Source organism: Anaerobacillus sp. ABD4_527, assembly GCF_056160805.1.
In genome coordinates this window covers 1,147,940-1,204,861 of the sequence record NZ_JBSWXZ010000001.1, presented here as the reverse complement: position 1 = coordinate 1,204,861, position 56,922 = coordinate 1,147,940, and the positions used below count along the sequence as shown (strand labels likewise).

62 protein-coding genes, 1 other RNA gene, 1 pseudogene and 1 other annotated feature (1 of these 65 running past the window's edge) are annotated in these 56,922 nt (G+C 40.8%); of the genes and pseudogenes, 48 read left to right on the top strand and 16 right to left on the bottom strand.

Features of this window, described 5'->3' with window-relative positions:
• On the bottom strand, nt 1-80 hold the start of the coding sequence (spoVB, locus tag ACXAHI_RS06420; RefSeq protein ID WP_474846785.1) for a stage V sporulation protein B. Its footprint begins 1,474 nt before the window's first position; the window shows 80 of its 1,554 coding nt (coding positions 1-80); the start codon lies at nt 78-80; the stop codon falls past the left edge of the window.
• Nucleotides 81-201: 121 nt separating this feature from the next.
• Between spoVB and ACXAHI_RS06415 the strand changes: the two genes are divergently transcribed.
• From ACXAHI_RS06415 to dtd, 9 genes and pseudogenes are all read left to right on the top strand, one after another.
• Nucleotides 202-687 (top strand): COG2426 family protein, encoded by a 486-nt coding sequence (locus ACXAHI_RS06415; RefSeq protein WP_474846783.1) that lies wholly within the window; start codon nt 202-204, stop codon nt 685-687.
• Nucleotides 688-706: 19 nt separating this feature from the next.
• Complete coding sequence (locus tag ACXAHI_RS06410; RefSeq protein WP_474846781.1) at nt 707-976, top strand: post-transcriptional regulator; 270 nt, start codon at nt 707-709, stop codon at nt 974-976.
• Between the two features lie 104 nt (nt 977-1,080).
• Nucleotides 1,081-3,295: pseudogene (secDF, locus tag ACXAHI_RS06405) on the top strand (protein translocase subunit SecDF).
• A gap of 100 nt (nt 3,296-3,395) precedes the next feature.
• On the top strand, nt 3,396-4,298 hold the full coding sequence (locus tag ACXAHI_RS06400; protein ID WP_474846779.1) for a cation diffusion facilitator family transporter: 903 nt from the start codon (nt 3,396-3,398) through the stop codon (nt 4,296-4,298).
• A gap of 39 nt (nt 4,299-4,337) precedes the next feature.
• Complete coding sequence (locus ACXAHI_RS06395; RefSeq protein ID WP_474846777.1) at nt 4,338-4,682, top strand: LapA family protein; 345 nt, start codon at nt 4,338-4,340, stop codon at nt 4,680-4,682.
• A gap of 560 nt (nt 4,683-5,242) precedes the next feature.
• A complete protein-coding gene (recJ, locus tag ACXAHI_RS06390; protein ID WP_474846775.1) occupies nt 5,243-7,594 on the top strand; it encodes a single-stranded-DNA-specific exonuclease RecJ in 2,352 nt (783 codons plus the stop codon).
• Nucleotides 7,595-8,107, top strand: a complete 513-nt coding sequence (locus ACXAHI_RS06385) for an adenine phosphoribosyltransferase (protein WP_270179412.1) — start codon at nt 7,595-7,597, stop codon at nt 8,105-8,107. It abuts the gene before it with no gap.
• 169 nt (nt 8,108-8,276) lie between these two features.
• Complete coding sequence (locus tag ACXAHI_RS06380; protein ID WP_474846773.1) at nt 8,277-10,457, top strand: RelA/SpoT family protein; 2,181 nt, start codon at nt 8,277-8,279, stop codon at nt 10,455-10,457.
• A 20-nt stretch (nt 10,458-10,477) separates the two neighbouring features.
• The gene (gene dtd / locus ACXAHI_RS06375) at nt 10,478-10,921 is read left to right on the top strand and encodes a D-aminoacyl-tRNA deacylase (RefSeq protein WP_474846771.1); all 444 of its coding nucleotides are present in this window, start codon (nt 10,478-10,480) and stop codon (nt 10,919-10,921) included.
• Nucleotides 10,922-10,959: 38 nt separating this feature from the next.
• Here the strand turns inward: dtd and ACXAHI_RS06370 are convergent, their stop codons facing one another.
• A complete protein-coding gene (locus tag ACXAHI_RS06370) occupies nt 10,960-12,396 on the bottom strand; it encodes an N-acetylmuramoyl-L-alanine amidase (RefSeq protein WP_474846769.1) in 1,437 nt (478 codons plus the stop codon).
• A gap of 143 nt (nt 12,397-12,539) precedes the next feature.
• Here ACXAHI_RS06370 and ACXAHI_RS06365 point away from each other — a divergent pair, with 143 nt between their 5' ends.
• From ACXAHI_RS06365 to ssrS, 4 genes are all read left to right on the top strand, one after another.
• Nucleotides 12,540-12,713 (top strand): RNA polymerase subunit sigma-70, encoded by a 174-nt coding sequence (locus ACXAHI_RS06365; protein WP_270179408.1) that lies wholly within the window; start codon nt 12,540-12,542, stop codon nt 12,711-12,713.
• Nucleotides 12,714-12,832: 119 nt separating this feature from the next.
• Nucleotides 12,833-13,055, top strand: a binding site (T-box leader).
• A 71-nt stretch (nt 13,056-13,126) separates the two neighbouring features.
• Nucleotides 13,127-14,413 carry a histidine--tRNA ligase gene (hisS, locus tag ACXAHI_RS06360; RefSeq protein WP_474846767.1) on the top strand — a complete coding sequence of 429 codons (1,287 nt, stop codon included), beginning with the start codon at nt 13,127-13,129 and terminating at the stop codon, nt 14,411-14,413.
• Entirely contained in the window at nt 14,410-16,197 is a 1,788-nt protein-coding gene (aspS, locus tag ACXAHI_RS06355; protein ID WP_474846765.1) for an aspartate--tRNA ligase, read from the top strand. The genes hisS and aspS overlap by 4 nt, the downstream gene beginning before the upstream one ends.
• A gap of 78 nt (nt 16,198-16,275) precedes the next feature.
• Nucleotides 16,276-16,459, top strand: a non-coding RNA gene (ssrS, locus tag ACXAHI_RS06350) — 6S RNA.
• A gap of 61 nt (nt 16,460-16,520) precedes the next feature.
• Here ssrS and ACXAHI_RS06345 read toward each other — a convergent pair.
• Together ACXAHI_RS06345 and ACXAHI_RS06340 are read right to left on the bottom strand one after the other, a co-directional pair.
• Nucleotides 16,521-17,201 carry an RsfA family transcriptional regulator gene (locus ACXAHI_RS06345; protein ID WP_474846763.1) on the bottom strand — a complete coding sequence of 227 codons (681 nt, stop codon included), beginning with the start codon at nt 17,199-17,201 and terminating at the stop codon, nt 16,521-16,523.
• Between the two features lie 153 nt (nt 17,202-17,354).
• A complete protein-coding gene (locus tag ACXAHI_RS06340) occupies nt 17,355-18,698 on the bottom strand; it encodes an AAA family ATPase (RefSeq protein ID WP_474846761.1) in 1,344 nt (447 codons plus the stop codon).
• Nucleotides 18,699-18,840: 142 nt separating this feature from the next.
• Between ACXAHI_RS06340 and ACXAHI_RS06335 the strand changes: the two genes are divergently transcribed.
• From ACXAHI_RS06335 to ACXAHI_RS06250, 18 genes are all read left to right on the top strand, one after another.
• Nucleotides 18,841-19,548 (top strand): YczE/YyaS/YitT family protein, encoded by a 708-nt coding sequence (locus ACXAHI_RS06335; protein ID WP_270179403.1) that lies wholly within the window; start codon nt 18,841-18,843, stop codon nt 19,546-19,548.
• Nucleotides 19,481-19,900, top strand: a complete 420-nt coding sequence (cymR, locus tag ACXAHI_RS06330) for a cysteine metabolism transcriptional regulator CymR (protein ID WP_270179402.1) — start codon at nt 19,481-19,483, stop codon at nt 19,898-19,900. Before ACXAHI_RS06335 ends, cymR begins: the two co-directional genes overlap by 68 nt.
• 43 nt (nt 19,901-19,943) lie before the next feature.
• Entirely contained in the window at nt 19,944-21,086 is a 1,143-nt protein-coding gene (locus tag ACXAHI_RS06325) for a cysteine desulfurase family protein (RefSeq protein ID WP_474846759.1), read from the top strand.
• Between the two features lie 46 nt (nt 21,087-21,132).
• A complete protein-coding gene (mnmA, locus tag ACXAHI_RS06320; RefSeq protein WP_474846757.1) occupies nt 21,133-22,248 on the top strand; it encodes a tRNA 2-thiouridine(34) synthase MnmA in 1,116 nt (371 codons plus the stop codon).
• Between the two features lie 105 nt (nt 22,249-22,353).
• Entirely contained in the window at nt 22,354-23,022 is a 669-nt protein-coding gene (locus tag ACXAHI_RS06315; protein ID WP_270179399.1) for a tetratricopeptide repeat protein, read from the top strand.
• Nucleotides 23,023-23,048: 26 nt separating this feature from the next.
• Nucleotides 23,049-25,322 carry an SF1B family DNA helicase RecD2 gene (gene recD2 / locus ACXAHI_RS06310; protein WP_474846755.1) on the top strand — a complete coding sequence of 758 codons (2,274 nt, stop codon included), beginning with the start codon at nt 23,049-23,051 and terminating at the stop codon, nt 25,320-25,322.
• A gap of 130 nt (nt 25,323-25,452) precedes the next feature.
• On the top strand, nt 25,453-25,641 hold the full coding sequence (locus ACXAHI_RS06305) for a hypothetical protein (protein ID WP_270179397.1): 189 nt from the start codon (nt 25,453-25,455) through the stop codon (nt 25,639-25,641).
• A gap of 22 nt (nt 25,642-25,663) precedes the next feature.
• On the top strand, nt 25,664-26,728 hold the full coding sequence (locus tag ACXAHI_RS06300; RefSeq protein ID WP_474846753.1) for an AI-2E family transporter: 1,065 nt from the start codon (nt 25,664-25,666) through the stop codon (nt 26,726-26,728).
• Nucleotides 26,729-27,086: 358 nt separating this feature from the next.
• Complete coding sequence (gene alaS / locus ACXAHI_RS06295) at nt 27,087-29,720, top strand: alanine--tRNA ligase (protein ID WP_474846751.1); 2,634 nt, start codon at nt 27,087-27,089, stop codon at nt 29,718-29,720.
• 77 nt (nt 29,721-29,797) lie between these two features.
• Nucleotides 29,798-30,061 (top strand): IreB family regulatory phosphoprotein, encoded by a 264-nt coding sequence (locus tag ACXAHI_RS06290; protein ID WP_270179395.1) that lies wholly within the window; start codon nt 29,798-29,800, stop codon nt 30,059-30,061.
• 9 nt (nt 30,062-30,070) lie between these two features.
• On the top strand, nt 30,071-30,490 hold the full coding sequence (ruvX, locus tag ACXAHI_RS06285; RefSeq protein WP_474846749.1) for a Holliday junction resolvase RuvX: 420 nt from the start codon (nt 30,071-30,073) through the stop codon (nt 30,488-30,490).
• A 12-nt stretch (nt 30,491-30,502) separates the two neighbouring features.
• Entirely contained in the window at nt 30,503-30,787 is a 285-nt protein-coding gene (locus ACXAHI_RS06280) for a DUF1292 domain-containing protein (protein ID WP_270179393.1), read from the top strand.
• A 189-nt stretch (nt 30,788-30,976) separates the two neighbouring features.
• On the top strand, nt 30,977-32,134 hold the full coding sequence (mltG, locus tag ACXAHI_RS06275) for an endolytic transglycosylase MltG (protein WP_474846747.1): 1,158 nt from the start codon (nt 30,977-30,979) through the stop codon (nt 32,132-32,134).
• Between the two features lie 82 nt (nt 32,135-32,216).
• On the top strand, nt 32,217-32,858 hold the full coding sequence (locus ACXAHI_RS06270) for an O-methyltransferase (protein ID WP_474846745.1): 642 nt from the start codon (nt 32,217-32,219) through the stop codon (nt 32,856-32,858).
• Nucleotides 32,859-32,919: 61 nt separating this feature from the next.
• On the top strand, nt 32,920-33,555 hold the full coding sequence (gene udk, locus ACXAHI_RS06265; protein WP_224878548.1) for a uridine kinase: 636 nt from the start codon (nt 32,920-32,922) through the stop codon (nt 33,553-33,555).
• 84 nt (nt 33,556-33,639) lie between these two features.
• Complete coding sequence (gene greA, locus ACXAHI_RS06260) at nt 33,640-34,116, top strand: transcription elongation factor GreA (protein WP_270179390.1); 477 nt, start codon at nt 33,640-33,642, stop codon at nt 34,114-34,116.
• Nucleotides 34,117-34,231: 115 nt separating this feature from the next.
• A complete protein-coding gene (locus tag ACXAHI_RS06255; RefSeq protein ID WP_474846743.1) occupies nt 34,232-35,947 on the top strand; it encodes a peptidoglycan D,D-transpeptidase FtsI family protein in 1,716 nt (571 codons plus the stop codon).
• 95 nt (nt 35,948-36,042) lie between these two features.
• On the top strand, nt 36,043-36,705 hold the full coding sequence (locus tag ACXAHI_RS06250; RefSeq protein WP_474846741.1) for a YrrS family protein: 663 nt from the start codon (nt 36,043-36,045) through the stop codon (nt 36,703-36,705).
• A 48-nt stretch (nt 36,706-36,753) separates the two neighbouring features.
• On the opposite strand, the gene ACXAHI_RS06245 is transcribed toward ACXAHI_RS06250, so the two are convergent.
• Complete coding sequence (locus tag ACXAHI_RS06245) at nt 36,754-36,960, bottom strand: YrzA family protein (protein WP_270179387.1); 207 nt, start codon at nt 36,958-36,960, stop codon at nt 36,754-36,756.
• A 170-nt stretch (nt 36,961-37,130) separates the two neighbouring features.
• Here ACXAHI_RS06245 and ACXAHI_RS06240 point away from each other — a divergent pair, with 170 nt between their 5' ends.
• From ACXAHI_RS06240 to ACXAHI_RS06215, 6 genes are all read left to right on the top strand, one after another.
• Nucleotides 37,131-37,769, top strand: a complete 639-nt coding sequence (locus tag ACXAHI_RS06240; protein WP_270179386.1) for a class I SAM-dependent DNA methyltransferase — start codon at nt 37,131-37,133, stop codon at nt 37,767-37,769.
• 19 nt (nt 37,770-37,788) lie between these two features.
• Nucleotides 37,789-38,493: a 5'-methylthioadenosine/S-adenosylhomocysteine nucleosidase gene (gene mtnN, locus ACXAHI_RS06235; RefSeq protein ID WP_474846739.1), complete on the top strand. Its 705-nt coding sequence runs from the start codon at nt 37,789-37,791 to the stop codon at nt 38,491-38,493.
• Entirely contained in the window at nt 38,486-38,953 is a 468-nt protein-coding gene (locus ACXAHI_RS06230; protein WP_474811009.1) for an S-ribosylhomocysteine lyase, read from the top strand. The genes mtnN and ACXAHI_RS06230 overlap by 8 nt, the downstream gene beginning before the upstream one ends.
• A 12-nt stretch (nt 38,954-38,965) precedes the next feature.
• Complete coding sequence (locus ACXAHI_RS06225; RefSeq protein WP_474846737.1) at nt 38,966-39,889, top strand: PLP-dependent cysteine synthase family protein; 924 nt, start codon at nt 38,966-38,968, stop codon at nt 39,887-39,889.
• Nucleotides 39,890-39,891: 2 nt separating this feature from the next.
• Entirely contained in the window at nt 39,892-41,025 is a 1,134-nt protein-coding gene (locus ACXAHI_RS06220; protein WP_270179382.1) for a bifunctional cystathionine gamma-lyase/homocysteine desulfhydrase, read from the top strand.
• Nucleotides 41,026-41,132: 107 nt separating this feature from the next.
• Nucleotides 41,133-41,357, top strand: coding sequence for a YrhC family protein (locus ACXAHI_RS06215; RefSeq protein WP_270179381.1), 225 nt, complete (start codon nt 41,133-41,135; stop codon nt 41,355-41,357).
• Nucleotides 41,358-41,418: 61 nt separating this feature from the next.
• Here ACXAHI_RS06215 and ACXAHI_RS06210 read toward each other — a convergent pair whose 3' ends face one another.
• Nucleotides 41,419-42,108: an OmpA/MotB family protein gene (locus tag ACXAHI_RS06210; RefSeq protein WP_270179380.1), complete on the bottom strand. Its 690-nt coding sequence runs from the start codon at nt 42,106-42,108 to the stop codon at nt 41,419-41,421.
• Nucleotides 42,105-43,646, bottom strand: coding sequence for a hypothetical protein (locus ACXAHI_RS06205; RefSeq protein WP_474846735.1), 1,542 nt, complete (start codon nt 43,644-43,646; stop codon nt 42,105-42,107). Before ACXAHI_RS06205 ends, ACXAHI_RS06210 begins: the two co-directional genes overlap by 4 nt.
• A gap of 484 nt (nt 43,647-44,130) precedes the next feature.
• Between ACXAHI_RS06205 and ACXAHI_RS06200 the strand changes: the two genes are divergently transcribed.
• The 9 genes from ACXAHI_RS06200 (at nt 44,131) to ACXAHI_RS06160 (ending at nt 48,303) form a co-directional block, all read left to right on the top strand.
• The gene (locus ACXAHI_RS06200; protein ID WP_349288096.1) at nt 44,131-44,277 is read left to right on the top strand and encodes a hypothetical protein; all 147 of its coding nucleotides are present in this window, start codon (nt 44,131-44,133) and stop codon (nt 44,275-44,277) included.
• Nucleotides 44,278-44,305: 28 nt separating this feature from the next.
• On the top strand, nt 44,306-44,452 hold the full coding sequence (locus ACXAHI_RS06195; protein ID WP_349288097.1) for a hypothetical protein: 147 nt from the start codon (nt 44,306-44,308) through the stop codon (nt 44,450-44,452).
• A gap of 108 nt (nt 44,453-44,560) precedes the next feature.
• Complete coding sequence (locus tag ACXAHI_RS06190) at nt 44,561-44,692, top strand: hypothetical protein (protein ID WP_474846733.1); 132 nt, start codon at nt 44,561-44,563, stop codon at nt 44,690-44,692.
• Between the two features lie 158 nt (nt 44,693-44,850).
• Nucleotides 44,851-45,702, top strand: a complete 852-nt coding sequence (gene nadE, locus ACXAHI_RS06185; RefSeq protein WP_474846731.1) for an ammonia-dependent NAD(+) synthetase — start codon at nt 44,851-44,853, stop codon at nt 45,700-45,702.
• A 173-nt stretch (nt 45,703-45,875) separates the two neighbouring features.
• Nucleotides 45,876-46,316, top strand: a complete 441-nt coding sequence (locus tag ACXAHI_RS06180) for a hypothetical protein (RefSeq protein WP_474846729.1) — start codon at nt 45,876-45,878, stop codon at nt 46,314-46,316.
• A gap of 94 nt (nt 46,317-46,410) precedes the next feature.
• Nucleotides 46,411-46,857, top strand: coding sequence for a hypothetical protein (locus ACXAHI_RS06175; protein ID WP_474846727.1), 447 nt, complete (start codon nt 46,411-46,413; stop codon nt 46,855-46,857).
• A gap of 94 nt (nt 46,858-46,951) precedes the next feature.
• The gene (locus ACXAHI_RS06170) at nt 46,952-47,107 is read left to right on the top strand and encodes a hypothetical protein (RefSeq protein WP_270179372.1); all 156 of its coding nucleotides are present in this window, start codon (nt 46,952-46,954) and stop codon (nt 47,105-47,107) included.
• 124 nt (nt 47,108-47,231) lie between these two features.
• Nucleotides 47,232-47,945: an RNA polymerase sporulation sigma factor SigK gene (gene sigK, locus ACXAHI_RS06165; protein WP_474846725.1), complete on the top strand. Its 714-nt coding sequence runs from the start codon at nt 47,232-47,234 to the stop codon at nt 47,943-47,945.
• Nucleotides 47,946-48,057: 112 nt separating this feature from the next.
• Nucleotides 48,058-48,303, top strand: a complete 246-nt coding sequence (locus tag ACXAHI_RS06160; protein ID WP_474846723.1) for a WYL domain-containing protein — start codon at nt 48,058-48,060, stop codon at nt 48,301-48,303.
• Nucleotides 48,304-48,343: 40 nt separating this feature from the next.
• Here ACXAHI_RS06160 and ACXAHI_RS06155 read toward each other — a convergent pair whose 3' ends face one another.
• Both ACXAHI_RS06155 and yfkAB read right to left on the bottom strand, forming a co-directional pair.
• Entirely contained in the window at nt 48,344-49,090 is a 747-nt protein-coding gene (locus ACXAHI_RS06155; protein ID WP_474846720.1) for a GDSL-type esterase/lipase family protein, read from the bottom strand.
• A 114-nt stretch (nt 49,091-49,204) separates the two neighbouring features.
• Nucleotides 49,205-50,314, bottom strand: a complete 1,110-nt coding sequence (yfkAB, locus tag ACXAHI_RS06150) for a radical SAM/CxCxxxxC motif protein YfkAB (protein WP_474846718.1) — start codon at nt 50,312-50,314, stop codon at nt 49,205-49,207.
• Nucleotides 50,315-50,496: 182 nt separating this feature from the next.
• Between yfkAB and ACXAHI_RS06145 the strand changes: the two genes are divergently transcribed.
• The gene (locus ACXAHI_RS06145; protein WP_270179367.1) at nt 50,497-50,673 is read left to right on the top strand and encodes a YjcZ family sporulation protein; all 177 of its coding nucleotides are present in this window, start codon (nt 50,497-50,499) and stop codon (nt 50,671-50,673) included.
• Nucleotides 50,674-50,722: 49 nt separating this feature from the next.
• Here the strand turns inward: ACXAHI_RS06145 and mnhG are convergent, their stop codons facing one another.
• Genes mnhG through ACXAHI_RS06115 form a run of 6 tightly spaced genes read right to left on the bottom strand, consistent with a single transcriptional unit; the run spans nt 50,723 to nt 55,974 of the window.
• Nucleotides 50,723-51,073: a monovalent cation/H(+) antiporter subunit G gene (gene mnhG, locus ACXAHI_RS06140; protein ID WP_474846716.1), complete on the bottom strand. Its 351-nt coding sequence runs from the start codon at nt 51,071-51,073 to the stop codon at nt 50,723-50,725.
• Complete coding sequence (locus tag ACXAHI_RS06135) at nt 51,054-51,344, bottom strand: Na(+)/H(+) antiporter subunit F1 (protein ID WP_270179365.1); 291 nt, start codon at nt 51,342-51,344, stop codon at nt 51,054-51,056. The genes mnhG and ACXAHI_RS06135 overlap by 20 nt, the downstream gene beginning before the upstream one ends.
• Nucleotides 51,341-51,817 carry a Na+/H+ antiporter subunit E gene (locus tag ACXAHI_RS06130; RefSeq protein ID WP_270179364.1) on the bottom strand — a complete coding sequence of 159 codons (477 nt, stop codon included), beginning with the start codon at nt 51,815-51,817 and terminating at the stop codon, nt 51,341-51,343. The genes ACXAHI_RS06135 and ACXAHI_RS06130 overlap by 4 nt, the downstream gene beginning before the upstream one ends.
• Nucleotides 51,818-51,822: 5 nt before the next feature.
• The gene (locus ACXAHI_RS06125) at nt 51,823-53,301 is read right to left on the bottom strand and encodes a Na+/H+ antiporter subunit D (protein ID WP_474846714.1); all 1,479 of its coding nucleotides are present in this window, start codon (nt 53,299-53,301) and stop codon (nt 51,823-51,825) included.
• Complete coding sequence (locus ACXAHI_RS06120; protein ID WP_474846712.1) at nt 53,294-53,632, bottom strand: Na(+)/H(+) antiporter subunit C; 339 nt, start codon at nt 53,630-53,632, stop codon at nt 53,294-53,296. The genes ACXAHI_RS06125 and ACXAHI_RS06120 overlap by 8 nt, the downstream gene beginning before the upstream one ends.
• Complete coding sequence (locus ACXAHI_RS06115) at nt 53,632-55,974, bottom strand: Na+/H+ antiporter subunit A (protein WP_474846710.1); 2,343 nt, start codon at nt 55,972-55,974, stop codon at nt 53,632-53,634. The genes ACXAHI_RS06120 and ACXAHI_RS06115 overlap by 1 nt, the downstream gene beginning before the upstream one ends.
• 177 nt (nt 55,975-56,151) lie before the next feature.
• Between ACXAHI_RS06115 and ACXAHI_RS06110 the strand changes: the two genes are divergently transcribed.
• Nucleotides 56,152-56,604: a hypothetical protein gene (locus tag ACXAHI_RS06110; RefSeq protein ID WP_474846708.1), complete on the top strand. Its 453-nt coding sequence runs from the start codon at nt 56,152-56,154 to the stop codon at nt 56,602-56,604.
• 38 nt (nt 56,605-56,642) lie between these two features.
• Here the strand turns inward: ACXAHI_RS06110 and sda are convergent, their stop codons facing one another.
• Nucleotides 56,643-56,786 (bottom strand): sporulation histidine kinase inhibitor Sda, encoded by a 144-nt coding sequence (sda, locus tag ACXAHI_RS06105; protein ID WP_270179359.1) that lies wholly within the window; start codon nt 56,784-56,786, stop codon nt 56,643-56,645.
• Nucleotides 56,787-56,922: the final 136 nt, after the last annotated feature.

Below are 56,922 nucleotides of genomic sequence, written 5' to 3'. Positions count from 1 at the left end.
TTGATAAACCCAAGAATCTTGGTGATCAACCCGGCGAATATGAGTAAAAGTGTGCCTCGTAAAAAGGTTTGCTTCGACATAAGTAAACCTACTTTCCATGCTTAGTATCCTTGCGAAATTATAGAAAAGCCTAGATATTTTTTATCACTATGTATATGCTTAGTAGGGGACAAAGCATGACAGGCATATGGGAGTGTTTTAATGAAAGACGAAATTAAACAATTTGTAGTAGAGAACCTCGGTTTCCTTCCTCAAGAAGCGATCGTGGTAGTGGTTTCTGCCCTTCCAATCCTTGAACTTAGAGGCGGATTACCACTGGCGTATACATTTGATATCCCGTTCTGGGAAGCGTTTCTTCTCAGCTTATTCGGGAATGCATTGCCAATCATTCCGCTACTACTTTTATTCAAGCCGCTCAGTAATTGGTTGATGAGGTTTGGATGGTACAAGCGATTTTATGAGTGGTTATATCAACGTACGTTAAATAAGAGTAAAAATGTTGAGAAATATGGAGCGATAGGACTTATTTTATTTACTGCCGTACCTTTACCTACTACAGGTGCTTATAGTGCTTGTGTGGCGGCTTCACTATTTGCGATACGGTTTAAATATGCCTTTATTTCAATCTTAACCGGTGTAATCATTGCTGGCCTCGGTGTAGGTGCAGCGATTTATTCAATTTTTTAAAAGGAGAGGAGACTGAAGGATGGAAGAGTGGAAAAACGAAGTATATCCTGCACTTGAGAGTAAGAGAGACGAGTTTCACCTATTAGGCTATGATAGGGCCACAATTGATGAGATCTGGAGTTGTCTCCTTGCACGATTAGAACGTAACAATGACAATGAAGAAATTAAAGTTCATCAATTAGTCAATGACATAATGAGGCTGTCTCCAAACGAGTATATGAACTGGTTGACTATTCACGCATACAAGGGGACAGGCTGGGTTAATGAAGAAGAAGAAGCGCATAATTGATCGAAAATTGACAGAAAAATCTATATTTCGGTATAATATGTAGTATTATGGCATTTTAACCTACATACGTTATTGCTGGTGGCTTAGAGAGGAGTTTTTATTCCATGGTAAAAAAAGGCCGGATAGTTACGTTCTTTTTAATCGTCCTTCTGCTCGGAGGATTGATTGGAACGACGGTCCTAGGAGTGACTAAAGATATTAAGCTTGGACTTGACCTTCAAGGGGGCTTTGAAGTTCTTTATAAGGTAGAGCCTGCTGATGATGGACAAGAGCTTGATAAAGACCTGTTGAATAGTACTGTTAGCGCTCTTTATAAAAGGATTAACGTTCTTGGTGTATCAGAGCCTCGAATTACAATTGAAGGTGAAGATCGCATACGAGTTCAGTTAGCTGGTGTAAAAGATCAAAACCAGGCGCGTGAGCTTCTATCTACACAAGCTGAGCTAACGTTCAGAACTGTAGAAGATGAGGAGAAAATGGGCGGAGCGGATCTTAAAGAAGGAGCTGCGAAAGTAGTCTTTCAAGAGAATCAGCCTGTCGTTCAGGTAGCTTTAAAAGATCCGCAACAATTCGCAGAAATTACACGAGAAATCATGCAGAAGCCTTTTCCGGATAACCGATTAGTCATTTGGTTGGATTACCAAGAAGGTGACTCATACAAGCAAGAAGCGCAAAAGCCTTCTGATGAGCAAAAGTTTATTTCTGATCCATCCGTAAATGAAGTGCTGTCTCAGAATACAGTGATTATTTCTGGACCACCTTTTACGATTGAAGAAGCTGAGAATTTAAAGGAACTGTTGAATGCAGGATCGCTTCCTGTAAAGCTTGATGAAATTTATTCAACTTCAGTAGGAGCACAGTTTGGAGAACAGTCACTCGATAAAACCGTAATTGCTGGTTTCATTGGAGTCGGTTTAATCTTCTTATTCATGCTTTTCTATTACCGTTTCCCAGGTATGATCGCGGTGATCACGCTGAGTGTCTACATTTATCTGATCCTTGTCGTGTTCAACTGGATGGGAGCTGTTTTAACACTTCCTGGAATCGCTGCATTAATTCTTGGAGTGGGGATGGCCGTTGATGCTAACATCATCACGTATGAACGAATAAAAGAAGAAATTCGCGCAGGTAAATCAATGATGTCTGCATTTAAAGCTGGTGGAAGACGATCGTTCACTACGATATTCGATGCGAATATCACGACATTGATCGCTGCTGGCGTTTTGTTCGCGTACGGTACTAGCTCTGTAAAAGGGTTTGCTGTTATGTTGATCACAAGTATTGTCGTAAGCTTTTTGACTGCTGTTTGGGGTTCACGAATCCTACTTGGACTGTGGGTCAAGAGCAGGGCGTTGAATAAGAAGCCCGGACTTTTTGGCGTGAAGGAGAGTGAGATCGATGAGCTCTAAAATAAGAAATATTGATTTTGATTTTGTGAAACACCGTAATAAATTCTTTATGATTTCACTTGCCCTCATTGTACTTGGAGGTCTCGTGCTTGCGATTTTTGGTCTGAATCTTGGTATTGATTTTTCCAGTGGCTCTCGTGTCGACATCATGTCCAACGAGACGTTAACTACTGAAGAAATCACTTCTGAGTTGGATAGTTTAGGGTTTGATCCTGAGTCCGTAACGCTTGCAGGTGGAGGAGATATGGCAGTTGCGGCTTTCAAAGATGAACTAGAGAAAGAAGAGATCGGTGAGTTAAAAAATCATTTTACTGAATTATACGGTGCAGAACCAAACGTAAGCACCGTTTCTCCGGATGTGGCGGTCGATCTAGCGAAGAATGCATTCATCGCCGTTGCGATTGCTTCTGTAGGGATCATTATTTATGTTGCGATCCGATTTGAATGGCTGCAAGGTGTTGCGGCGATCGTAGCACTTTTTCACGATGCGTTCTTTATTATCGCGATTTTCAGTTTGCTACAGATCGAGGTTAACATTACATTTATTGCAGCTGTTCTAACCATAGTGGGTTATTCGATCAACGATACGATCGTTACGTTCGATCGGATTAGAGAGAATATGAAGTTAGAGAAGAAAGTAAAAACGTTTGAAGATGTCGCTAGGGTAGTAAACAAAAGTCTCGTTCAAACACTAGCTCGCTCGATCAATACAGTATTGACCGTCATCTTTGCAGCAGCAGCATTAACGATTTTCGGAGGAGAAGCGATCCGTCCGTTTGCGATCGCATTGCTGATCGGACTTGTTGCTGGAACGTATTCCTCTCTATTCATCGCCTCTCAACTTTGGGCAGTTTGGAAAGGAAAACAATTGAAGAAGAAGAAGTTCTCAACGGCTACAAATGAAGCTTAGAGAGTAAAAGCCATGGCATAGCCATGGCTTTTACAATCGTTTGTTTTGGATTGAATTCTATGGAAAGGCTATAGTGAATAGGCATAATAGGGGTGAAGGTATGAATAAAGAAGAGCGTTTTCAAAAAGCCGAGGTAGCAGCTCTTATTGGAATAGTCGCAAATATTATTCTTGCAGTTCTAAAAGGAGTGATCGGATACATATCGAATAGTCGAGCGTTGATTGCCGATGCTGCCCACTCTGCTTCTGATGTAGCAGGTTCGTTCGCCGTTTTAATCGGATTAAGGGCTGCAAAACTTCCTCCTGACCGGGATCATCCTTATGGTCACGGTAAAGCTGAATCTATTGCCGCAATTATCGTCGCAGTATTGCTACTCCTTGTTGGAGTTGAAATTGGTATAAGCTCAGGGAGAGCTTTATTTGCACCTATAGAAGCTCCAGGTCAACTAGCGCTTTATGCTGCAATCATTTCAATCGTCACAAAAGAAGTCCTTTTTCGCTATAAATACAGGCTAGGAAAGAAGATAAACAGTGATGCGCTTATTGTGAATGCATACGAGCACCGTTCGGATGTCTATTCTTCCATCGCTGTTCTGATCGGGATAACGGGGGCACTTCTTGGCAGCTTTTTCAACATGCCTTGGCTTGTTTATGCGGATCCTGTAGCGGGTATATTCGTCTCCATACTGATTGGAAAGATGGCAGTTAAGCTAGGTTTTGAGTCGATCCATACGACTCTCGACCACGTTTTACATGATGAAGATACGACTCACTATGTAAAAGCGATCAAAGAGATGCCAGGGGTTCTTAACCTTGATGAGTTTTATGCTAGAGAGCACGGTCACTATGTCATTATTGATATCAAGCTCGGAGTCGATCCTAACATCACTGTAAAAGAAGGTCATGATATTGGAAAAGCCGTCAAAGATCATCTGTTAGAACAAGATGAAGTTCATGATGTGCTAGTTCATATAAATCCTTATGAACCAAAGGAAAAAAGCTAATTTTAAAGAATAGACTTTTAGTAAGGGGAGGTTGAAACGATGAAGGGACAATGGGGACTGGTTGTTGCTCTTGTTTTCGCATTGATTATAGCTGTATTTTCGGTGGTAAACGTTGATCCGGTTCAAGTGAATTATGTTTTCGGTACGTCCGAATGGCCGCTCGTGCTTGTCATTCTTGGTTCCGTCTTAATGGGGGCAATTCTTGTACTGGGGTTTGGAATGGTGAAGTACTACAAACTCAGTAGAGAAGTGAAAAGGCTTCGTAAAGAAACTCAAGCTCATTCAGAGCAGCCTACACAAACACCTCAGCCAGAGGAGACGCCTCCTGCTGAAGAAGTGGAGCCTGTAGACACTCATTCTAAGACTCAATCTGAGAGCAAATAGTAAAAACTCCTAAATAGGGGTTTGCAGAATGTTGAAACTCTTAAGGGATTTGTTAACGAAATAGTGGTGATATGTGGCCGCTTGTTTTTCACAGAGTGGTAGCTTTCTCTTCGCACGATGTTCCGTATATGTCGCATGTTAGGCAGGAGTCCATCATCCTTTAGCTTTATTTCTTGATGTAATAAGGTATTTTAGTTTGGGTAGACTTTCTTAATATGAGGCAAAAAAGTTCGTTAGCATATTAGGCCGGAAAGTTTTATTTCATATAAATGTATTCTAGTAGGAGTGAAGACCTCTTGACTCCCGTGGTCCAACGGGCGTTCGAGACTCGGAGGGGACGGTTTTTGTCCGCTTTGAGGCTCGGGCGTTCGTCCACAGGAAAGCAAGAGGTCTTCAAACTCCTGCGGCATAGGGAACACCGCATAATGACATAAATTTCTACAAAGGCTTGAACCTCTGCACTTGCAGAGGTTTTTTTATTGATACACAAGATTCATTCCCTAAACCTATGGTCAAATTTGCGATAACTATATATAATAGACTGGTTAAGAGGTGATTCGATGTTAAAGTCTAAAACACGCTGGAAGCTAGCTGAATCGGATGAATCTAGCATCGATCAGCTCCAGAGTGAGTTAGGGATATCACGACTTGCTGCCTCTCTATTAGTGAATAGAGGGATTCAAAGTGTTGAGAAAGCCCGGAAATTTTTATATAAAGAAAATCTATCATACCATGATCCTTTTTTGATGGATGGAATGAAGGAAACGGTTCAACGAATTAGAGAAGCCATTACAAATCAAGAAAAGATCCTAATTTTCGGCGATTATGACGCTGATGGTGTAAGTAGTACTTCTGTTTTGATCTATACCTTCAAAGAACTTGGAGCGGACTTCGACTACTATATTCCAAATCGGTTTACAGAAGGTTATGGTCCTAACGAAGCTGCATTCCGTAGAGCAAAAGAAGAGGGTTATGATTTAATCGTAACGGTTGATACAGGCATTTCAGGTGTACATGAAGCGGAGGTTGCAAAAGAAATTGGAATCGATCTGCTCATCACAGATCACCATGAACCACCTCCCGTTCTTCCGGATGCCTTAGCAATAATCAATCCGAAGAAACCTGAGTGCAGTTACCCGTTCAAAGGACTTGCTGGTGTTGGTGTTGCCTTCAAGTTAGCACAGGCGCTTCTTGGTCGAATACCAGGTCACTTGCTCGAAATTGCGGCTATGGGTACGATCGCCGATTTGGTTCCACTACAAGATGAGAACCGATTGATAGCAAGTGAAGGGATCCGTGCCCTTCAGCATTCTGATAAAGCAGGAATAAAAGCTTTATTAGAAGTATGCGGTTTAAAGGGTCAGGAGCTTAATGAAGAGCACCTTGGCTTTGGAATCGGTCCTAGATTAAATGCGGTTGGAAGACTTGAGCATGCGGGTCCGGCGGTTGAATTATTAACGACCGAAGACTATGAATATGCTAAGCAGCTTGCTGAAGAGATCGATGCACTAAATAAAGCACGTCAAGAACTTGTGAATACAATGACAAAAGAAGCGATAGAAGAAGTGGAGATGAATTATCCACTAGATGACAATCGCGTGCTGATTATTGCTCGTGAAGGGTGGAATCCTGGCGTTATCGGAATTGTCGCTTCCCGTCTAGTCGAGAAATATTATCGTCCTACGATCGTAATGAGTATCGACCGTGAAAAAGGAGTAGCGAAAGGCTCTGCCCGAAGTATTGAAGGATTCGATATGTTCATGAATCTATCCGAATGTCGAGATATCCTTCCACATTTCGGTGGACATCCGATGGCTGCAGGCATGACGATCGACTTAGAATATCTAAACGAGTTAAGAAGCAGACTGAACATACAAGCAAACGATAGCCTAACAGAGGCTGACTTAACGCCACTCTCAAAGATCGATCTGCATTGCGCGATCGATGATATTTCCCTTGAGACGATTGACGAGATGAATTTATTAGCTCCGTTCGGAGTAAGCAATCCGAAACCAGTCGTCATGCTAAAAGACGTGAACTTGGCTCAAATCAGAAGAATCGGTAGTCAAGAGAATCATTTGAAGGTTTCCTTGAAAGAAGGAGAATCGACACTTGATGGGGTTGGTTTCAACTTTGGTTATGTCTTTGAAGAGATCGCTTCACGTGCAGCACTTTCCGTTATTGGTCAGCTCTCTATAAATGAATGGAACGGATTAAAGAAGCCTCAAATTTTCGTTCATGATTTAGCTGTAGACGAATGGCAGCTTTTTGATTATCGAGGAATACGAGATCTCAGTAAAAGGTTAGAAAACCTCCCTCTTGAGAAACTTACGATGATTGCTTTTAGAGAGTCCACCGTTAGTAAACTAGGAATTCAGCAATGGAAAGATTATGTGGTGCAGAACCCTCTTGAAGAAGAGGTGTCCTTCGAGAATAACTATGTGATGTTGCTAGACCTACCTTATGTTGAAGAAGATCTCATCGAGCTTTTTCGTAAAGGTGGTATTCCGGAGAGAACGTATGCTGTCTTTGAACATGAGGAAGATCATTTCTTTTCGACACTTCCATCACGAGATGATTTTAAATGGTATTATGGATTTTTAATGAAACGTGGAAGCTTTCATTTGAAAGATGCCGAAAAGCTTGCAAAGCATAAAGGGTGGTCGAAGGAAACGGTCAACTTTATGTCACAGGTGTTTTTTGAGTTGAACTTTGTTAGAATGGAAGACGGACTTATTTCAATAAATCCACAATCTGTAAAAAGCGAACTTACTTCTTCTAAAACGTATAAGAGCAAGCTTGAACAAGCAAAGCTAGAAAACGATTTTTGCTATTCATCTTATCACGCTTTGAAAAGTTGGTTCGATCGATCAGTAAATTGTTTTAGTAGCACTGAGGAGGCCATTAAATAAATGAACTATAAAGACTATATTGCAGTAGTTGAAGATTACCCTAAAGAAGGGATCCGCTTTAAAGATATTACCCCACTCATGCAAAATGGTGAGGCGTACAGAGGCGTTGTTAACGACATCGCTGATTTTGCAAAGGATAAGAACGTAGACGTTATCGTTGGACCAGAAGCACGTGGATTCATCGTCGGTTGTCCTGTTGCTTATATTCTAGGTATTGGGTTTGTTCCTGTACGTAAAGAAGGTAAGCTTCCGCGTGAAGTTGTTAAAGTGGACTATGGACTAGAATACGGAAAAGACGTACTAACGATTCATAAAGATGCGATCAAGCCTGGTCAGAGAGTTCTAATCACAGACGATCTACTCGCTACAGGCGGTACGATCAACGCTACAATTGAACTTGTTGAAAAGCTAGGTGGAGTTGTGGTTGGCCTTGCGTTTATGATCGAACTTTCTTACCTAGAAGGACGTAAGAACCTAGATCGCCATGACATCTTTACACTAATGACTTATTGATCACCATAGAGTGTCCGAAACATCTTTCGGGCACTCTTTCTCTTTAAAAATATGTGTGTCCCACTTGTTTCCATCAATGAAAAGCGACATATTTTTCTTTATTACTTTACATGCAAGCTATTTTTAACGATAATAGAAGCTATATACCAACAGTAATTAAGGTGATTTCATGACCATAGAAGAGGTAATGCAAAGAGCGAAGCAGTATTTGTCGGAGGAAGATTTGTCCTTTGTACAAAGAGCTTACGAATACGCACGTGACTCACATGAAGGTCAATACCGTAAATCAGGTGAACCCTATATCATTCACCCGGTCGAGGTAGCTGGCATTCTTGTGAATCTTGAGGTTGACCCCGTAACAGTAGCTGGCGGGTTTCTTCATGATGTGGTTGAAGATACTGATGTAACCCTTGAAGAGATCTCTAACGAGTTCAGTCCAGAACTCGCTATGCTCGTTGACGGAGTAACAAAGCTTAAGAAAATTAAATATAAATCAAAACGAGAGCAGCAGGCTGAAAATCACCGTAAGATGATGATTGCGATGGCTCAAGATATCAGGTGTATTTTGATCAAGCTTGCTGACCGTCTTCATAATATGCGAACGCTTAAGCATATGCCGAAAGAAAAGCAATTACAAAAAGCAAACGAGACGCTTGAAATTTTTGCTCCTCTAGCCCATCGATTGGGTATTTCGACGATCAAATGGGAGCTTGAAGATACGGCTTTACGTTATTTAAATCCTCAACAGTATTATCGTATTGTCAATCTCATGCAAAAGAAACGAGAAGAACGAGAAGGCTTCGTTCATGAGGTAGTTGGGGAAATACAAGATCGTGTTCAAGAAGTTTCCATCGATGCTGAGATTTCTGGACGTCCAAAACATATTTACAGCATTTACCGCAAAATGACGAAACAGCATAAGCAATTCAATGAGATCTATGATCTATTGGCTGTTCGTATCATCGTAAATAGTATTAAAGACTGTTATGCGGTACTTGGAATCATTCACACGTGTTGGAAACCTATGCCTGGTCGATTCAAAGATTATATCGCAATGCCTAAAGCGAACATGTACCAGTCTCTTCACACAACGGTTATAGGTCCGAAAGGTGATCCTCTTGAGGTACAGATCAGAACATCAGATATGCACAAGGTTGCGGAGTACGGTATCGCTGCACACTGGGCGTACAAAGAGGATAATGATGGTGCAGTAAATAGTTCTTTTGAGAAGAAGCTATCTTGGTTCAGACAAATTCTTGAATGGCAAAATGATGTTTCCAATGCTGAAGAATTTATGGAGTCTCTTAAGATCGATCTCTTTAGTGATATGGTATTCGTATTCACACCAAAGGGAGATGTGATCGAGCTTCCAACAGGTTCCGTCCCACTTGATTTTGCTTATCGTATTCACACTGAGATAGGAAACCAGTGTATCGGTGCTAAGGTAAATGGAAAGATGGTTCCGCTTGATTACAAACTAAAGACTGGAGATATCGTAGAAGTTCTCACGTCTAAGCATTCGTACGGACCTAGTAAAGATTGGTTGAAGATCAGTCAGAGTTCGCATGCTAAAAACAAGATTAAGCAATGGTTTAAGAAAGAAAAACGTGAAGAAAATGTTGATAAAGGCCGAGAGCTTGTAGAAAAGGAAATCAAGGGGCACGGCTTTGAACTTAAAGAAGTATTAACTTCAGAAAACATTGCCAACGTCTCAAATAAATTTAATTTTACGAGTGAAGAAGACATGTATGCAGCAGTAGGCTATGGTGGCATCACTGCAGCTCAAATCGCTACAAGACTTACGGAAAAAGCGAGAAAAGAAAAGACGAAAGAGCAAGAGGAAGAGCTTGCACGTTCGATTATCGAAGGTAAAACGCATTCTCCTTCTCAAGCTCCAAAGCGTGCGGAATCTGGCGTAAGGGTCAAAGGGATCGATAACTTATTGATACGCCTGTCTCGATGCTGTAATCCCGTCCCTGGAGATGATATCGTAGGATACATCACGAAAGGGAGAGGTGTATCCATTCACAGAAAAGACTGTCCTAACGTGAACGAAGATAACGCGAAGGAGCGACTTCTAGAAGTTGAATGGGAAAGCCATTCACCCAAAAGTTACAATGTAGATATCGAGATCAGTGGTTATGATCGAAGAGGGTTGCTGAATGAAGTTCTACAAGCTGTTGCAGAAACAAAGACAGATATGACGTCTGTTTCCGGGCGGTCTGATAATAATAAGATGGCTACGATCAGCATGACGGTATCGATTCGAAATACCGCTCACCTTCAAAAGGTTGTTGAACGTGTGAAGCGTATTCCGGATATTTATGCTGTTAGAAGAATCATGCAATAGCGTAAGAAAGGGAGTTCATAATGAAAGCTGTCGTACAAAGGTCAAAGTATGCGTCGGTTACAGTGAATGAAGAAGTTGTTGGGGAAATCGAATCGGGACTTGTTGTTCTGCTCGGTGTGACGCAAGAAGATACGGAAAAAGACGCTGCTTACTTGGCTGACAAAATAGTTAACCTTCGTATTTTTGAAGATGAAAATGATAAGATGAACCTCTCTCTTAAAGACACTAGTGGTGCACTTCTATCAATTTCCCAATTCACGCTTTATGGGGATTGCAGAAAAGGAAGAAGACCTAACTTCATGAAGGCTGCAAAACCTGATGAAGCAAACGTTCTATACGAGAAGTTTAATGAGCTTGTCGTTGAAAAGGGAGTAGAGGTACAATCCGGTGTGTTTGGAGCGATGATGGACGTTCAGTTAACAAACGATGGACCGGTTACTCTTATCATCGATAGTAAGGAATAATAAAGCAGCAGGGCTAGTCCCTGCTGCTTATTTTTGTATTATCGATTTTTATTAAGATAAGTGATGATACCGTTCGCAACGTTAGAGGTCATCGTTGCTTGATAATCGTTTTTGTTGATTTGCTGTTCTTCAAATGGATTTGACAAGAAGCCTAGTTCTAGTAGAACAGAAGGTGACGAATTATTTCGTAGTACATAGTAATTTCCGAATCGAACGCCTCTGTCTCTGAGGCTGTTTGTATCAGCGATTTCCTCATGAATACTTGTAGCGAGTGACTTATGGTGCTCATGATAGTAATACGTCGTCACACCACTTGCTGTAGGATCCACAGTGCTGTCGTAATGAACGCTAACGAATGCATCTGCCTGGTAGCGTTCAGAAAGCTCAGTACGTTCAGAAAGCGGGACATAACGATCGTCATCCCTCGTTAAGATAACGCGAATGCCAGCATCTTTAAGCTTTTCGGCAATCGTTTTTGTCGTTCGAAGCGTTATTAATTTTTCATACGTGAAAAGTCCTAGTGCTCCACTATCTTGGCCGCCGTGGCCAGCATCCAATACGACGGTCTTTCCACGAGAATGGTTCGTACGAAGACCGAGCGATGAGCCGGTCGAGACGATCCAATCGGCGACAAAGGCAGTGGTCCCGTCTTGTAATGAAATTTCATACCATTCCTTTTCTTTTCCTACAATTTTGTATCTCTCATCTTTAGAGCCTTGTAAAACAACGGGGAAGTCGATTCCTGGACCACTTCTAATGTTTGTAGAATGATAAAGTAACGTAAGATAGCTAGATGCAATGCTTTTTGACGTGTTGGTCAAATACGTAGAATCGACCCAACCAGACTCACCGTTGCTGTATTGAATCAAGCTCCAGTCTCCTGATCGTTTCAGCTCAGAAACGACGGTACCCTCTGGTAGCTGAGTCAGAATGCTATTTTCTAAACCAGGTTGATCACGGACATTTAAGATTGAAGCAGCTACTTCTTTTTTAAAAGGTGTGGAAGAAGCTTCTGTATCAGAAGAACCTTCGATTAGCCACGTAGCCACCCACCCGATTCGGTCACCGAAGTGAATGGCTGTCCAATTACCTTCTGTTTCTGATACACGCCATTTCTCCCCCGGTTTTGTATTACCGATCACACTGTGGTCTTCACTTGGACCTGATCTTATTTGTAGATCAGATACAGTAGACTCAATCATCGTTATAGACTCATTAAGCTGAGCGGTATCGATCAACCATCCAGCAATCCAACCTTCACCAGTATCTAACTCTACTTGTAACCATTCACCTGAACTCCCTGTTATCGGTAGCGCATCACCGCTATGTACCTGTTTAAGAACAGGAGAAGAAAGCGATGGACCAGATCGGACATTGATTGTTTTTGTTATTTCAGCTTTCTTTTCAGCTGACGCGTGTGCAGGGAGTTGGAAAACTAGCAGTGCTAACAATAATACGTAAACGAAATATTTCAACTTGCAACTCCTTTCCTTGCCTCTACGATTTTCACATATTGCGATATTTCTTTATCGGCCAAAAAGAATCCTTCGTGAAGTTGTAAATATCATATTTTTTGGTGAGACTAGTATAACACTTCATAAAAAAAGGATGATAACAGTTGAGATCAACGAATAAAGAAATGATGAACGTTACCAATCCTCAACCAGAATTTGGCGTCGATTTTCATGATTTTTTACAGAAAGAGCAATGTCTATCAAATATGGAATTAGCAGAAGAATTCGGGCTATCTCTAAAAAGCATCAAAATCATGAAACAAAAAATGAAGCGATAGACATGATTTTACTAAAGTGAGTACAATAGAACGATGGTGTAGATCTTTAACACTAAAAAATAGGCTTGACAAAAAAATCATGGACTCGTATGATAGAAAACAATTCAGTAATTAGATACGTTGCTCCAATGAGGGAGAAAAGTAAAAAATGATAGGATCTTCAGAGAAAGAATGTCGTAGGCTGAGAACATTCTTGATTCCACTTTTTTGAAAGACACTTCCTGGGATTGTTTCCGAACAGACTGCTTAGTAGGGAACAACGTTTACAGGCGTTAACTGTTAAAGCGGAAGGAATTAACTCCTTCTATTAGGGTGGCACCGCGGGTAACTCTCGTCCCTGAATGTATATTCAGGGATGGGGGTTTTTTTTAGTCCCAAATTTTGGGCTAGTTACGATTTAAGGAGGAGAAAATATGGGCTTTCACATTCCAAGAGGTACGCAGGACATACTACCTGGTACATCTGAGCTTTGGCAATATATAGAAGAAAAGGCAAGAGATATTTGTCGTAGATATAATTACCACGAATTACGTACACCTATCTTTGAGCACACTGAATTGTTTCAGCGTGGTGTAGGAGATTCAACAGATATCGTTCAAAAAGAAATGTACACGTTTGAAGATCGAGGAGGAAGAAGTCTTACCCTCCGTCCTGAAGGTACTGCTTCAGCTGTTCGAGCGTTTGTAAACAATAAGATGTTCGGGATAGCAGAACAGCCAGTCAAGCTTTATTACATCGGACCGATGTTTCGCTATGAGCGTCCTCAGTCAGGAAGAATGAGACAGTTTGTTCAGTTCGGAATTGAGGCGATGGGGAGTAACGATCCTTCAATCGATGCTGAAGTGATTGCATTAGCGATGGATTTTTATAAAGAGCTAGGATTAAAAAATCTCAAGCTATACGTGAATAGTCTTGGTGACACAGAAAGTCGTGAGGCACACCGTAAAGCTTTGATGGCTCACTTTGAACCTCGCATCGGCGAATTTTGTAGCGATTGTCAAAATCGTCTAGAAAATAACCCTCTTCGTATTCTTGATTGTAAAAAAGACCGTGATCATGAACTGATGGCGACTGCGCCTTCTATTCTTGACTACTTAAACGAAGAATCAGAACAATATTTCAACAATGTGAAAAAAGCGCTCGATCACATGAAGATCGATTACGTTATTGATGAGCGTCTTGTGAGAGGGCTCGACTACTATAATCACACTGCATTTGAAATCATGAGCGAGGCAGAAGGCTTCGGTGCAATCACGACACTTAGCGGCGGTGGACGCTATAACGGACTCGTTGAAGAAGTAGGAGGACCTACGACGCCAGGGATTGGGTTTGCGATGAGTATCGAACGTCTTCTGATGGCACTAGAAGCAGAAGGAGTAGAACTCCCTGTCGAAAAAACGATCGATTGCTATGTTGTCACGATGGGAGAAGAAGCACAGGCAATTTCAAATGGTCTTCTTCATGAACTGCGAGGTGCTGGACTATCTGCTGAACGTGACTACCTCAACCGTAAAATGAAAGGTCAGTTCAAAGCAGCGAACCGGTCGAATGCAAAGTATGTGGCGATCCTTGGTGATGAAGAGATTCAAAAAGATGAAATCACCATTAAAGAAATGGAAACGGGAGATCAGGAAGCAGTACGCTTATCTGAGATAACTTCTTACCTAACAAAGAAATTGAAGGAGGAAACGGGAGAATGATTGGAAGAAGCCATGATTGCGGCAAAGTCCGTGAAAGCCATGTAGGCGAGAAAGTTGAGATAAAAGGATGGGTGCAAAAGCGTCGTGACCTCGGCGGGTTAATCTTCATCGATTTCAGGGATCGTTCCGGAATCGTCCAAGTTGTTTTTAATCCTGAAGTTTCGAAAGAAGCACTTGAATTAGCTGAAAAGGTAAGAAGTGAATATGTTCTTGCAATTACTGGTACAGTCGTAGGGCGTGCGAAGGAAACAGTAAACCCTAATATCCCTACTGGTGCAGTTGAGGTTCATGCTGAAAAGCTAGAAATTTTAAATGCTGCAAAGAACCCTCCGATCGCTGTTTCAGATGATGTTGAAGTTGGAGAAGATATTCGATTAAAGTATCGATATCTTGATCTCAGACGTCCGGTGATGCAAGAAACGTTTAAGCTTCGTCATCGTACAACAAAAGCGATCAGAGATTTTCTCGACAACAACGAGTTTTTAGAAGTTGAGACACCTATGCTTACGAAGAGCACACCAGAAGGCGCACGTGATTACCTTGTACCGAGTCGTGTTCACGAAGGAGAATTTTACGCTCTTCCACAATCGCCACAGTTGTTCAAACAACTATTGATGGTTTCAGGTTTCGAACGCTACTACCAAATCGTTCGCTGCTTCCGTGACGAAGACCTTCGTGCTGACCGTCAGCCGGAATTTACACAAGTTGATATTGAGACATCTTTCCTTCCTAAAGAAGATTTGATTTCCATGATGGAAGAGATGATGACTCGTGTGCTTAAAGAAACAAAGGGTCTAGAGTTGACTACTCCGTTCCCTCGCATGACGCATGCTGAAGCAATGAGCCGATACGGATCTGATAAACCTGACACGCGTTTTGGAATGGAATTCGTGGATGTTTCAGATCTAGTCAAAGACTCGTCATTTAAAGTGTTCTCTGGAGCTGTAGCCTCTGGTGGTGCAGTGAAAGGAATCAATGCTAAGGGTGCTGCAGGTAATTATTCACGTAAAGACATCGATGCATTGACTGAATATGTAAAAACATACAAAGCAAAAGGACTTGCATGGTTGAAGGTTGAAGAAGAAGGGTTGAAAGGGCCTATTTCTAAATTCTTTGATGAAGACATGTCTAGTAAGCTGATCGAAGCTTTTGAAGCTGAAGCGGGAGACCTCTTACTATTTGTCGCTGACAGTAAATCTGTCGTTGCAGACTCGCTTGGTTCATTACGATTAAAGTTAGGAAGAGAGCTTGGATTGATCGATGAATCTAAATTCAACTTCCTTTGGGTCATGGATTTCCCTCTAATGAGTTATGACGAAGAATTAGATCGTTACTTTGCTGAGCACCATCCATTCACTATGCCACTTCAAGAGGATCTGCACCTTCTAGAAGAAGAGCCTGGTAACGTTCGTGCTGATGCTTACGACCTCGTATTGAATGGGTATGAACTTGGTGGTGGATCTCAGCGTATTTACCAAAGAGATATTCAAGAGAAGATGTTCCGCGCTCTCGGCTTTACTCAAGAAGAAGCTAAGAAAGAATTTGGTTTCTTACTTGAAGCGTTTGAATACGGTACACCTCCACACGGAGGAATTGCATTTGGACTTGATCGTCTCGTAATGCTTCTTGCGGGAAGAAACAACCTTAGAGATACCATTGCCTTTCCTAAAACGGCAAGTGCGAGCTGTCTCTTAACTGAAGCACCATCACCAGTTAGTGAAGAACAGCTAAACGAGCTGAACCTTGAACTTAAGAAAAAACCAGTAGCGGTTGAAAAGGATTAAGAAACACTAATAATTACCTAGTAGTCCGTTATTGAAATCAGTTTTAAGGTTTGCTATAATTCAATTACAAGTTAACGAAGAGTCCTGAAGTGTACGTTTACTTCCATAATAATTTGAGCCAACACTTTTACAACGGGAGCCTGATTCTTTCTATTCCGAGTAAATGCCTCGTAAGCTGAGGACTTACAAAGAATAGAATAAGGCACCCACCTGCCAATGCAGGTTCAAAATTTATGGAAAGGACGGCACAGTTGGGGCTCTTCATTTTTTATGCCAAAAAACAAAGCAGCAGTTCATCATGAACTGCTGCTTTTTTAATTCATTTATCTAGCAAGTTTTTCAAGGTTTCCGTTTTTATCCATCTTGAATGCAGGACCTGCTGCAAGCTCTTCGGATTCATTGAGAACTACCATTCTTCTTGCTCGATCCATAATTTGAATCAGAGACTGATAATCTTCCTTCATTACCTGCTGCTCATTCTCAAGCCTTTTTACCTTTTGGTGAAGAAGAGCGTTTTCTTCTACGAGATCCTTATTTTCTAATTCTAGTTTTTGCATTTCAGATTGAAGTCTGCTAGTCGAATACTGAGAATGCTCCATATTTGTAAGGTAAGTAATAATGTCACGCATCGTAAGCTCAGTAGGTTTTTCTGTTGCACTAGGTCTTTCGCTTGGAACCTTAGTAGGTTGGATGACTTCACTGTATTGTGGAACCTGAGTTGTTTTCTCTCTTACAGTATAATCAGCTTTGTATTCAGCTGGCTGCCTACGCTCAGCGCGCTTCATTTCTTTCCTTTGCTTTTTCGCAAGCTTTAATGCTTGCTCATAGCGTTGACGAACGATTGCGTTCCATCTGAAGCCGACTGCTGCTGAGGTACGACTTAGGCGATCTCCTACTTCTTCGAATGCGTTTAACTGTGTGCTTCCTTCACGAACATGACGTAGTACTGTTTCAGCTAGCATTAAATCGTCTTCATGTGACCAGGCATCTTGTCTAACTTTCATATTGGCTCAACCCCTTTATATTCTGTAAACTTCATAGCATTTTTTGAAAGTAATCATAGCTTTGCCAGTATGAAAGAATTTATACAGAAGACTTGTAAATTTAAGGTAGATTAATAAAAGGTAGAAAGAAAACAGCAGTGCGCTGCACTGCTGTTACGGTTTCTTGCTCTCGGATTTAATCCGTTCATTAAAATAGTCTAACCTTTTCTGGACGGTTCGTTCGTGGCCGCGCTCGGTAGGTTTATAGAACGTTTTTCTTCTCATGTGATCTGGAAGATACTGTTGTGGAACATATCCGCCAGGGAAATCATGAGGATATTTGTAGTCGATTCCATGGCCGAGTTCTTTCGCGCCTTTATAATGGGAATCTCTTAAATGCACGGGAACTGTCCCTGTCTTTTCTTTCTTCACAGCTTCTAAAGCGGAGTCGATTCCTTTGATGACCGCATTGCTTTTTGGAGCGGTTGCTAGGTAGAGGGCAGCTTCAGCTAACGGAATTCTGGCTTCTGGCATCCCTAAGAACTCAACGGAATAGCTGGCTGCATGCGCAACGAGAAGTGCGTTAGGATCTGCTAATCCGATATCTTCTGCTGCATGAACATAGAGCCTGCGAGCAATGAAGCGGGGATCTTCACCGGCATAAATCATTTTTGCTAGCCAGTATAGAGTAGCATCTGGATCTGAACCTCGTATACTTTTAATAAATGCTGAAATCGTGTCGTAGTGGTTATCACTATCTTTGTCATATTGAAGAACTCTTTGTTGAATTGATTCTTCCGCGATAGCAAGCGTGATGACTAGTTTTCCAACTTCGTTAGGCGACGTTGTCAATACGGCGAGCTCTAGTGCATTTAAAGCAGTTCTTGCATCGCCGTTCGCTACATCTACGATATGTTCGAGTGCTTCATCTTCTACATGAAGTGAATATTTGCCGTACCCTCTGACGTCATCGTTGATTGCCTGAAGAAGTACACGTTTTATCGTTTCATCCGTTAGGTGTTCAAAACGGAAAAGTCTTGATCTAGACAACAAAGCTGGATTGATTTCGAACATCGGACTCTCAGTCGTCGCACCGATTAAAACGACTGTTCCATCCTCAACATAAGGAAGGAGTGCGTCTTGTTGTGATTTATTGAACCTGTGAATTTCATCGATGAATAGGACCGTCCTTTTGTCATCGAGCTTAACGCGCTCTTTCGCCTCGGTTGATAGTCTTCTAATATCGGAAACCCCAGACGTAACGGCGTTCAATTGCTCGAAGTGTGCAGCAGTCGTGTTCGCGATAATGCGAGCAAGCGTCGTTTTCCCAGTTCCGGGTGGACCAAAGAAAATCATCGGGGTTAGCTGATCAGCTTGAATGGCTCTTCTCAAGAGTTTTCCTTCACCGATTATATGATCTTGACCAATAAATTCCTCAATCGTCCGTGGGCGCATTCTGCTAGCTAGAGGGCCCGATAGCGTGTTTTTCTGTTTAGAAGAATAATCGAATAAATCCATCGTATATCCGCCCTTTCATAGATAGTTGAAACATACTACATGGTTTTTGGAAATGCAAGAAAAACCCTTTCGTGCTATAATAGCGAAGGTTTACTAACAGAATCGGCCATTAATGACTAAAAAGCAGGTTAAGAGGGATAAAATGAAGACGTATAAACAAGTGTTGGCTGAATTCTGGATGAGTTGGAGCGTTTTCGTAGCCGGCTTGCTCGTTATGACTTTTGGTATCGCACTCATGATTAAAGCGGAAGCTGGGAGTGCCCCGTGGGATGTATTTCACATCGGACTGTACCACCAGGTCGGCCTTTCTATCGGAACATGGTCGATCATCGTAGGGTTCTTAATCATAGCAACAACTGCTTTTATGGAAAAAGAGTGGCCAAAAGCAGGCGCGTTTCTTAATATGCTTTTAGTCGGAATCTTTCTTGATTTTTACTTATGGCTTCCTATATTAAAAACACCAGACCATCTTCTAGGTCAGCTCATTATGTTAGCATTTGGAATCGTAGTGATGGGATATGGCATCGGTCTCTATATAGCAGCAGACAAAGGTGCTGGTCCAAGAGACAGTTTAATGCTCGTATTAACAAAAAGAACTGGCTGGAAGGTACAACATATTAGACTATCAATGGAAATTATCGTACTTGCGCTCGGATGGTTAATGAAAGGACCAGTTTCGATAGGGACACTTCTCTTTTGTATCTCGATTGGTCCAATCGTGGGTTATTCACTACCACAATGCAAGTACCTAGTAGCTCGATTGACGGAAAGAGGGATTAGAAATGAAGATTTCAACAAAGGGAAGGTACGGGTTGACTATTATGATGGAGTTGGCAAAAAAGCACGGTGAGGGACCAACTTCATTGAAATCAATCGCTAGAAGCAACAACCTTTCAGAACATTATCTTGAGCAGCTTATTGCACCGTTACGTAATGCAGGACTTGTAAAAAGTGTGCGTGGTGCATATGGAGGATATATTTTATCGAAAGATGCTTCAACGATTACAGCTGGCGATATCATTCGCGTCCTTGAAGGTCCAATCAGTCCTGTAGAAGTCATGGATGATGAAGAACCAGCAAAAAGAGATCTTTGGCTTAAGATTCGAGATGCCGTTAAAGATGTATTAGACTCCACAACACTCCAAGACCTTGCAACATATGAAGGTGAAGGAGAGCAGGACAGTTACATGTTCTACATCTAATGAAGAATACAGGTTAACTACCGTTTATAGAGGTGAAGGTTACATGAAAGCAATTTATATGGATCACGCTGCAACATCGCCGGTTCACCCTGATGTGATCGAAGTCATGACGGCTTCACTTCACAACGATTTCGGAAATCCTTCTAGTATTCATCAGTTTGGGCGAAAAGCGAGACATGCTCTTGATGAAGCAAGAAGTAGTATTGCAAAAAGTATCAATGCACATCCAAATGAAATCGTGTTTACAAGTGGTGGGACCGAGGCAGATAACTTAGCAATCATCGGTACTGCAAAAGCGAACGCGAACAAAGGAAATCATATCATTACATCAGCAATCGAACACCATGCTGCACTTCACGCATGTGAGTCTCTTGAAAGAGAAGGGTTCGACGTCACATACTTATCAGTCGGTGAAGATGGACGTATCTCGATCGAAGAGTTAAAAAATGCAATTCGAGATGAAACGATTTTAATCACCATTATGTATGGAAATAATGAAACGGGTACGATCCAACCAATAAAAGAGATCGTACAAGTATCAAAAGACCACAGCATCCCATTCCATACAGATGCTGTACAAGCTTATGGTCTGATCGACCTCGACGTTAAAGAGACTGGAATTGATATGCTTTCCGTTTCTTCTCACAAAATTAACGGACCTAAAGGTGTCGGTTTTCTTTACATTAAAGAAGGTATTTCCATCGCTCCGTACTCACATGGTGGAGAACAAGAGCGTAAAAGGCGGGCAGGAACAGAGAATGTTCCAGGAATCGTAGGTTTGCAAAAAGCAGCTGATTTAATACGATCCGACCGTGAAGAAAGAATCGCTCTTTATCATAAGATGAAAGAAACGATGATTGCTATTTTTGAAGAAAACTCGATCGAATACGAGCTCAATGGTGATCAAGTGCATAAACTTCCACATGTTGTAAATATCAGCTTTAAGGGTGCTAGTGTAGAGCCGATGTTGATGAATCTTGATTTAGCTGGAATCGCAGTCTCAAGTGGTTCTGCATGTACAGCAGGCTCACATGAACCATCTCATGTTTTAAAAGCGATGTTTCATGATGAAGAACGCGCTCAAACGGCAATTCGCTTTAGCTTTGGGTATGGTAATACGATTGAAGATGCAGTAAGAGCGGCGGAAGAAGTCGTAAAGATTGTCAATCGATTAAAGAAGTTATAAAATAGTTTCGACACAACGTTTGTGTTAGTAAAAAGGAGGTGCAACCATGACAGCAAAAAAGCCAGAAGATACGCGAGTCGTGGTTGGGATGTCCGGAGGTGTTGATTCATCTGTTGCAGCGCTTCTTTTAAAAGAACAGGGCTACGATGTAATCGGCATTTTCATGAAGAACTGGGACGACACCGACGAGAACGGAGTTTGCACAGCTACGGAAGATTATAACGATGTTATCCGTGTATGCAACCAGATTGGCATTCCTTACTACGCAGTAAATTTTGAGAAGCAATACTGGGATAAAGTATTTACTTATTTCCTAGATGAATATAAAGGTGGCCGCACACCAAATCCTGATGTGATGTGTAATAAAGAAATCAAGTTCAAAGCGTTCCTTGAACATGCGATGACGTTAGGTGCAGACTATCTCGCAACAGGTCATTATGCTCAAGTAGTGGAACGCGATGGCGAAGTGAAGATGCTTCGTGGCATCGATAACAATAAGGACCAAACGTACTTCTTAAATCAGTTAACACAAGAACAACTTTCTAAAGTGATGTTTCCACTAGGTGGAATCGAAAAGAAAGAAGTTCGCGAAATTGCTGAGCGAGCAGGTCTTGCGACAGCCAAGAAAAAAGACAGCACAGGAATTTGTTTTATTGGAGAGAGAAACTTCAAAGAATTCTTGAGCCAATACTTACCTGCTCAACCAGGTAAGATGGAGACTCTGCAAGGTGAGGTCAAAGGGAAGCATGATGGTCTCATGTACTACACGATTGGTCAAAGGCATGGTCTTGGCATCGGCGGTGAAGGGGAGCCGTGGTTTGTTGTAGGTAAAAACCTAGAAGACAACGTGTTGTATGTTGATCAAGGTTTCCATAATGAGAAGCTTTATTCCGATTCTTTAATCGCTGTAAATTCCAGCTGGGTATCAAAACACAAAATCAATGAACCTCTGAAATGCACAGCTAAATTCAGGTATCGTCAACAGGATTCAGGCGTCACCGTCACAATGTTGGACGATGATCGATTGAAGGTAACGTTCGATGAGCCAGTTCGTGCGATAACGCCAGGACAAGCCGTCGTTTTCTATGATGGTGATGAATGTCTAGGTGGAGCAACGATTGACCAAGTGTTCAAGAACGAATCTGAACTCACATACGTGTAAAAACAGCCTCATTTCCATTGTGAAATGAGGCTGTTTTATAGGTGCGATAGATGGGCAAAGATATGCTACACTAGAAATTAAGGTTAATAATAAGGAGTTTTTGTCATGAGTAATAAAAATGAACAAGCGATTAAAGCAATGAATGATGGTGAACTAGAGAAAGCTGTAACACTTCTTTATGAAGCGATCGAAGAAAGTCCAAATGATCCAGTAGCTTACACGAATGTAGGAAATCTGTTGGCACAAGCTGGTGAGCTTGAACAATCCGTTAAGTTCTTTGAAAAAGCGATCGAACTAGATGATACGCAAGCGACAGCTTACTACGGAGCAGGAAATGCTTTTTTCCAACTCGAACAATATAAAGATGCTGCAGATATGTACCAAAGTGCAATTCAAAAGGGTCTTGATCAAAGCGATGTGCATTTTATGATCGGTCAGTGCTTTATGATGCAGGATGCCATGCGCCTTGCACTTCCATTTTTCCAACGAGCGACAGAGCTTAATGAAGCTGATACGGAAGCTCGATTTCAATATGCAATGTGCTTAGCACAAGAAGGAGCGGTTGAAACGGCGCTACCTCAGTTTGAAAAGGTTGTGAAGGAAGAACCAGAACATGCAGATGCGTGGTTCAACCTAGGTGTTAGCCATGCCTATCAGGATGATGCGAATGAAGCTTTGAAATGCTTTGACCGTGCTCTAGAAATACAGCCGGATCACCTTTTGGCAGGAAACGGTAAAAAGCAGATGGAAGCAGTGCTAAACAATAACGAATAAATTCAGGTTATTGGGGAGAAGTTTACATGGTTCAGGTGCAGGAAGAGAAAGGATTCATAAAAGGTAGACTCATACAGATGATCTTTTTTAATGAAGATAGTTTGTATGGAGTTGCGAGACTCCGAATCGATGCTACGAACGAAAATTACGACGAAAGAGAAGTCGTTGTCAACGGCATGATCCCTAGGCTATTAGAAGACGAAACCTATGTCTTTTATGGTCGTTTTACTGACCACCCACGCTATGGCAAGCAGTACGCAATCGATTCTTTTGAACGTAAGCTTCCAGAGTCGAGGTCGGGGCTCGTACAATATTTATCGAGCGATTTATTCAACGGGATAGGGGAAAAAACGGCTGAGGCTATCGTCGATACGCTTGGAGATCAGGCGATCTCAAAAATAATGAGAGATTCATCCATCTTAAGTCAAGTTCCGAAGCTGTCAGAGGAGAAAGCAAAAACCCTCTATGAATCTCTTATGGAGCATCAGGGTCTCGATCAAATTATGATCAGGCTTACTGAGCTTGGTTTTGGTGCAAAACTTTCTATGAAGATCTTCAAAGAATATAAGCAGGAAACCCTTGAAATTGTTGAGAAAAATCCCTATCAGCTGATACAGGATGTGGAGGGAATCGGTTTTAGAAGAGCGGATGAATTAGGTCGGTCGATTGGAATCGAAGGAAAGCATCCGGAACGAATTCGAGCAGCTTGCCTTCATACGCTCAATGAGCAAACACTTCAGGAAGGACACGTGTACCTCGAATACGATGCTCTAATCAAGTCTGTCGATATGCTTCTAGGTGAAAAGATAGACGAAGCGGATGTCTCTAGAGAGCTTATTTCACTTTATGAGGAGGATAAGCTAATCCTAGATCGCGAGAGAATCTATCTTCATTCCCTCTACTATGCAGAAAAAGGTTTGGTTTCCGGAATTAACAAACTTATGACTCAAACGGAATACGAAGATGCATTTCCTGAATCCGAATTCTATCGAGCACTTGGCGATTTTGAAGAGCGTCTCGGTATACAGTATGCTCCTTCTCAAAGAGAGGCTGTTCAAAGAGCGATTTCTTCCCCTTTTATGATTCTAACCGGGGGTCCTGGTACAGGAAAAACTACTGTTATTAAAGGAATCGTTGAAATCTACACAGAACTTAATGGGCTTTCGTTGGAGCTTAAGGATTACTCGAAAGAAAAACCATTTCCTGTATTGTTGGTCGCTCCAACCGGAAGGGCGGCGAAACGAATGAGTGAAGCGACAGGTCTCCCCGCTTTCACAATCCATAGGCTTTTAGGTTGGAAAGGTGAGGCGGGGTTCGAACATGACGAAACGAATCCGGTTGAAGGCCGGCTCTTAATAGTCGATGAAGTATCGATGGTCGACGTATGGCTTGCTAACCAACTTTTTAAATCGCTGCCTGAACACATTCAAGTCGTTATAGTAGGTGATGAGGATCAGCTTCCTTCTGTGGGGCCAGGGCAAGTATTAAAGGATCTGATTCATTCTGAAGCAGTACCAGTCTGTAAGCTTACGGATATTTATCGTCAAGCAGAAGGTTCTTCTATCATTCAACTTGCTCATTCAATAAAAGATGGCGTTCTACCAGAGAAGTTTAGTACACCTACACCCGACAGGAGGTTCTTCCCGTGTAATCAACAGCAGATTATCGAGGTTGTATCTCAAGTGTGTGGGAATGCTCTGAAAAAAGGATACTCTCCTAAAGATATTCAAGTTCTAGCGCCGATGTACCGTGGCACAGCTGGGGTAGATCGGTTGAACAAGGAGCTTCAGAAGCTGTTCAATCCGCCGTCAGATCAACGCCGAGAGCTTCCGCATGGAGATCTTGTTTATCGTGTTGGTGATAAAGTGCTTCAACTTGTCAATAATCCAGAAGAGCATGTATATAACGGTGATATGGGTGAAATCGTATCGGTGTTCTTTGCCAGAGAAAATACAGAAAAGCAAGATCAACTCGTCGTTGCTTTTGATGGACAAGAAGTTGTTTATGAACGCGGAGATTTTAATCAACTAACACATGCTTACTGTTGTTCCATTCATAAGTCTCAGGGGAGTGAATTTCCGATTGTCGTATTGCCTGTCGTTAAAGGCTATTATCGTATGCTCAGGAAGAACCTCATCTACACGGCGGTCACGCGAAGCAAAGATTACTTGATCGTTTGTGGTGAAGAACAAGCGATCAAGCTCGCGATTCAAACAGAAGATGATCAAATAAGGAACACACGACTGACTGAAAAACTACAAGAGACGCTTATTCCTCCGATGGAGATGAATGAATCATAAGAGAAGCCGATGGTGATCGCCATCTGGCTTTTTTTTGTTTTTCAAAATTTCTACTGCCTGTATAGAACCATGTTGAAGTGGACAATATGGTAGGTATCTCTATGAATTGTTATACAGGAGGTTGAAACCTTTGGAATGTCCGAATTGTAAAAGTAAAAACATAGGTAAAATCGGTGCGAACCAGTTTTACTGTTGGAACTGTTTTGTTGAAATGTCGGTCGTGAAAGGAATGCTTTCTCTTCATCAGGTTGAGGAAGATGGGTCTTTAACGTCATTAGATGATCTTTTTGAAGACTATGATATGCGTATAGAAATGTAAGCAAAAGCAGGAGGGAGTGGATATGAAGAAAGAATGGAACTTTAATTGGGTTATCTATTTAACTACTCTCCTGCTCGCTTTTTTGTGCATTTATGTGTTTTTAAAACTTGCGCCGATTTGGAAGCCGATTCTTGATGTGATCGCTGTCCTTTTAGTGCCATTCCTCATTGCATCACTCATCACCTATCTGCTGCACCCAATCATCGAAAAGATTCATAAAGAAGGTCTTCCTAGGTCACTAGCGGTCCTCTTAATCTATCTTTTGTTCTTTGGGGGGACTGGTTTCGCAATCTTTAAAGGTCTACCTCATATTGTGAAGCAGTCACAGGAGCTGATGGAAAACGTGCCGGTTTTCATGGAGATATATCGAGAGGCGGTGCATCACATCTATGACTACACCTCATCCCTACCACCCGCACTTCAAGATAAAGTGGACCAGGCTTTCAGGGATGCTGAAGAAGCGGTAAACGAAACACTCTCACTTGGTATTAAACTAGCGAAGAAACTCTTGAGTTCCTTTTTTGTGATCATGATCATTCCTTTCATCGTATTTTACTTGTTAAAAGACTTCGAAACATTAAAAAAAACGATGTGGAAAATCATGCCTTTGAAATGGAGGGAGCCGGGTAAAGAGCTAGTGATTCGAATCGATGAATCCCTTGGTAACTATATTCGAGGACAATTTTTCGTTATCACTGTGCTTGGTGTACTTGCGGTTATTGGTTTCTGGCTAATCAAGTTACCCTACGCGATCTTGCTCGGAATCATCGTTGGTATCACAGATATCATTCCATACTTCGGTCCGTTTCTTGGAGCAGCACCTGCTCTTCTCATCGCATCTACAGTGTCGATGAAAATGGCGATCATTACGTTAGTCGTTATACTTGTCCTGCAATTTATCGAAAGCAATATTCTATCTCCATATATCGTAGGTAGAAGCCTTCATATACATCCGGTCATTATTATCTTTGGACTGCTCGCTGGTGGTGAAATTGCGGGCATAATAGGTCTGATTCTAGCAGTACCTGTTCTGGCTGTATTAAAAGCTTTGATCCTATATAAAAATGAACGGGAAGCAAAGCATTGACAAACGATTCTTTCTTTGACTATAATAACCGCAGATGATGCAAACACAATGACGGACCGAGTATGCTGATTATCACTTTACGGATATGAAGATATCCATCAGAGAGAAGCTCCAAGGCTGGAAGAGCTTCAAAGTGAGACAGCAGAACGCTAATCCTGAGTGCGGTTTAATCTCCGCCGTCTCAACCACGTTACGGTTGCTTGAGGTGATAGGCATAGCCTATAACCAGGGTGGTACCGCGTGAGTATATGATAGCTCTCGTCCCTGATTTATATCAGGGGCGGGAGCTTTTTGTATGGTTCTGCCCAAATGATTAACGATCACGAACAGTTGCTTAAGAAAAAAGGAGGATTTCATGATGAAGAATTTAACTTCAGCTGATGTAAGACAAATGTTCATAGACTTTTTCAAAGAAAAGAGTCATTCGGTCGAGCCAAGCGCTTCTCTCGTTCCGCACGAAGATCCAACGCTGCTTTGGATTAATAGTGGCGTAGCAACACTGAAGAAATATTTTGATGGTCGCGTTACTCCTGATAATCCAAGAATCGTTAACGCACAAAAATCAATCCGTACAAATGATATCGAAAACGTAGGGAAAACTGCCCGTCACCATACATTCTTCGAAATGCTCGGTAACTTTTCTATTGGAGAGTACTTTAAAGAAGAGGCAATCGAATGGGGTTGGGAATTCTTAACGAGCAAAGATTGGATCGGTTTTGATCCAGAAAAGCTATCCGTAACCATTCATCCAGAAGATGATGAGGCATTCACGATTTGGAAAGAGAAGATTGGTTTACCAGAAGAACGCATCATTCGTATTGAAGGGAACTTCTGGGATATCGGTGAAGGTCCAAGTGGTCCAAACACTGAAATCTTTTATGATCGTGGAGAAAGTTATGGCGAAGACGATCAAGAGGAAGAACTATATCCTGGGGGCGAAAACGAACGTTACTTAGAAATCTGGAACCTTGTATTTTCACAGTTCAACCACAATCCTGACGGAACATATACACCTCTTCCTAAGAAAAACATCGATACGGGGATGGGGCTTGAGAGAATGGTGTCCGTTATTCAGGACGCAAAGACGAACTATGATACCGACCTTTTCATTCCAACGATTCGTGAAACTGAACGAATGGCAGATGTTAGCTATGGCGAAGCTAAAGAGTCTGACACAGCATTTAAAGTCATCGCAGATCACATTCGTACTGTAACATTCGCAATTGGAGACGGAGCGCTCCCTTCAAACGAAGGAAGAGGATATGTGTTAAGACGACTTCTTCGTCGTGCGGTTCGTTTTGCGAAGCAAATCGGCATCAACCGTCCTTTCATGTATGAGCTGGTCCCTGTGGTTGGAGATATCATGGTTGAGTTCTATCCAGAAGTTAATGAAAAGCAAGACTTCATTCAAAAGGTCATTAAAAATGAAGAAGAAAGATTCTACGAAACGTTGAATGAAGGACTTGCGATTCTTTCTCAAATCATTAAAAAAGGGAAAGAGAGCGGCACTACTGTTATTTCTGGAAGTGATGTATTCCGTCTTTATGATACGTACGGATTCCCTGTCGAACTTACGGAAGAGTACGCAGAAGAAGAAGGAATGGAGATCGACCGAACTGGGTTTGAGAAAGAAATGGAAATGCAACGAAAACGTGCACGTGAAGCGCGTCAAGACGTTGGCTCTATGCAAGTTCAAGGTGGAGCACTTGGTGATCTTTCAGTAGCAAGTGATTTTGTGGGATATGATGAACGAACAGCTGAAACGGAAGTTGCAACGTTGATCAAAGACAAAGAAGTAACAGAGGAAGCAACAGAAGGAGACGAAATTCAACTCATCCTCAGGAAAACACCATTCTACGCTGAGAGCGGTGGTCAGGTTGCAGATCCAGGTGTCATCCGCGGAGAGGGAGTACTCTTACGTGTTAAAGACGTGCAAAAAGCTCCTAACGGACAACACGTTCATACAGCTGTTGTAGAGTCTGGTTCAATTAAGACAGGTTCAAAAGTAACTGCTGAAATAAATCCAACGAGCAGAGCTTCGATCGTTAAGAACCATACAGCTACCCATCTCCTTCACCAGGCTCTAAAAGATGTACTTGGTGAACACGTTAATCAGGCAGGATCTCTTGTTGGGTACGAGCGACTGCGCTTTGACTTCTCTCATTTTGGACAAATTTCAGCTAGTGAATTAGAGGAAATTGAAAAGAGAGTAAACGATCAGATCTGGGCAAACATCCCAGTACAAACGATGGTAAAACCGATTGACGAAGCAAAAGCAATGGGTGCAACTGCGTTGTTTGGAGAGAAGTATGGTGATACTGTACGAGTTGTACGTGTAGGAGACTACAGCTTAGAACTATGTGGTGGTACACATGTTCAGAACACTGCTGAAATCGGCCTGTTTAAAATCGTTTCTGAAGCGGGAATCGGTGCAGGTACGCGTCGTATCGAAGCAGTTACAGGTGAAGGTGCATACCAAGCCCTCAATTCACAAGTTAGCATTCTTAAAGAAACAGCTAATTTGTTAAAGTCAAACTTGAAAGATGTACCGTCTCGTACCGAGTCGTTACTATCCCAGATGAGAGATCTTCAACGTCAAAACGAATCACTCACTTCCAAGCTAGCTAACGTAGAAGCGAAACAAATGTCTACTGAAGTACAGGAAGTCGATGGGGTAAAAGTGGTTGCTAAACGTATTGATACTGATATGAATAACTTGAGAACGATTGTAGATGATATGAAATCTCAGCTTGGTAGTGTTATCGTAGTACTTGGTAGTGGTGCTGATGGAAAAGTTCAACTAGCTGCAGGAATCACAGATGATCTTGTAAAAGAAGGATATCATGCAGGAAAACTAATCAAGGAACTAGCGACTCGTTGCGGTGGTGGAGGCGGTGGACGCCCTGACATGGCACAAGCTGGAGGAAAAGATCCGGAAAAGCTCGATGAAGCGTTGGCTTACACAACAGAATGGGTGAAATCCATTTCCTAATTAGGTTTCAGTAGTGTACAATGAGATTTAGAGGAACAGTTACGATTCTAGTGGGATCGTGGAAAGAGGTGTAAGGAATGAGTTCAATGGACAAAACAATGAAATTCAACTTTCCAGATGATGCAGATAATCATGATGTCCAGGAAGTTTTACTCACCGTTTACGGCGCTCTTCAAGAAAAAGGTTACAATCCGATCAACCAGATCGTAGGGTACCTCCTTTCTGGGGATCCGGCTTACATTCCTAGACATAATGATGCGAGAAGCTTAATTCGTAAGCTTGAGCGCGATGAGTTGATCGAAGAGCTCGTCAAGTCGTATCTTACACACAACCAGAGATAAGGAGACAGCATGAAAACACTTGGTTTAGATGTTGGCACTAAAACGATTGGCGTTGCAGTAAGCGATCTGATGGGGTGGACTGCGCAGGGTCTAGAAACGGTAAAGCGTGATCCGGATCAGCCAGATGTAATACCTGAACGGTTAATGGATATCATAAACGGGAATGAGGTTAGCAAAATTATTGTTGGCCTTCCCAAGAATATGAATGGTTCGATTGGCCCTAGCGGTGAAGCTTGTATGGCGTTTGCTGATCGTTTAAAAGAAAGCACAGATCTTCCTGTAGAAATGTGGGATGAGAGGCTAACGACAGTTGCTGCTGAGCGAATGTTGATCAGTGCCGATGTGAGCCGTAAAAAGCGAAAAAAAGTTATCGACAAAATGGCTGCTGTTATGATCCTTCAAGGATATTTAGACAGCAAGCAAATTTAATGAGGTGAAAACATGGAGGAAAAAGAAAGAATTATCATTCCAGATGAAAACGGAGACGAGCATTTATTCCAGGTACTATTCACATTTGATGTGGAAGAGAACGGAAACTCTTATCTAACAGTTGTTCCAGCTGATCAAGCTGATAGCGAAGATGAAGTTGAAGTTTACGCGTTCCGTTATGAAGAAGAAGACAATGAAGATCGTGACTACAAACTATTCCCAATCGAGTCTGATAAAGAATGGGAAATGGTTGAAGAAATGTTGAACACGTTCTCTGAAGAAGAGGACAACGAGTAACATACCAAAGGCCGCCGATGAATGAATCGGCGGCCTTTTACATTATTGGGAAGTTTTTATAGCATAAATAGACAAAAGGCTACAAAGTGTAACGGTTACCTAGTATAATACAAATTGGAAATTTTTTTGAGGAGCGGTAGGTCGAGTCGATCTATAGTATAATGGGAACGAGTGAAGGGGGCAGAGGCGTTGTCAGATTATAAAGAACAATACAAAGAGAATTTATTAAAACGCCAAAATGAGAATAGAACTGTAAGAAAAGTTGTATTTATCATTTTGTTACTACTTACGATTACGATGGCAGCTGTTATTACAGGTGGTTATTTCTACATAAAGAACACGTTACAGCCAGTAGATCCCGATAGCAATAAGCAGAAAGCTGTCTCAATTCCAATTGGCTCATCGTCTTCATCGATTGGTGAAATTCTTGAGAAAGAAGGGATCATCAAAGATGGAACAGCATTTCGCTATTATGTGAAATATAAGAACGAAAGCGGGTTTCAAGCTGGTGACTATGAGCTTTCTCCATCCATGACGATGGATGAGGTTATTTCAAAGCTAAAAAGTGGAAAAGTGATGAAAGAATCAGTTGCTAAAATCACTCTACCTGAAGGAATCTGGATTGAGGACATTGCCGCTCGTATTGGTAAAGAACTCGATATGAAACCTGAAGAAGTTATCAAAAAGCTTGATGATGAAGAGTATTTAAAAGCCCTCATCAATGAATATTGGTTCCTGACTGATGAAATTTTAAATGAAGACATCAGACATCCGCTAGAAGGCTATTTATTCCCGGCTACCTATGATTTTGAAGAAGAACCAACAGTAGAACTTGCTGTTAAGAAGATGCTTGAGAAAACAGAAGCTGTGTTAGCATCCTATCGAAGCGATGTCGAAAGTGGCGAACTCTCAATTCATGAATTTATGACGATGGCATCACTGATAGAGGAAGAAGCATCAGCGAAAGCCGACAGAGAGAAGATTTCTGCTGTGTTTAGAAATCGTATGGAGCAAGGCATGCTCCTCCAAACAGACCCTACAGTCATTTATGCTAGAGGAGAACAGTCCGGTGAAATCACACAGAGTGAACTTGATGCGAATTCGCCATATAATACGTATCAAAACAAAGGACTTCCTGTAGGTCCGATCGCAAATCCAGGTCAATCTTCGATTATTGCAGCAATCGAACCTGATCAGACTGATGATCTCTATTTCTATGCTCGCCCTAATGGGGAAACCATCTTCTCAGAGACGAATGCTGAACACAATAAAGTTCGAGCGAAATATGACGAGGAATGGGATGAGTATTACAGAAAGAAAGAAGAAGAGGAAGCTAATTCAGAATAAGTTTCAGGGAATGGTAAGTACGACTACCATTCCCCTTTATTTTGTGATAAAATAGTTCGGGCTACATGAAGGAGGAACGTGGATGATATCCGATCATGTTGAACAATATTTGGAATCTTTACGACCAAAAAGGGCAGAATTGATAGAAGAGATGGAGCGATATGCACGAGATCATCACATTCCGATCATGGAACAGACGAGTCTTGCTGTTATGCTTCAGGTGATGTCTTTTTTAAACCCTGACCGCATTCTTGAAATTGGTACTGCGATAGGTTATTCTGCAATCCGTATGGCTGAAATGATGCCAGAGACGGAAATTGTAACGGTGGAGCGCGATGAAGCCCGCTATCATGAAGCAGTTTCCAACGTTGAAAAAGCAGGTTACGCTCATAGAATTAAGATTTTGTATGGAGATGCCTTTGAGCTTTCGCAAGAGTTAAAATCGCATGGGCCATATCAATCACTTTTCATAGATGCCGCAAAAGGCCAGTACAAACGTTTCTTTGATGAGTTCTATGGTAGCTTACAGCCTCAAGGAGTCATATTCTCAGATAATATTCTGTTCAGAGGAATGGTCGCTGAAGAAGAAATTGAAGAAAGACGATTTCGTTCTATGGTGAAAAAGCTTCGCGAATATAACGAATTTTTAATGTCCCATCCATCATTAGATACGACGATTTATCCAATCGGTGATGGATTAGCAGTAAGTAAGAAAAACTCATGATGAAGGAGAAACCGGCGTACGGCTGTACGAACGGTTTTTCTATAATAGAAAGGGAAGGATTATGGTTAATAGACCTGTTGTAATTGGTGTTGCCGGGGGTTCAGGTTCAGGCAAAACTACCGTAACGAGAGAAATTTTTAAGCAGTTTGCTGATCAATCGGTATTAGTAATCGAACAAGATTCTTATTATAAAGATCAAAGTGAGAAATCTATGGATGAACGACTTGATACCAACTATGATCACCCGCTTGCTTTTGACAATGATTTACTTATTCAACATGTAAAGGAATTAATGTCTTATAATTCCATTGAAAAACCTGTCTATGACTATACAGTTCATACAAGATCTGATAAAATTATTCCTGTTGAACCAAAAGATGTCATTATTTTAGAAGGTATTTTGATTTTAGAAGATGAGCGTCTCAGAGACTTGATGGATATCAAGCTGTTCGTTGATACAGATGCAGATATCCGTATTTTAAGAAGAATGGTTCGAGATATAAGGGATCGCGGTCGTACCCTTGATTCTGTTGTTGAACAGTACACTTCTGTTGTACGTCCGATGCATTTACAATTTATCGAGCCAACGAAACGCTATGCAGATATTATCATCCCAGAAGGTGGTCAGAATCGTGTCGCGATCGATCTTATGACGACCAAGATTCATACCATTTTAGAGGACAAAGCAATGCTATAACGAATTAATGAGGTAATAAATACCTCTTTTTTTCATACAGTTTATTACGACTGATTGCCCTTAATTGATGAAGGAGTGAACAAAATGGCAGACGACAAAAAGTATTATATGACCAAAGATGGTAAAGAAAAGCTCGAGCAAGAACTTGAGCATTTAAAGACAGAGAAAAGAAAAGAAGTAGTAGAACGTATTAAAGTTGCTCGTAGTTTTGGAGATCTCTCTGAGAACTCTGAGTACGACGCTGCAAAAGATGAACAAGCATTCGTTGAAGCGCGAATCACTACCGTAGAGAATATGATTCGTAACGCTGAAATTATTGAGGAAGATCAAAGTGCTTCCAATGTTGTAACGATCGGTAAGCGAGTGAAATTCGCGGAAATTCCTGATGGAGACGAAGAGGAATATGTGATCGTAGGAAGTGCTGAAGCAGATCCATTTGAAGGCAAGATCTCAAATGATTCTCCTATGGCTAAGAGCCTTCTTGGCCGTCAGATCGGTGAAAAGGTTAACGTACAAACACCAGGTGGAGAAATCCGCGTTGAAATTTTAGAAGTAAAATAAGTAACGGAAAAGGACGGCCTAAAGGTCGTCCTTTTCTTTTTGGCTCTGTTTAGTTCAAAGCTCCTTGGGTTTGAAATGTCTTAGAAGAGGCGAGACTCTTACTGAGGTGAAGTGTATGGGGGTTAGAAGAATAACGATTGTCGCAATACTATTCCTTTTATGTTTTGGATTACTTATAGGACGCTTAGTTCAGATTCAACTTATTGATACAAATTCTTTTTCAAATCATGAAGTTAATCTTGTTGAAGCAAGTATAAATCAACGTACGCAGTCATTTGTTTTAAGTGATGGGAGAGGGACTCTACTTGACCGTAATGGAGAGCCTATGAGAGGTTCCATTCCATCATTGATTCTTTTTCCTTTCTTAAGTGAAAGAGAATGGCCTATCGATCAAGTTTCTGAAATAATTGATGTTCCTCCAAGTGAACTAAATAAAGCTTTGCAAGGTAAAACACAGCCTTTCAGATTAAATAAAACACTCACGAAGAGTGAAATGGTGAGCATAAATGATCTTCGAATACCAGGGGTTTACGCAGTCTACCAACCAGAGTCGAAGGATCGATTAGCTAGTCATTTAATCGGAAGTGTCCGAACCAATCCAGAATTAATAAAGTCTAAATACCCTGAAAAATGGAACGAAGGATTAGTGAATCAGCATACTAGGCTTGGAATCTCTGGTTTGCAGTTAGCTTTTGATCCTTTTCTAATCTCTGAAGGGGAGTCCAAGCTCTTGTATCACGCAGACCGTAAAGGTAATCCATTGCTTGGCTTAGATGTAAAAATGTTTACAAACGCTGACTCTTTTTATCCTCTACAAGTGAAAACAACGGTAGATACAGATCTTCAACAGAAAGTAGAAAATGCTCTAGATCAAACAAAAATTACGAATGGGGGAGCGGTATTACTCGATATCAAGAACAGTAATGTCCTTAGCATGGCGAGTAGACCAAACTTTAACGAAGTTGATCCTCTAGGGGAGGGTGCTACAAACAAAATGGTGAAAGGCTTCTTCCCTGGATCCGTCTTTAAAACAGTCATTCTCGCTGCTGCCTATGAAAATGGTATTTCTAATGAAAGGACGTTCGATTGTGATCGAAATGTTTATCGAGATGGTCCTGAAAAACGAGAACTTGGCGTATTAGATGTCAAAAGTAGTTTTGCAGCTAGCTGCAATGCAACGTTTGCCATACTTGCTGAAGAATTACTTGATAAAGATCCTAACGTCATCGAGAAAACCGCTGAAAAACTCGGTATTTCAACAACTGTAGGATGGAACGATACGCTCTATCACTATGAGGATTTTCAGCAGTTTCCTGATGAATCAAAGCCCGTATTCTTTGCGAATGAAAAGGATAAGCGTATCAGAAAGGCAATAGATCAAACAGCGATCGGACAGTTAAACGTAAAAGTAAGCCCTTTATCATTAGCAAACATGATGGCTACGATTGCGAGGGGCGGCGATGCAAAGCAGGTTAGAGCTGTTTCGGATATTCTCTATCAAAATAACACTACTTTTTTAAGTTTTCAGGAAAAGAAGCTTACCAGCAAAACACTTTCATCTGACGTCGTTGGTGATCTTCAAAATGCTTTAAGAGAAGTAGTTGTGAGCGGAACAGGGAGATCATTTCTCGCTGACCTTCCAGTAGAGGTAGCTGGTAAATCAGGTACTGCAGAACCGGGCGGAAATGCGGACTATGATTATCAATGGTTTGTTGGTTATTTCCCTTATGATGAACCACGGTACGCATTAGCAGTCGTAGATTTCGAAAGAAAAGATAAGGAGTACAAAGCATATGAAGCGTTTGGAAAGATTGTAAACACCTTATACTAGAAAATTTTTGGTTATAGAAGGAAAAGTCAAGCCTTAAACGAATCCTCTAGAGATGGTAGAATATGAGCAACAGTTAAATAGAGGAGTGGATGAACGTGAAATCACGATATAATGCTCGTCATTCAAAAAGAAAACAAAATATCATTTTAAACAGTCTTATTGGAATAGTAGGAGTAGTCATCCTTATTCTTATTGTAAATATCTTTTTTAATGGCGATAATACCGAACCTACTGCTGGGGAGGAAACAGCCTCTACTGAAGCAACTCAATCCGAATCAAACGAGAGCAACACGGAAGATTCAGTTACTTCTGATGAGGCAAGCGATTCAGCAACAGAAAGCAAAGATGAAGAAACTAATGATGCAAATAATGAAGAAACTAATAACGAAGAAGAGTCTCAAGATGACAAAGAACAAAATGACGAAAACGCTTCTGAAGAAGAGGAAGCTTCTAACGAGTCCGGTGAAGTCAATTTAGATGGGCCATGGAAACCTGTAGGAACATCTCAAGACAGTGGTGATCACGTATCAAGCTATGATAAAGGTAGCGTTGACTGGAACGAAAAGCTAGATGCTGTTGAGACAGTAGTCGGCTTTCCTAAAGAAGAAATGGTCGTACATTGGCTTGGTGGAAACGGAGGACCTCAAAAGTCTGAAGCAACTGTTAGTCAAAAAGGCGGAGACGGTACGCAGTACGTCGTAGAATTAGAATGGGTCGATGAAAAAGGCTGGAAACCTGTCAGCGCTAAAGTAAAATGAATATGAAGAAAGGGAGCAGATCTCATAATTGAGGTCCGCTCCCTTTTTTTATTTTGCTTTAAAATGTACAACGGCTGAATAATAGGGTCTGCCTGTTTTTTCGTTTGTTAACACCTGATGCTGAACATGGTGAACGTGCAGCATCAATGCTCGGTTGTTATCGATTTGAACTTGGATTTTCTTTTCGAGATCTTCAAGGGAAAACGACTCGAAAAATTCCACTTTGTCATCAATTCGTTCAAGAGAAAATTCCATCTTTGTGTCTCCTTTTCTTCATCCATGATTCGCAATTAATAATTTTACACCTTAAGAAGAAAACTGACAAATTGATATGTAAAAAGGATTGTGTTAAATTAGAACCATAAAAGCATATTATTCATACCTTAATACTATGAATTAAATTATGAAAGCGATGTGAAGATACAATGGGGAGAGAATTCATTGATTTGTTTGAACGGTGGGCTGACTCTTATGATACGACTGTATCAGGTCAGGATGAGGAGTATCGTGATGTATTCAAAGGATACACTCAAATACTCGCTTCTGTAGCTCATGCTTCAGTGGGTAATGTGCTTGAGTTTGGGGTAGGAACAGGTAATCTCACTGCTATTCTATTGGATAAAGGATTAAGTGTGACTGGTGTGGAGCCATCCAAAGCGATGAGAGACAAAGCTAAGGAAAGGTTCCCGAAGTTAACACTTTTAGATGGGGATTTTCTAGATTATCCAGAGCTTGAACATTCGGTTCAAACGATTGTTAGTACGTACGCGTTCCATCATTTGACCGACACTGAAAAAGAAGAAGCTATTCACAAATATAGCCAACTACTGAGTGAGAATGATAAAATTGTATTTGCAGACACAGCATTCCAAAATGAGGATGCTAGGACAAAAATGCATGAAAAAGTAAAGTCACAGGGGTATTTAAACTTACTTCAAGACTTACAGACGGAGTATTATACAACTATTCCGGTGCTAGAAGAATTATTTAAGAAAAATGGATTTGAGGTAGCTTTTACTCAGTTGAACGATTTTGTTTGGCTGATAGAAGCGGTCAAAAAATGAAACTGTAAAGGAGTACGTCATGAAGATCGGTATTATTGGAGCTATGGAAGAGGAAGTTAGAATTTTACGAGATCGCCTTGAGAATAGGAAGGAACATACCATTGCAAAATCTGAATTCACAACTGGTGAAATCGATGGGCAAGAAGTCGTTCTATTGAAATCAGGAATCGGTAAAGTGAACGCAGCGATCGGTACAACGTTATTGAACCAGCTATTCGAACCAGATTACATCATAAACACAGGATCAGCTGGGGGCTTTAATCCTGATTTAAAGGTTGGCGATATCGTAATTTCAAGTGAAGTTCGCTACCATGATGTGGATGCGACCATATTTGGTTATGAATATGGGCAAGTTCCGCAAATGCCGGCTCTTTATGAACCTGAAAGAATGCTTGTTGAAGCAGCAGAAAGAAGTGCAGAAAAAGTCACAGAGCATCAAGTCGTGAAAGGACTAATCGCAACCGGCGATTCCTTCATGAACGATGCAGTAAGAGTTGATTACGTAAGATCACGTCTTAAGAATCTGGATGCAGCTGAGATGGAGGCCGGTGCAATCGCTCAAGTGTGCTATCAGTTTAACACCCCATTCGTTGTGATCCGTTCTCTCTCAGACATCGCTGGAAAAGAATCGAATATTTCCTTCGAACAGTTCCTTGAGACAGCCTCGATCAATTCAGCTAACTTGGTTTTAAATCTTGTAGAGGAGTTGAAAAATATTGGCTAACAAAATGAACGTAGAAAGTTTCAACCTTGATCATACGAAAGTGGCAGCACCTTATGTGAGACTAGTAGGCGTTACAAAAGGTCCTAAAGGTGATGAGATCTATAAATACGATATTCGATTCAAACAACCGAATAAAGCTCATATGGAGATGGCGGGTCTTCACTCGATCGAACACTTGATGGCAGAAAACATTCGTAATCACTTAGATAACGTTGTCGATATCGGACCCATGGGATGCCAAACAGGCTTCTACCTTGCTGTTCTAAATCACTCTGACTATGATGAAATTCTTAGTGTACTAGAAAAAACGTTGAATGACGTTTTAGCAGCGGAAGAAGTGCCGGCTTGTAATGAGGTGCAGTGTGGATGGGCTGCAAACCATAGTCTTGAAGGTGCTAAAGAAATCGCAAACGAAATGCTTTCACATCGTGATGAATGGCATGTCGTTTTTGCAGAATAGTGAGACTTATTGATGGATATTTATAATAATGTTCATGAGCTCGTAGGCCGTACCCCGGTCATCGAGCTCCATCATTTTAATATTCCAAAAGGTGTTCGATTATTTGCAAAGTTAGAGTTCTATAATCCTGGAGGAAGCATTAAAGACCGCCTCGGACAGGAACTCTTACAAGATGCAGTTGAAAACAATAGAATTCAGCCAGGTGGAACATTTATTGAACCTACAGCTGGAAACACAGGGATCGGACTTGCGCTGGCAGCCGTGAACAGAGGGTATACAGTGATGTTCGTTGTACCTGAGAAGTTTAGTATTGAGAAACAAGATTTAATGAGTGCTCTTGGTGCTCAGATCGTTCATACACCGACTGAGTTAGGGATGAAGGGAGCAATTGCAAAGGCGAAAGAGCTGCATGAAGAAATACCAAACTCGTATATGCCGCAGCAGTTCGGCAACCCTGCTAATCCTGAAACATACTACAAAACCCTTGGTCCAGAACTTTGGAAGCAGCTTGACGGTGAGCTTGACGTATTTGTTGCGGGAGCTGGAACCGGCGGTACATTCATGGGGACAGCGCGCTATTTAAAAGAAAAGAAACCACACGTTAAGACTGTGATTGTAGAACCAGAAGGATCGATTCTTAATGGCGGAGAATCAGGGCCACATAAAACCGAGGGAATCGGAATGGAATTCCTTCCTGGATATATGGATGATTCCTATTTTGATAGTATCCATACAATAACAGACGAAGTTGCGTTTCGAAGGGTTAAAGAACTTGCAGAGAAAGAAGGATTGCTTGTAGGTAGTTCTTCTGGCGCTGCTTTAGAAGCAGCTCTTATCGAGGCAAGAAAGGCAGAACCAGGAACAAACATCGCAACAATTTTTCCGGATAGTAGTGAACGATACTTAAGTAAAAAGATTTACCAGGGAGGCATTTAGGTATGAAGCCGAAAACGAAATTAATACATGGTGGGATTACAGGTGATCCCCAAACTGGTGCAGTGTCTGTACCAATCTATCAAGTAAGTACGTATAAGCAAGAAGCCGTTGGTAAATTTAATGGCTACGAGTATTCTCGTACAGGAAACCCAACTCGTCATGCTCTAGAAGAACTCATCAAAGACCTTGAGAACGGTCATGCTGGCTTTGCATTCGGCTCAGGGATGGCGGCTATTACATCAGTCATGATGCTGTTTAACTCAGGCGACCATGTTGTAATGACAGACGATGTTTACGGTGGAACATACCGTGTGATGACGAAAGTATTAAATCGTCTAGGCATCGACTCAACGTTTGTAGATACAACAGATCTTTCTGCTGTTGAAGAGGCGATCAAACCAAATACGAAAGCTGTTTTCATTGAAACTCCTACGAATCCGTTGTTGAAAGTAACAGACATTCGTAAAGTGTCAAATAAGGCTAAGGAACACAATCTCCTTACGATTGTAGATAATACCTTTAATACACCGTACTGGCAGAATCCAATCGACCATGGTGCTGACATTGTGCTTCATTCTGCTACTAAGTATTTAGGTGGACACAGCGACGTCGTTGCTGGATTGGTCGTTGTAAATTCACAAAGCCTTGCTGAAGAGCTCCACTTTGTTCAAAATTCTGCGGGTGGAATTCTCGGACCTCAAGATTCATGGTTATTGATCAGAGGTTTGAAAACACTTGGCGTACGAATGGAAGAGCACGAGAAAAATACTGCGAAGATTGTTCAATTTCTTAGCGAGCATCCAGATGTAGAGAAAATCTACTACCCAGGATTGAGCACACACCCTGGAAACAACATTGCTGTTAACCAATCAAGAGGCTTCGGTGGTATGGTTTCCTTTGATATTGGAAGTGCGGAAAAAGCTGATGAACTTCTTAGTAAAGTAAAGTACTTTACACTCGCAGAAAGTTTAGGTGCTGTTGAAAGTTTAATATCAGTTCCAGCGCGAATGACGCATGCATCCATTCCTAAAGACCGTCGTGATGAACTGGGCATTACAGAAGGACTCGTCCGTATTTCTGTAGGTCTTGAAGATGCAGAAGATCTGATTGAAGATCTTAAGAATGCACTAAGTTAACGTTGAAACCCCCTTTACAAAGGGGGTTTCCTTTTATTTGGAAATAGTTACATACCTTTTAGTGCACACTTCTATGCTAGACTAATAGTGTGAGAGGTGATCGCATCATGAAAGAACTTCAAAATAAGATGACAGACTACAAACGCTATGCATTTATTTTATTGAGTTTAAGTGTGTTTCTGTATATCGGTTCTTTTCTTCCTATGGAAGGGAAAACAGATGAAAAAGTTTTGATTTTGACTGGTGGAGGATTTCTACTAGTGGGTATCGCGCTGTTTTTCTATTCGCGTGCGATTGCTATACAGAAAAAAATAAACGATCTAGATACTTGAAACGAAACGTCAAAAAGGCCTAGTTTATTTAAACTGGCCTTTTTTTATTTCTTATATTCTATCAATAGGTCATGATATCTTTTAACCGTCCTTGCCATTTCTCGTCATCAAGGATGATTTGAAAGGAGATCCGCCTATTCTTTTGAAATGCATCAGCCGTTGTTCCTTCTACAATCGGTTTAAATTCAGAATAGCCAGTTGCACCTAGGTATTTGGCATAATCCGTCCTCGCAAGCTTCGGATTAGCCTTCATGAGCTCTTTCACGACTGCAACCGATCGATCTGCTGATAGGGTCCAATTATCATAAGGAACTTTATCCGTATGACCTTCGATTAAGATGATGTACAGGTACTGACTGATGTCTTCTTCTTCTATTAAACTTGCGAAAACGTCTGCGAGTTCGTTTAATACTACTTTACCTTCTGGACTAACTTCTGCACTCCCTGTATCAAAAAGTATGTCCCCTTCAACGGAAATCGTATTGTTAGGACCCCTTACAATCTTATCTTTCCCAACGTTCTCTTCTAACTGCTGCTCAATAAGGTCGCTGATATGCTTTTTAACGTCAGCTACTTTTGCAAGTTCCTGCTTCATAACGGTTTGGTCATAAGCATCATAAATCATTTGAACGAACGCTATGATCGCAACGAATAGCATGACAAGCACGATCATCGCCATCATATCAGCGAAACTGGGCCAATAATGCTCTTCTCCGTTTTCTGATTGAAACCGTCTTTTTCTACCTTTCATCGGTTATCACCGATCATTCGCGAGGGAATTTGTTGTTGAGCTGCTGATTGCCTTCGGAGTTGATCTTCATAGGCCCGAAGCTGGAGCTGATACGATTCTGATAGGTGATGTTGAATATCTTTTAATTCTCTTGCAAGTCCTTGGTAGAGAGAGTCCATACTGTTTGAAAGAGATCTTAGTTCATGTTGTAGCGGCTGATCTTTTTGATCTCTCTCCATCTTATACATAATTGGTTCGAGCGCTTCACGCTTGATTTTATCGATTGCTGTATACCAAGCTTTTTCAAGCTGGGAGACAGATTCCGCAAAGTCTTGAGATGCTCTGCCATACTGGTTTTGCTTTTCTTGATAGCGATAATACCACTCATCTTGTGCCTGGTGAACCCTTCGTTCTAAATCTTCCTGTGAAGATTGGTAACGTTGCATCTGTTCATCTAACCCACGTAAAAAATGCTGTCCGGTTTCTTCTGCTTTTTTCTGCGTTTCTTTTATTAAATGATCAGATCGCTGAACGAGCTGTTCAAACTTTCGTTGACCGTTTTCATGATGTCTTGAAAGAGATTGAAGCTGAGAGTCCAGCGTTTTTAGCTGACTAGATAATTCTAAAATACCCTTGTTTGCTTTTTCCTGGACACCATCTAGCTGGGTGAATGACCCTTGTAATTTATCAGAAAACGATTCTAACGTAGATGTACTTTCCGCAAATTGGTCTGTGTATTTTCGCTGTGAGGTAAGGATGGCATGAACATCCTGCATTGCTTTTTCCAATCCAGCTGTAAAGTGAACCATACTAGAGGAGAAGTCTCCTAGCGTTTCTTGGAAACTATCCTCAATTCGCCCTGCAAGCCTATCGAGGATTCGTTCCATTTCATCATGAGGCTTTTCCTTGCTTAAGCTAGCATGTAAGTTATGGTCGAGGAGAGCTTCACAGTCTGAAATGATTTTATCAAGGTAATAAGCAGTCGTTCTTCCACCAGTAAGAACGCCATTTTGGATCAGGGTGAGAAACAGCGCATTCCCAATTCCAGCGATACTCGTTACAAAAGCTACGCTCATACCTTGGAACGGACTTGAAATCGCAGCGATAACAGATGCAAGGTCTAAGTTCGCATCTTCAGGTTTCTGTGATAAAAAGAGAAGTGTTTCTTGCATGGAAGCGATCGCGATCGTTAATCCAATAAATGTTCCTAGAATTCCAATGATAATAGAAGTTGGGGGCAGCTGCTGCATGAATCTCATCATTCCACCTGCAGGTACTCTGACTAAGCCAAAAATTGCAACAGACTCCTTGTAAAAATGCTTCTCAATTAAAGCCTGTGTATTGATGGGGGATATTCCTGCAAGGTGGTATGCTTTATACTCCTCGATCACCTTTTGAATCCAAGGTGCAGCATACGTATTCGAATCGATCTGCATCTCAGAATTTTCAATATCTCGTAACCATTTTTTCATCTGAATGGCGATTTGAACGGTTGCTGTCACGCCAAGAACAGCCAAGAAACCAATAATAGCGAGGACAACAGTTGTCACATTAAGCATGTACTCACCTCCGCTTTGTATAAGTGTATGTCCGGATTTATAGAACTTTCATGGTTTCTTCGTTCGGATTTATTGTCGATAATAAGCTTATATTGTCGTAAAATAATATTTTTGCGAAATAATCAGGTAATTTAGTAAAAAAGGTTTACAAAACCATAAGACATCGATATACTAACCCTTGAAATCATTACAAAAAAAGGAGGTCGAACAAAATGATGGAAATGATAAAAGCAATCGCAGCAACTAAATATGCATCTTTCAAAATGGTTCGACCGGCGCCTATCAAGTAGGCATCCTTTTTATGAATTGGATATAAAGCCGCAGGTCGATCTCCTGTGGTATTATTTTTTGTGCCGCAGGTAAAAGCCTGCGGCCTTTTTGTGTCCAAAATTTGAGAGGAGGAAAAGCGATGATGAAGTGTTTAGCAGCTAAGAAAAGGAAAAAGTGGGTCCCCTGAATTTTTATGTGAAAGGAGGTCGTTAGCATGGTACCGTTCCATTTATTGATCATTACTAGAGTAAAAAACTTTATTGAACCGAGTCTCAGTTCAGAACTTCGTAAGCGCGATATCCAACGCCAAGTAACTGAAAATGAAATAAAAGCAAGTCGAACTGGTTCAATATGGCTGTAATTAAAAAACACATTAAGGAGAAATGATCATGTTAACGATAAATTTATTGTTTATAAAAGTTGGAATTACAATTCAAGAGAAAACGATTGAAGAAGAGCTTCATTTTCAACAACTAAAAGAAGACAGAAATAATCGTGAAACCCATGTCTTGGGAAAGCAGCCTTGGCTATTCTAATACGTTGAGAAAGGACTGAATGTTTGTGATGAATGGTTTTGGACAGATGATACTAAAGTGGATGGCAGTAGAGAAAGGCTTAACCTAACAGTTCGAGGAGGATTTATCATGACCTTACAATTATTATTCATAACCGTTAAGATAACAAAGAATAAGAGAACTATAAACCAAGAATTAGATGAGAGAAGAAAACGAGAACTCATCGAGAGTATTGAATATAAGAAGAGTTTTTACATCTAAACACTGGTTGAAAGGCAGAACGGTTCAGTTCTGCCTTTTTGAGTATATTAAGGAATATTGAGCAACTTCGTTTTGAAAATAAGGTTGTGGGTATTGATAACAATAAGACATTGTATAAGAATAGTATTACTGGATGAAAAACATGATCTTTTTCGCCAATGAATTTATCAACATTAGGAGTGAGGAACTTGAGAGAACTTCAGAAACAGATTGTAGATGAATTAGGTGTACAGCCTTCCATCGATGTTAAAGAAGAAATGGAAAAACGAATTACCTTTTTGAAAGATTACGTTAAGAAAAGTGGTACGACAGGTTTTGTGCTTGGAATATCAGGAGGACAAGATTCGTCACTAGCGGGTCGTCTTGCTCAAATGGCCGTTGAACAGTTGAGAGAAGAAGGGACAGACGCATCCTTCATTGCGGTTCGCCTCCCGTATGGTGAACAGAAAGATGAAGATGATGCGCAAGCTGCTCTTAAGTTTATACAGCCTGATCGTACGGTGACGATCAATATCAAACCTGCGGTCGATGCATCAGTATCCGCTTATCTTGAAGCTACTGGCAATGAGCTAACTGATTTTACAAAGGGTAATAACAAGGCTCGTGAACGGATGATTTCTCAGTATAACATCGCAGGTGATGAAAACAAGCTGGTCATTGGAACGGATCATGCTGCTGAGGCAGTTACCGGATTTTACACCAAGTTTGGAGATGGTGCATGCGATATCGCGCCACTGTTTGGTCTTAATAAACGCCAAGGAAGAGCGATGCTTGAGCATCTTGGAATGCCAGAGCACCTCGTCGATAAGGTACCTACGGCAGATTTAGAGGATGATCGCCCTGCTCTTCCTGATGAAGAGGCCCTAGGAATTAGCTACAACCATATCGATGAATACTTAGAAGGAAAAGAAATTCCGGAAGATGCTGCAAAAACGTTAGAAAGCCATTACTTAAAAACGAAACACAAGCGAAATTTACCTCCAACTATTTTTGATAACTGGTGGAAGTAATCAGTAAAGATGACCCGAATAGGGTCTCTTTTTTTTGTGTAATTTAATTTGCGGGCATAAAGCTTAATTTGATTGGATAGCATGTTCATAAAAATCTTTCTGCTACATAGGTTTCAAATAAGGTTGATCACATTAGTGCTTGAGTGCAGAGATTATATAAAGGGGCAATGAAATTGGCTCATTCAAAAGAGTACTATAACAATCTGGTAAAAAGTATTCTAGAGATGCTTTCGTTAACAACTACCGTTACGATTGAAGAACATTTCCCAGGGAACAGAAATATAGGTGGAAAATATTCGTTGAAATCAGGGGCGATCACATTGTACCTTGAAGAAATAAAACTTCAATGTATTCGTGTGCTAGGAACGGATGAGAGGGTGGTTGATTATTTTAAGATCATCTTAGCTCACGAAATCGGTCATGCACAGGATAACAACTTAGAACACCTCGCCAATCGTAAGCAAGTAGCAAAATCTAATTATGAGAAGCACCAGCTAGCGATAGCAATTGAAGACAATGCGTGGAACTTCGCGAAAGAGTTGTTTCCAGATCTTTTACCTTTAATCGAAGTGATCATGGATCACTCGATGGCGATCTACCAAAAGTCCGGATAAGAAGACAGAAAATTCTGTGTACAAAACATTGAGAAGCTGTTAAAATAAAACAACATATCGTTGCCATAGCCTAGTGCGTAAAGGTGTGAAGGGCATGAAAGTAATCAAGACATACTACCCGAGAGTTAAGACAATCGAAGTGTTTATGTTTCTTGTTTATGTGATTGTTGTTTTATTTGGCACTGCACTTCTATGGGTCAAAGGTGATTTATCTGTTGAAAGATGGCAAACGTTTATGATGATTGGACTTATATACATCGCATTCTGTGTACTTTTAAGCATCTGTATTCGTACGCAACGGATTGAGCTCACTGAAAAGGGAATGCATCACAAGCTACTCGGTTTAAACCGAAGGGTCGTCGCCTTTTCTTCTGTGAAAAGAGTGACGTTTGGGAAAGTGAATGGCTCTATTGTCATAGCAATCGAAAAACATTTCGATAAGAAAACCACTTACGTGCCGTATATTCCATTTGAAGATGACTGGGATGAAATCGTCTCTTATATCAAACAGAAAAATAAGAAAGCGATCATTGCTATCTAAACGTCCATATAGGGCGTTTTTTGTTTTAATCTCGACTTTCTGTAACATGTTCTTATCTTAAAGAATAGACTGCCATAAGTGAGGTGGGGCACTGGTGGAATGGTTTGAGATTGTTGGTGTTGCTTCCGTTGTAACAGGTTTAACGTTTATTCGTTTAAAATATGGTCGTAATTCAAGGCATTACCGCTATTTAAGGGAAGAGTATATGTCGGAAAAGTGGTCAAGAGAAAGAAAAGCTCATCGAGATTAGTGAAAGCATGCTAATCCGGTGAGCTTTTTACTTTTTAAGGAATTGGAAATGGACAGACACAGCAGCCTAGACCAATACATAAGCTTAAGATAAGGTGTAAGCCCACCATATGGGAGGTGAGTATGTGTCGTTACTGGCAGCACTTGCTTACTTGTGCAAGGAAGTCCTCTTCTTCGTCTCATTTGTTAAAAACAACGCTTTCCCACAACCCTTGTCAAAAAAGGATGAAAGAAAGTATTTAGAATTAATGGCCCAAGGAGATGAAGATGCTAGAAATCGATTGATCGAGCACAATTTACGTCTTGTAGCCCATATTGTAAAGAAGTTCGAGAATACCGGAGAAGATCCGGAAGATCTCATCTCCATCGGAACGATCGGTTTGATCAAAGCAATCGAGAGTTATTCGACCGATAAAGGAACGAAGCTTGCTACCTATGCAGCTAGATGTATTGAGAATGAAATCCTAATGCATTTACGCGCTCTTAAGAAAACAAAAAAAGATGTCTCCCTTCATGATCCGATTGGTCAGGACAAAGAAGGAAATGAAATTTCGTTAATCGACGTTTTAAAGGCAGAAACAGAAGATATCGTTGACCTCATACAGCTGAATATGGAAAAGCAAAAAATATATGATTACATTCATATATTAGATGAAAGAGAGAAAGAAGTAATCGTAGGTAGGTTTGGTTTAAATCTAGAGAAAGAGTTGACCCAAAGAGAAATCGCAAAGAAGTTAGGGATATCAAGAAGCTATGTATCTAGAATAGAAAAGCGTGCGCTGATGAAACTGTTTCATGAATTTTATCGTAATCGAAAAGAAAGAGGAAACGGTGCATAGCCTGCCATTTGGCAGGTTTTTTTTATGAAGTAAAAATTGGAAAGTGAAAACCGTTGATAAGAACAAGTGTTCTGCATATAATATGAACATAGGAAAAGAAGGGGGAAGTGCCATGTTAAAGGTATTGCAGAACTGTCTTCAACGTCACCTCTCAGTCGACATGATCTATATGACTTCAGACCAAATGATCACCAAGCGCACGGTTACATTATATAAACTATCCCAAGATGAAATTAAAGGGTACTGTCACTTAAGGAGAAGCATTCGCACTTTCAAAGTTGATCGCGTTCTAGCTGTATATCCAACTATGGCACGAATCACTAAAAAGCACGGGATAAAAAAGACAAGTCTCAGATGAAGGATCTGAAACTTGTCTTATACTACCAACTTGTTTGCTTTTACTCGACAGTCTTCACATTCGTATTGTATGTGCTTAATACGTTCCGCGTCCAAACCTTATAGCCTTCACCGTTTAAGTGGAGGCCATCAAACGTGTACTCTTTGTTTAATTGTCCATATTTTAGAAAATCAGGGTGTAAATCTAGATAGTGATAATCATATAAACGTGTAAGGTTCTTTATTTGCTCGTTCAACGTCGCTATGTCTTTGTTTCGAACATTGTGCTTCGTTAGATTCCTGTTAATCGGCAGAAGACTTTGTACGTATACAGTAGTGTTTGGAGTTTGCTTCTTTAATATATCTAAAATGTATTTATAGTTGGCTTCAATTTTTTCTATCGATTGACCAGCGATCATATCATTGATTCCGATCATGATATACAATCGTTCAGGGTTAGCATTTGTGATCTCATCGATCCGGTTGATCACTCCTGTCGTTGTGTCACCTGCTATGCCTCTGTTTAATACCTGATGGTCACTTAGCGCCTCTCCCCATTCATAATAATCCGTGAGGCTATCTCCAAGAAAAATCGTTTCACTTTCTTCGTGTTTATACGAATCATAAATACTTTTTTTCGTTTGATAATATTTTGTATAGTAAGTAATATTTTTCTTTTTAGATTCAGAATCATTTTCAGGCATCTCATTCGCATTCGTACGAATGAAATTTGATTGATTCTCAGCAATCAAAAGCAGTAGAGCTAATGCACAAGTAATAAATGTAAGGGTGAATAATCTTTTCTTCAACATAATCACGCTCCTATAGAGTACGATAGCCATTATACCCTTTCTTCATCCAACTGAAAGGAAAAAGAAGACTTTTTTTATGAAAATAGTAAAAAAACCCCCCTGCATAGGGGGTTATAATGCAATGTGGGACTCTCTTGTTAGAAAGTCCACGTCTTTGTAATAGGAATCTTTCACGAGAAGGTTCGGACCGAGACACTTTACTGCAGGGCAATGACAGCTAACGGACTTAGCAATCTTACTATCTTGCCATTTTCGATAAGCATCATTTAAGTTTGTGTGTTTAATATTCCCTAAAGGAGGCGTGTCTCCAAAATCTGTTACGATTATATCTCCATCGAATATATTCATGTTAAGGCGGGACCGACCATCAGGATCATTCCGGACCGTAACATTAGGTTCAGCGTATAATCGCTCTAGAAGCTTTAAATCCTCTGGATTTGAACTACATGGATAAAATGGCAGTGTACCGAACAATAACCATACATTTGGATCTCTATGATCGAGTAGTCTGTGAATGCCTTCTCGAATTTCTTCTAAAGAGGCGATATCGAGATCTGAAGCGAAATCTGATGGGTACATAGGATGAACCTCATGCCTTTGACAACCCATATCAGCGATTTGCTTGTGAATCGCTTCAATATTAGGTAACGTTCTACGATTAATCATCGTTTCAGCAGAAACCAACACGCCATTTGAAGTTAGATCTTTGGCGTTCTCAACCATTCGATGAAAATACGCTTCACGTTGTTCTATGGTCGGCTTCTTATCCATAACTGCAAAGCCTATGTCTGTAAAATCATCAATGCTTCCATAGTTATGAGAGATATGTAACACATCAAGATACGGTAAAATTTTATCATATCGTTTACGATCTAGCGTTAAGTTTGAGTTGATTTGTGTCTTCGCTCCTCTGTCATGTGCATATTTCAGAAGAGGGACTACATAATTCTTTACGGATTTCATCGATAGCATAGGTTCTCCACCAGTAATACTTAGCGCACGAAGCTGTTCCACCTCATCCAAGCGATCTGTTAAGAGCTGTAGTGGAAGTGGGTCTGGATCTTTCGGTTGCAATGTATAGCCCACTGCACAATGCTCACACCTCATATTACAAAGTGTGGTTGTTGTTAATTCAATGTTAGAAAGGACCTGCGTCCCGTGTTCTTCTACGTCCATATAAGCTTCCCACGGGTCATTTGTGGGGGTTATGGTTGTTCTCATTCAATTTCGACCCCTTTTTCATTAAATTGCTGTTTCCTTCATTGTAGAACAATATGCAATATAAAAATAGCCACTTCATGGAATTCAGAAAACTCCGCTAATCCCTATACAATAATGACAAACTTTACATAAGCTATCATATCTAGGGTGGAGTAGGTATTAAAGAGTGAAGGAGGGGGAGCATGAGTTACGGTTACGGTTATGGTTGCGGATACCCAGGTTACGGTTACCCATATCCACCGTATCCTTATCCAGGCTACGGCGGTTACTTTGCATTAATTGTTGTTCTTCTAGTATTGCTATTGGTTATTGGTGGAGGATATTACTACTATGCGAATTTCTACGGAAGAAAGTATTGATAGGTGACCACCTATCTATTTTTTTATATAAAAAAACAAACACTCGAGGTTACCCTCTTGTGTTTGTTTTTTTGGATGATGGTTTTAAATCATCTCTCGTTGTCTTCTCCCAAAGAGGAACCCCTTTTTGGTAAGCTGCTCTAGAAATCATATGACCAGAGACTGGAGCTGTCATGAGGATAAAGATAATCCCGAGAACTAGTTTCCCACTGACCATATTTTGTTCAATCCAGAAAAATAGAAAGGCAGCAATCAAAATTCCGGCAACGCCTAAGGTAGCACTTTTTGAAGCTGCATGAAGGCGCGTGTAAACGTCAGGTAAACGAAAGACACCTAGGGCTCCAGAGAAAAGAAAAAACGTTCCGATGATCAAAATGACACTAATCACGATTTCTTTCAATGATAACACCCTTTTCTAAGAATTTAGCAATCGCTACAGTACCTATGAAAGCAAGTATCCCTATGAGAAGGATAATGTCATTAAAATACTGGGTCTCGAGCTTAATAGCAAGAATACCTGCGATCGCCATAAGGTTAATGCCGATCGTATCAAGTGCCACAGCACGATCTGGATTTGATGGCCCTTTGATCGCTCTATATAAAAGAAAGAGTGTTGAGATTGCGATTACCACTATACATAGCGTTGACACTGTTGATAAAAGTGAGGTCATCTTGTCACCTCCATGATTGCTTTTTCGAAGGTTCCTTTAATTTCTTTAATCACTTCGTCAGCATCTGGCGCATCCATTGCATGTACATAGATAAACATGTTGTCAGGAGAAACTGAAACAGAAAGCGTTCCAGGAGTTAACGTGATTAAATTCGCTAGCATGGTGATCTCCCAATTTGTTCTTACTTCGATCGGGACGGCGATAATTCCAGGTTCCATCTTTAGCTTAGGACTATATACAAGCTTCACAACTTGTATGTTAGCCATAATAAGTTCTTTGATAAATAAGAACAACAGCTTAACGATTGACCATAATCTGTAGAAATAGAAACGATCTGGAATGAAGCGCTCCATGAGTAGCAGTAGAACGATACCTGATAAATACCCAATAAAGAATGTGCTGAAAGAATAACTTTCAAACAAAAACATCCATAACACAGCGATGATTAAGTTAATAATAATTTGAATTGGCATGCCATCTACTCCTTCATCACCGAATCAATGTAGTTGATTGGATCTATCAATTGATCTCCAATCGTTTGAACGGTTGGGTAAAAGAATTCTGCACCAATCCCAAGCAGTACAGTAAAGAACAATAGAAATGCAGCGGGTGCTACTTTATTGCGAATCGATATGCTCGGAACGCTTTCAAGTTTGTCTTCTCCCCAAAATCCTTTGATAAAGATTTTGATGATTGAAATAAGAATGAGTAGGCTAGTCAAGAGACCGATGACTGCAACAACGTAATGTCCTTCTTCAAATGCACCTCTTAGAATCAGTAGCTTTCCTACGAATCCACTAAAAGGAGGTAGTCCAGCTAGCGCAAGTGCTGCGATGAAGAATAACCAGCCGAGTACAGGTTGGTGTTTGATCAATCCGCCCATTTTTCGTAAGTCGGATGTGCCGCTGTAAGCAGCCATTGCACCTACAAGTAAAAATAATGCTGCTTTAATAATCATATCGTGAACAAGGTAGTAAATAGATCCCGCTAAGGCGGTAGTGGAAAACACGCCAATACCAAGAATCATATATCCTACTGCCGGTATGATGTTATAGGCTACAATCAATTGGACGTTGTTTGTCGATAACGCCCCGATCACACCGAATACCAATGTGAATGCAGCTAAAATGATGAATAGCTGATGAGTAAACGTAAGCTCGTAAACGAAAATAAGTGAAAACACTCTTAATATGGAATATACCCCTACTTTCGTTAACAAAGCCCCAAATAATGCTGAGATAACGGTAGGAGGAACTGTGTATGATTTTGGGAGCCAGAAATATAAAGGAAATAACGCTCCTTTTGTGGCAAAAACCAGTAACAATAGAATCGCGATGGTTGTAAGAATTCCACCTTGCTCTACTTCACCAACACGTTCTGCTAGTTGAGCCATGTTTACGGTACCTGCAACTGCATAGATGAAGGAAACTGTCGTAACAAACAAAATCGATGAAAGCAAATTGACGATGATGTATTTAAATGACTCTCTAAACTGCTCTTTCGTTCCCCCAAGAACAATCAATCCGTAAGATGCAATTAGTAAAACTTCAAAGAATACGAACAGGTTAAACAAATCTCCTGTTAGAAAGGCACCACTCACACCAGCGATCAAAAGCTGAAAGAGTGGATAGAAGTAAAACCGTTCTCTTTGCTCATCAAGTGAATGAAACGCATAGAAGGCGCAAGCTGTCGCAACGACATTTGCAGTTACGACAAGTACCATTGCGAGTGGATCTGCTACAAGAACGATTCCATAAGGTACAGTCCAATCTCCTGCTTTTAATACGAGTGTGCCATTTTGCACAACTTCGTAGGCGACCGCTGAAACAGCGATCAAATTTACGACTACCATGATTTTTGTAATCATTCTTACAATAGGTAGTTTACTGTTGAAAAACACAAGAAAGATTCCGGTCAATAGTGGAAGTAATACTGGCAGTATGACTAAGTTACTCATGTTCGTTTCCCCTTAATTTCTCCATATTATCCGTTCCGTTAGTTTGATACGCACGATACGCTAGCACGAGAAGAAATGAAGTTACGCCGAAACTGATTACGATAGAAGTTAAGATCAACGCCTGTGGTAGCGGGTCGGCATACTTCGTTACGTCTTCAGTTAATACGGGGGGATTTCCTCGGTTAAGCTTCCCCATCGTTATAATGAAAAGGTGAGCACCGTGTGACAACAAAGCAGTTCCTATGACGATCTTTAATATTTGCTTTTGAAGCATCATATAGACACCTGCTGTAAAAAGTAATCCAGCCAGCACGGACATAATGATTTCCATTATTCATTTCCCCCCTTCTTATTCGGACGTAGTTTGATCATCGTGAAGATACCGATCGCAGCAAGACCTAGTACAAGAATTTCAAGCAACGTATCGAGACCACGGAAATCAACAAGGATGACGTTTACAATGTTGTCTCCTCCGCCAAGCTTGTAGGAATTCTTAATGAAGTATTCAGAGATTGGCTCGAACATTTGCGTACTATGAGAAGCAATTCCAATCAATGTTACCATCACCCCTACTGAGATTGAGATCACCCAGTTCACAACCTTCGTTCTTGCCGGAGTTTTCTCCTTATTGAGATCTGGAAGGTGATAGAAACAAAGTAAGAAGAGTGCTACAGTAACGGTTTCTACGATTAGCTGAGTTAAAGCTAAATCTGGTGCTCTGAAGAACACAAACAGTAACGATAACCCGTAACCTACGATACCTAGAACTAGAATTGCTGCAATTCTGTTATTCATAAAGATTGTCCCAAATGCTGCAACCGCCATAACGATGGCAATCATTACTTCAGGAAGCGCAATAGGTGCGAGATCATCAGTCGATAAGTTGAAACCACCTGTCACACTCATCGTGATAGCCAACAGTACGACTGAGAAAGTTAGAATATAAACAAGGTAGTGTCTTAGAGAACCGGTCATATATCTCTTAGTTACCTTCTCTGAACCCGTCTCTATTCCGTTCATAATTGCGTCAAACACTTTTGCTGCAGACATTTTACCTGGGAGAATATCGTATACTTTTTCCCATTTTGTTCTTGTTAAATACAATATTGTTCCAAAAATAAGGACAGCTAAACTCATGTACAGTGCAGTGTTTTTGATTCCATGCCAGAATTTAATATGGGGGTCGATCGCCTTCCCTGTGATCGAGTCAACCATAGGTGCTAGTAATGATTTACCAAAAACATCTGGTACGATTGCGATGATAACGACAAGTGCTACCAATATCATCGGAGAGATCAGCATACCGATTGGAGCTTCATGAGGCTGCTTTTCAAGTGTATCTCTCTGTTTTCCAGTGAATGTACGGAAGAACAGCATTACAGAATAGATAAACGTAAATATACTTCCTCCAACTGCAAGATAAGGGAAGAACGGTGCAACCGATTCTACGATTGGAGAAGAATGTTTAAAGAGAGATGCTTCAAAAAACATTTCCTTACTTAGAAACCCATTGAAAATTGGTAATGGGAATCCAGCCATTGAAAAAGCTCCAAAGAATGCAAGAGTAGCTGTGATCGGCATAAAGGTAAAGAGCCCACCTAGCCTACGTATATCTCTTGTTCCTGTTTCATGATCAACGATACCAGCAACCATAAAGAGACTTCCTTTGAACGTTGCATGGTTAAGGATATGGAACACTGCAGCTAATATAGCTGCTTTTGTCCCGAAGCCAAGCATAGCCATGATCATACCTAACTGACTGATGGTTGAGTAAGCCAAAATGGCTTTAAGGTCTGTTTTTCTAACAGCCATATAGGAACCCCAACATAAAGTAAGAAGTCCAAACCCACTAACGATTAGAAAGAAAAGGTCAGTACCCGCAAAGACAAGGCTCAATCTTGCTACAAGATAGATCCCTGCTTTTACCATCGTGGCGGAGTGTAGGAAAGCACTTACCGGTGTTGGAGCTTCCATCGCATCTGGTAGCCAGGTGTGAAATGGAAATTGAGCTGACTTCGTAAAAGCTCCTAACAGAACTAATACTAAGATGAATGAGAATAGTGGAGACTCTACGATGAGGTCAGCATTTTCAATTATACCTCTGATGCTAGTTGTCCCTGTAAGATCAGACATGAGCAAGAACCCACCGAGCATTGCAAGGCCACCAAAGACCGTAATAACCATGGATTTCAATGCACCTGCAGTTGACTTTTCACGCTGGTACCAATAGCCGATCAATAAGAATGATGAAATACTTGTTAGTTCCCAGAACGTGTAAAGTACGAACAGATTATCTGATAGAACGACGCCAAGCATCGCCCCCATAAATAAAAGAAGGTAAACATAAAAATGGCCAAGTTTTTCCGCTTTATTTAAGTAATAAATGGAATACAGAACAACGAGCGATCCGATTCCGGTAATCAGAAGCGCGAAAAATAGGCCAAGACCGTCGATATAAAATGTGACGTTTACACCTAGTGAAGGAATCCACTCAAACGTTTTTAAAGTATGTACACCTTGTAACACATTTTTGATAAAAGTTAAAAAATACCCGAATAGTAAAATCGGCACTGCTAAAACAAACCATCCTAAGTGGACTTGTTTAACGCCCCGATAGATGAACGGGATGAAAAACGCTGCCAAAAAAGGAAGCAAGACAGCTGCATGAAGCATTCTATAAAACCCTCCCTAATTAAAGCTCACTATGAAAAAGTTCAAATGAACTTATTTTGCAATACCTCAATTGTAATCAGAAATCGACTCATTTTTCAACTTTTCATGCTCGAAAAATAACTTTACCGTATAAGTTTTCCAAACTACGCCGATTCTATTTGCGAAAGGAGACATCTAATGATAAAATCCATATTTATTCTTACACTCATTATCGTCGGCGTAGTAGGTTGTGAATCAATATATGAAAGTAGTGATCCGACTCCATATGGTTCGAGAGAATATTATCGAGTTGTTGACATCGAGCCAATCGGTGCAGCGATTTGGGAGGAAATGAACCTATCTAATGCTCTAGCTTCAATCAAACACCAGATAAAAAACGAAACAACAGTTAAAGATGTCGTTATTTTGACGCATAATGAACAGGTTGTTGTAGCGCTAAAGCCTTATGCGTATGATAGGGGCAAGATAGGAGATTTGCTTTCTAAGTATGATGGATGGTTTGAGGATCAAGGGATGAATGTTGCGTTACTTACAGCTCCGAACCACTATCGTAAAGCAAAGCAAATGATGAGGTCAGAAGAGATCGATAGCGAGATCTGGGAATCTGAGTGGGGAGAATTTTTTCGATAAAACAAAAAACCAACCTTATAAGCTCAAGGCTGGAACAGTTAAACTCTTAATAATGTAACTTTTTCATTAAGACTTCTTCTTTCGATCTCTTTTTGGATTAATTTAATGAAGTCGCTGCTTAGTTTAAGCTCTCTAGCTTTTACATAGGATTCGATCAACAGATCATCAGATAATTTCTCCAACAAGGCACCTCCTAATAATCTGGTTATTTTAACCGTTCATTCCGCATATAGTGTATGTGGATCTTTTATTTGCAGTTAGCTTACCACGTATGCACAATCAGAACAACCGTTCCGTTATCCACAGTTAATCGTGGAT

What these genes read in the sequence shown, in the direction of transcription:
- ACXAHI_RS06415 (WP_474846783.1), top strand. Translation starts at nt 202, where the DNA reads ATGAAAGACGAAATTAAACAATTTGTAGTAGAGAACCTCGGTTTCCTT.
- ACXAHI_RS06410 (WP_474846781.1), top strand. Translation starts at nt 707, where the DNA reads ATGGAAGAGTGGAAAAACGAAGTATATCCTGCACTTGAGAGTAAGAGA.
- ACXAHI_RS06400 (WP_474846779.1), top strand. Translation starts at nt 3,396, where the DNA reads ATGAATAAAGAAGAGCGTTTTCAAAAAGCCGAGGTAGCAGCTCTTATT.
- ACXAHI_RS06395 (WP_474846777.1), top strand. Translation starts at nt 4,338, where the DNA reads ATGAAGGGACAATGGGGACTGGTTGTTGCTCTTGTTTTCGCATTGATT.
- recJ (WP_474846775.1), top strand. Translation starts at nt 5,243, where the DNA reads ATGTTAAAGTCTAAAACACGCTGGAAGCTAGCTGAATCGGATGAATCT.
- ACXAHI_RS06385 (WP_270179412.1), top strand. Translation starts at nt 7,595, where the DNA reads ATGAACTATAAAGACTATATTGCAGTAGTTGAAGATTACCCTAAAGAA.
- ACXAHI_RS06380 (WP_474846773.1), top strand. Translation starts at nt 8,277, where the DNA reads ATGACCATAGAAGAGGTAATGCAAAGAGCGAAGCAGTATTTGTCGGAG.
- dtd (WP_474846771.1), top strand. Translation starts at nt 10,478, where the DNA reads ATGAAAGCTGTCGTACAAAGGTCAAAGTATGCGTCGGTTACAGTGAAT.
- hisS (WP_474846767.1), top strand. Translation starts at nt 13,127, where the DNA reads ATGGGCTTTCACATTCCAAGAGGTACGCAGGACATACTACCTGGTACA.
- aspS (WP_474846765.1), top strand. Translation starts at nt 14,410, where the DNA reads ATGATTGGAAGAAGCCATGATTGCGGCAAAGTCCGTGAAAGCCATGTA.
- ACXAHI_RS06345 (WP_474846763.1), bottom strand. Translation starts at nt 17,201, where the DNA reads ATGAAAGTTAGACAAGATGCCTGGTCACATGAAGACGATTTAATGCTA.
- ACXAHI_RS06340 (WP_474846761.1), bottom strand. Translation starts at nt 18,698, where the DNA reads ATGGATTTATTCGATTATTCTTCTAAACAGAAAAACACGCTATCGGGC.
- ACXAHI_RS06335 (WP_270179403.1), top strand. Translation starts at nt 18,841, where the DNA reads ATGAAGACGTATAAACAAGTGTTGGCTGAATTCTGGATGAGTTGGAGC.
- cymR (WP_270179402.1), top strand. Translation starts at nt 19,481, where the DNA reads ATGAAGATTTCAACAAAGGGAAGGTACGGGTTGACTATTATGATGGAG.
- ACXAHI_RS06325 (WP_474846759.1), top strand. Translation starts at nt 19,944, where the DNA reads ATGAAAGCAATTTATATGGATCACGCTGCAACATCGCCGGTTCACCCT.
- mnmA (WP_474846757.1), top strand. Translation starts at nt 21,133, where the DNA reads ATGACAGCAAAAAAGCCAGAAGATACGCGAGTCGTGGTTGGGATGTCC.
- ACXAHI_RS06315 (WP_270179399.1), top strand. Translation starts at nt 22,354, where the DNA reads ATGAGTAATAAAAATGAACAAGCGATTAAAGCAATGAATGATGGTGAA.
- recD2 (WP_474846755.1), top strand. Translation starts at nt 23,049, where the DNA reads ATGGTTCAGGTGCAGGAAGAGAAAGGATTCATAAAAGGTAGACTCATA.
- ACXAHI_RS06300 (WP_474846753.1), top strand. Translation starts at nt 25,664, where the DNA reads ATGAAGAAAGAATGGAACTTTAATTGGGTTATCTATTTAACTACTCTC.
- alaS (WP_474846751.1), top strand. Translation starts at nt 27,087, where the DNA reads ATGAAGAATTTAACTTCAGCTGATGTAAGACAAATGTTCATAGACTTT.
- ACXAHI_RS06290 (WP_270179395.1), top strand. Translation starts at nt 29,798, where the DNA reads ATGAGTTCAATGGACAAAACAATGAAATTCAACTTTCCAGATGATGCA.
- ruvX (WP_474846749.1), top strand. Translation starts at nt 30,071, where the DNA reads ATGAAAACACTTGGTTTAGATGTTGGCACTAAAACGATTGGCGTTGCA.
- ACXAHI_RS06280 (WP_270179393.1), top strand. Translation starts at nt 30,503, where the DNA reads ATGGAGGAAAAAGAAAGAATTATCATTCCAGATGAAAACGGAGACGAG.
- ACXAHI_RS06270 (WP_474846745.1), top strand. Translation starts at nt 32,217, where the DNA reads ATGATATCCGATCATGTTGAACAATATTTGGAATCTTTACGACCAAAA.
- udk (WP_224878548.1), top strand. Translation starts at nt 32,920, where the DNA reads ATGGTTAATAGACCTGTTGTAATTGGTGTTGCCGGGGGTTCAGGTTCA.
- greA (WP_270179390.1), top strand. Translation starts at nt 33,640, where the DNA reads ATGGCAGACGACAAAAAGTATTATATGACCAAAGATGGTAAAGAAAAG.
- ACXAHI_RS06255 (WP_474846743.1), top strand. Translation starts at nt 34,232, where the DNA reads ATGGGGGTTAGAAGAATAACGATTGTCGCAATACTATTCCTTTTATGT.
- ACXAHI_RS06245 (WP_270179387.1), bottom strand. Translation starts at nt 36,960, where the DNA reads ATGGAATTTTCTCTTGAACGAATTGATGACAAAGTGGAATTTTTCGAG.
- ACXAHI_RS06240 (WP_270179386.1), top strand. Translation starts at nt 37,131, where the DNA reads ATGGGGAGAGAATTCATTGATTTGTTTGAACGGTGGGCTGACTCTTAT.
- mtnN (WP_474846739.1), top strand. Translation starts at nt 37,789, where the DNA reads ATGAAGATCGGTATTATTGGAGCTATGGAAGAGGAAGTTAGAATTTTA.
- ACXAHI_RS06225 (WP_474846737.1), top strand. Translation starts at nt 38,966, where the DNA reads ATGGATATTTATAATAATGTTCATGAGCTCGTAGGCCGTACCCCGGTC.
- ACXAHI_RS06220 (WP_270179382.1), top strand. Translation starts at nt 39,892, where the DNA reads ATGAAGCCGAAAACGAAATTAATACATGGTGGGATTACAGGTGATCCC.
- ACXAHI_RS06215 (WP_270179381.1), top strand. Translation starts at nt 41,133, where the DNA reads ATGAAAGAACTTCAAAATAAGATGACAGACTACAAACGCTATGCATTT.
- ACXAHI_RS06210 (WP_270179380.1), bottom strand. Translation starts at nt 42,108, where the DNA reads ATGAAAGGTAGAAAAAGACGGTTTCAATCAGAAAACGGAGAAGAGCAT.
- ACXAHI_RS06205 (WP_474846735.1), bottom strand. Translation starts at nt 43,646, where the DNA reads ATGCTTAATGTGACAACTGTTGTCCTCGCTATTATTGGTTTCTTGGCT.
- ACXAHI_RS06200 (WP_349288096.1), top strand. Translation starts at nt 44,131, where the DNA reads ATGGTACCGTTCCATTTATTGATCATTACTAGAGTAAAAAACTTTATT.
- ACXAHI_RS06195 (WP_349288097.1), top strand. Translation starts at nt 44,306, where the DNA reads ATGTTAACGATAAATTTATTGTTTATAAAAGTTGGAATTACAATTCAA.
- ACXAHI_RS06190 (WP_474846733.1), top strand. Translation starts at nt 44,561, where the DNA reads ATGACCTTACAATTATTATTCATAACCGTTAAGATAACAAAGAATAAG.
- nadE (WP_474846731.1), top strand. Translation starts at nt 44,851, where the DNA reads ATGAATTTATCAACATTAGGAGTGAGGAACTTGAGAGAACTTCAGAAA.
- ACXAHI_RS06175 (WP_474846727.1), top strand. Translation starts at nt 46,411, where the DNA reads ATGAAAGTAATCAAGACATACTACCCGAGAGTTAAGACAATCGAAGTG.
- ACXAHI_RS06160 (WP_474846723.1), top strand. Translation starts at nt 48,058, where the DNA reads ATGTTAAAGGTATTGCAGAACTGTCTTCAACGTCACCTCTCAGTCGAC.
- yfkAB (WP_474846718.1), bottom strand. Translation starts at nt 50,314, where the DNA reads ATGAGAACAACCATAACCCCCACAAATGACCCGTGGGAAGCTTATATG.
- ACXAHI_RS06145 (WP_270179367.1), top strand. Translation starts at nt 50,497, where the DNA reads ATGAGTTACGGTTACGGTTATGGTTGCGGATACCCAGGTTACGGTTAC.
- ACXAHI_RS06135 (WP_270179365.1), bottom strand. Translation starts at nt 51,344, where the DNA reads ATGACCTCACTTTTATCAACAGTGTCAACGCTATGTATAGTGGTAATC.
- ACXAHI_RS06130 (WP_270179364.1), bottom strand. Translation starts at nt 51,817, where the DNA reads ATGCCAATTCAAATTATTATTAACTTAATCATCGCTGTGTTATGGATG.
- ACXAHI_RS06125 (WP_474846714.1), bottom strand. Translation starts at nt 53,301, where the DNA reads ATGAGTAACTTAGTCATACTGCCAGTATTACTTCCACTATTGACCGGA.
- ACXAHI_RS06120 (WP_474846712.1), bottom strand. Translation starts at nt 53,632, where the DNA reads ATGGAAATCATTATGTCCGTGCTGGCTGGATTACTTTTTACAGCAGGT.
- ACXAHI_RS06115 (WP_474846710.1), bottom strand. Translation starts at nt 55,974, where the DNA reads ATGCTTCATGCAGCTGTCTTGCTTCCTTTTTTGGCAGCGTTTTTCATC.
- ACXAHI_RS06110 (WP_474846708.1), top strand. Translation starts at nt 56,152, where the DNA reads ATGATAAAATCCATATTTATTCTTACACTCATTATCGTCGGCGTAGTA.